The following is a 57,671-nucleotide window of genomic DNA, read 5'->3' as shown; positions in this document are numbered from 1 at the left end:
GACCAATTGGATCCAAGGTAGAGGCCCGCGCTTCGAAGGTCGTCGACGAAGAGGTCATCGCCGAAGAAGTCGACGCAGATGCCCTTGGCGTCCGTGAGCAGCAGCACGTAGTTCTGCCCGGCAACTTGCCTGAACAGGCTCTGCAGGCTCGACCGCGCGGCCCCGATCATCCATTCCGCCTGCTTGCGGTGATCCCGCAGCTCGCTCTCGGTGACGATGTAGGCAGGGTCGCGGCGCATGGGGTCCATGCCGTAAAGTTCGACGCATCTCCGCCACGAGGCCGAAACGAACCCGTCTCGCCCGGTCTGAGAGCCTCCCAAGACCTGCTCGATTTCCTCGACATGTTTATGGTCACGCATCGCTCCCCCTCTCCTCGGCGCCGAGAGTAGCACAGGGCGCGCTTCGGGAGGTCTCAGACTTTCGTAGGTTGGTGCGGCGGACGGCTTCCGGCGCCGGATGCGGGCGGCTCATGGCGGCCCAAGAACCGCTCAACGACGCCCAAAACCTCTTGCGGCTTGGTGCCAGCGTAGCCGGTTGCCCCCGCGGCCCGCTTGGTACACCCGGGTCTCGGAGTAGCTTGCGGACCTCGGCGCGCATCCATGCGCTGCACCCGTCGAGTGAACCGAGGAAATTTCCGCTGAAGGCTCGGCCCTGAACGACGCGACCGGCGCACCTCGTCCTGCAAGCGCAGAGAAAACGGCCGACCGCGAGCCGAGTTGAGCCGAGCGACACTGTCGTAGCGGCTGCCCCCGGACGAGCTTGACGAAGGGCCTCTCGGTCATCGCGTCCGCGAGCCCGGCGATTGCCGTCACGCCTGCGACCTGGCTGTCGGGAGTCGCGGTCGAGAAAGGCATTCGCCCCTCGATATGGACAAGTAGGAGGTTCGGAATACCTCAGAGCTTCCGGGCAGTTCGTCCTTGAGGGCCGTTTGTGAAAAGTCTTGCCTCGCTTGCTCTCGTCCTGTTCCTCGCAGGCTGCGAAGGGCGCCATAACTGGCTCGCCGCCGCCGGCGAGGAAGCCCGATCGGTCGAGACGCTTTTCTGGGTCTTGCTGGCCGGGGCCGCGGTGATCTGGTCGCTGGTGATCGGTGCCGCGACCTATGCCCACCGTGCCGAGGCCAAGCCCGAACGCGAGCAGGAAGCGCGGCGCTTCATCCTCTGGGGCGGTGTTGCGCTGCCGGTGCTGGTGGTCGGCGGCCTGCTGGTCTGGGGCCTGCTGATCCTGCGGGATATCACCGCCGATGACGGCGCGCTCACCGTGCGCGTCGACGGCGAGCGCTGGTGGTGGCGGGTGATCTACGACACGCCGGAGGGGCTGGTCACCACCGCCAACGAGATCCGCCTGCCGCTCGGAGAACGTGCGCTGTTCCGCCTCACCGCCGACGACGTGATCCATTCCTTCTGGGTTCCCGCGCTGGGAGGCAAGATGGACATGATCCCGGGTCGCGAGACCACCCTGGCGCTCACCCCGAAACGGCTCGGCAACTGGGGTGGGCTCTGCGCCGAGTTCTGCGGCGGGGCGCACGCGCTGATGCGCTTCGATGCCATCGTCATGGAGCCCGAGGATTTTGAGGCATGGCTGGCGCATGAGGCACAGCCGGCGCAGGTGGACGAGGGCGATCCGGGTTTCGCGGTCTTCGACGAGGAGGGCTGCGGCGCCTGCCACACCATTCGCGGCACGAACGCGCAGGGGCCGGTCGGCCCGGATCTCACCCACCTGGCGGCGCGCGACAAGCTGGGGGCGGGTATCTACGAGATGACCCCCGAGACCATGGCGCGCTGGATCACCGAGACCCACGAGATGAAACCCGACATCGACATGCCCGCCTATCCGGACTTGCAGGGCGCGCGGCTCGACGCGCTCGTGACCTTCCTGATGAGCCTCGAGTAAGGGATCGCGCCGCGCATGACCCAAGAGATCGACCTCTCCAAGCTGCCGCCCGCCGAGCCCTACGACAAGGCGCGCGACGAGGCGCAGCGCGCGCGTCTGATGAAGGTCTGGCAGACGCCGACCGGCTGGCGGCGCATCTCGGCGGTGAACAACTCGTCGGTGGGCAAGTGGTACCTGCTGACCTCCTTCGCCTTCTTCACCTTTGCCGGCTTCCTCGCGCTGCTGATCCGCGCGCAGCTGGCGGTGCCGAACAACGACCTGCTGTCGCAGGGCCTCTACAACCAGCTCTTCACCCTGCACGGCACGGCGATGATGTTCCTCTTCGCCGTGCCGATCTTCGAGGCGGTGGCGATCCTGATCCTGCCCGAGATCCTCGGCGCACGCGACCTGCCGTTCCCGCGGCTGTCGGCCTTCGGCTACTGGTGCTTCCTGATCGGCGGCATCTTCGTCTGCGGCTCGGTGTTCTTCGGCGTGGCGCCGGATGGTGGCTGGTTCATGTATGCGCCGCTCTCGTCCGATCCCGATTACAGCGGCCTCGGGGCCGACATCTGGCTGCTGGGCCTGTCGTTCATCGAGGTCTCGTCGATCGCCGCCGCGGTCGAGTTGATCGTCGGCGTGCTGAAGTCGCGTCCGCCGGGCATGCGGCTCAACTTGATCCCGCTCTACTGCTGGTACGTGCTGGTGGTGGCGGGGATGATCCTCTTCGCCTTCCCGCCGCTGATCGCCGGGGACCTGCTGCTGGAAATGGAGCGCGCCTTCGACTGGGCCTTCTTCGATCCCGACCGGGGCGGCGATCCGCTGCTCTGGCAGCACCTCTTCTGGATTTTCGGCCACCCCGAGGTCTACATTATCTTCCTGCCCTCGATCGCGCTCATCGCGACCATCCTGCCGACCTTCGCCGGGCGGCCCATGGTCGGGCATTCGTGGATCGTGCTGTCGGCGGTGGGCGTGGCCTTCCTGTCGTTCGGTTTGTGGGTGCACCACATGTTCACCACCGGCCTGCCGGAGATCTCGCTGAGCTTCTTCTCGGCCGCTTCCGAGGCGGTGTCGGTGCCCACGGGCATCCAGATCTTCTGCTTTATCGCGACCATGCTGGTCAGCAAGGTGCGCCGCTCGGTGCCGATGCTGTTTGCCGGGGGCGCGCTGGCGATTTTCGTCTTCGGCGGGCTGACCGGGGTGATGGTGGCGCTGGTGCCCTTCGACTGGCAGGCGCATGACAGCTACTTCGTGGTGGCGCACCTGCATTACACGCTGATCGGCGGCATGCTCTTCCCACTCTTCGCGGGCGTGCACTACTGGTACCCCTTCGTCACTCAGAAGAAGATGTCCGACAAGCTGGGGCGCTGGAGCTTCTGGCTGATGTTCGGCGGCTTCAACCTCACGTTCCTGCCGATGCATTGGACGGGTGTGATGGGCATGCCGCGGCGGGTCTGGACCTATGACGTCACCGATGGCTGGGCGGTGCTCAACATGGTCTCGACCGTTGGCGCCTTCATCTTCGCGGCGGGCTTCGTGGTGCTGGCGGTCAACGTGCTCTGGCCGCGCGGCAAGGCGCCGCTGGTGGAGCGCAACCTCTGGAACGCCGGCACGATGGAATGGAGCGCCGAGGTTCCCGACAAGCCCTGGGGCGTGCGTTCGATCCCCTATATCCACACCCGCTATCCGCTCTGGGAGCAGAAGGGGCTGCTCGGCGAGATGGACCGCGGCGAATGGTTCCTGCCCGACGCGGAGGAGGGCAAGCGCGAGTTGATCATCACCGACATCCTCGACGCGCGTCCGCTCTACGTGCAGCGCGTCGGTGGGCCGAGCTACCTGACCATCGGCGCGGCCTTCTGCCTCGGCGCGGTGTTCATCCTCGCGACCTTCCACCTCTGGACGCTGACGCTGCTCTTCGGCGCGGGCTTCGCCGGCTTCACGCTCTGGTGGCTGTGGACCGGGACCGCGGAGATCCCCGAAAAGTCCGAGAAAGAGGCGGGGCGAGGGCTGGTGCTACCGACCTATGCGCAGGGCAATAGCTCGCCCGGCTGGTGGGCGGTGTTCATCACCATGACCGGTGACATGACCGCCTTCATGGGGCTGGTGTTCAGCTATTTCTTCTACTGGACGGCGCTGCCGGATTTCCTGCCGGGCGCCGCCAAGTTGCCGGGCTTCGGCTGGCTGCTCCTCGGGCTGGCGCTCTTGCTGGCGGGCTGGGCGACCGGGCTTCTCGCTCGAGAACGGCTCGCGCGGGGTGGCCCGGCGCAGGCGATGGCGCTGCTGCTCGTGGGCGTTCCGCTCGGTGCAGCGGGGGTCGGGGCGTGGTGCTGGGCCGCCTGGCGCGCCGGGCTCGACGCCACCGAGACCTCCTTCGACGCGACCGTCTGGGTGCTGATCCTGTGGCTGGGACTGCACCTGCTGCTCGACGCGGTGATGCGGCTCTACGTGGCGGCGCGCATCTGGCGCGGACGCTGCACGCCGCGCTACCGCGCCGACTGCGTGAACCTGACGCTCTTCACCCATTTCCTCGCGCTGACGGCGGTGGTGATCTTCGCGCTGCTGGCACTCTTCCCGATGCTCATGGGGGTGGCGTGATGGCCCGGTCCCGAGACAGGAAGACCGTCCCACCCGGTGACGCGCCGCGCGTCATCGACCAGGGCTCGGTCTGGATCCTTGTCGCGGCCCCCTCGATCTGGGCGGCGCATTTCCTGCTCAGCTACTGGGTCGCGGCGATCTGGTGCGCCAAGCTCGGGCGCGGCACGTCGCTGGCCGAGCCGCGCTGGATCATCGCCGGGCTGGGCGGGCTCTGCATCGCCGCGATCATCGGGCTGGCGGTGCTTGCGATCCGCCGCTACGGCGGCGTCTTCGTGATCTTCGAGGAAATCACCGAAAGCTCGGAGCGGGCACGCGACCGCTTCGTCGGTCACTTGGCGCTGCTGCTCTGCGTGCTCTCGGCGGTCGCGATCCTCTTCACGGTGATCCCCGGCATGGTGCTGGGCGAATGCTGAGTGCGCGCCGTCTCCTCGCGCTGGCGCTGCTGGCGGCGCTCTGGCTGGGTCCATTGCCCGGGCTGGCGGCGGGCTCGATGGTGCTGCACATGGTGCTGCACCTGGGCGTGACGGCGGTGGTGCCCGCGCTCTGGGCCCCAACCCTGCGGCTGCCCTCGGGCGCCATGGCGCTAGTGCTGGGCGCGGTGGCCGAGATGCTGGTGGTCTGGGTCTGGCACCTGCCGGCGATGCACCTCTGGGCACGGCTGAGCCCCACCGGCCTTGTGCTCGAGCAGGGAAGTTTTCTTATCGTCGGGATGATGCTCTGGGCCACGGTGCGCGCCGCCGGCGGCTTCGGCGGTGCCGTGGTGCTGCTGGCGACGACGATGCACATGACCCTGCTCGGCGCGCTGATCGGCCTCGCGCCGCGCACGCTCTACGGAGACATCTGCGCCGGGCACCTCGGTCTTTCGGCGCTGCAGGAACAGCAGGTGGCAGGCGCGCTGATGGCCGGGGCCGGAGGCGCGATCTACCTCGTCGCGGCGCTGCGCCGGCTGGGTCAGGCGCTGGAACTCAAGGAGGCGCAGGCATGAGGCTGAAACGCTGGATCATCGGCGGCATGGGCGCCGTGGCCGTCACCGGGGCGGCCTTCTTCTGGTTTGCGCCCTACAATATCGCCGCCTCGGTGCCGCATCTGCCCGGCGTGGGCGAGGTGCTGCACCAGTACCTGCGCAACGCGGTGCGGGTGCGGGCGAACCGGGTGGAGGTGCCGGACCACGTGGACCTGGACGATCCGGGGCTCATCCGCCTCGGCGCAGGGCATTTCGCCACCGGCTGCCAGACCTGCCACGGTGCGCCGGGCCTTCCCCGAAACCCCGCCGTCGAGGGCATGCGTCCCGAGCCGCCGATGCTGACCTCGGACGACTTCGAGCCGGAGGAGTTCTGGTGGATCGCCCGCCACGGCTTCAAGTACACCGGCATGCCGAGTTGGCCCGGCGAGGGTCGCGACGATGAGCCCTGGGCCATGGCCGCCTTCCTGTCGCACTACGACGACTTCGACCGCGCGGCCTACGCGGAGGCCGCCTTTGGCCGTGCGGGTGGATACCAGAGCGCCGGGGTGCGTTTTGGCGGTCTGCCGGGCGCCATCCCGCAGGAGCTGGCCTGCGCGCGGTGCCACGGCGAGGATGGGCTGGGCCGGGACGGGACCGCGCCGAAGCTGGCCGGGCAGTCGCAGGGCTGGCTCGAAACTGTGCTCGAAGCCTATGCGACCGGACATCGCGAAAGCGGTTTCATGGAACCGCTCGCCGCGCCGCTGAGCACCGAGACCCGCTCCGCGATCGCCGAACGCTACGCCGGTATGGGGGGCACATGGCAAGGCCGGTCGCTGCCCTTCGGCGATGCCGAGCGGGGCCGCGCGCTGGCATGGCAGGGCGACGAGCACGAGGACATCGCGAGCTGCGCCTCCTGCCATGAGGGGACCGGCGGCGGGCTCATGCCGAAACGCGCCGACACGCCGCGCATCGCCGGGCAGGACGGCTACTGGCTGGTCAACTGGCTGCACCTCTACCGCGACGGGCCGATCCCCGAGACGCCGCGCGCGCATCTCATGCAGGCAGCGGTACGCAACCTGACAGATACAGACATCGCCGATCTCGCGGCCTATTACGCCCAAAAGCGGTAGGTCGCCCCGAAGTCGTGCGGAACGCAACAGCGGAGCCTTCCTGGATCGCAAGTCCGAGTGAAAAGACGACCTCGGTTTTCGGTGAAAAGGCGGTGCCCTGAAGCAATCGCTCTTCAACGGCGTTTCCTGGCCTTCAGCGGCGGTCGCTGAACAGCAATCGCGTCAATTGCGTCGTCGTCGCGACCTGCAGCCGGCGGTAGGCCCGCCGGCGCAGCGTTCGGACGGTGTTCTCGGAGATGCCCAGATCCAGTGCGGTGCCCTCGACCGAGACACCGCGGGCGGCGAGATCGCAGACCTCGGCCTCGCGCACTGTCAGCCCCGCGAAGGCGCCGACATTGTCTGCCCGCAGCGCCGCGAAGGACCGGTCCGCCGGCAACCCCGGCTGGTGCCCGGCGATGCGGTGCCGCAGGCCGATCAACTCGTGCGCCAGCGGCAGGACGCCGCGAAGCCGCGAGAGATCCGCGTCCGACAGCCATCCCGCCTGCACCCCGCGCAGGTAGAAGGACACAAGCCCGCCGCGCCCGATCCGCGAGGCGACCGAAACCCGCTCGACCACCTGGTCGCGGGCATAGATCGCCGCGCGCGGATCGTCCGCCGGGGGATGCCAGCGGTCGATGACCAGCGCGCCCTGCGGCGCGCGGCGGATGCGGTCCGAGAAGTCCTGCCGCAGGCTGTCGTGCGAGGCGATCGTGCGGGCGTTGCGGCGGAACCAGTAGTCGCTCATCTCGCCGGACCAGATCGACAGGACCGGCTCCGGACGCTTCAGGTCGGACACGTAGAAGGCGCCGAAATTCACGATGTCCGCAGCCTCGCGAATATAAGCCAGCAGCGCCGCGCCGAACCCCGGCTCCGGCACCAGCGCGGCGAGCGTCGCGCTGCGGTCGCGGGGCAGGGGAGAGAAAGCGGTGTCATCCATTCGGGTTACAGAATAGGCGCCGCGCTCCGGCTAGATCAAGAAAGTTCGAACCACACGCATGGGGAGGTGCCGTGACTCGACTGTTCTCCGACCGCAACCGCCCGGTCCATATGGGGCCGTTTCCGCTCGAAACCCTTGCGCGCGGGGAAACACCCGACCTTGCCGACGTGCCGCCGATGCAGCAGGTCCGCTTCGACCGTCCCGACGCGCCGGAAAGCATCGTCAACGCGATGCGCGAGTATCAGGCGATCCTCGACACGATCCGCGGCGGTCTGACAAACCCGGAGGTCTCGGAGATTCCCGGCGATCCGGTCGAGCGCGCCAACCACCTCAAGGCTTTCGGCTATTTCAACGACGCGGCCATGGTCGGGATCTGCCGGTTGGACGCGGCCGCGCTGCTGGAGACGCCCTTTCTCAATCCCGACATCGACCGTCTGGCCAGGGACATCCAGACGCGCCAGACCAAGACCCTGGCCTCTGGGATCGATGTCATCATGGCGGACCTGAAGGACAGCATCGCCGCACCGCCCGCACCAATCAGCGGGCACAGCCATGCCATCGTCTACCTCTACGAGAACCCGCGCGAGCCGGGCGAGGATGAGCCCGGCTGCGACTGGCTGAAGGATGCGCTGGCGCAGCGCGCCTGCCTGCGCGCCTCGGAGACCGCCAATGTCATCGCGAATTACATCCGCCTGCTGGGGCACGATGCAAAGGCGCATTCGGGGGCGGCCTCGGACGTCGATCTCAATCGGCTGACGGTGGCGGCGGGGCTGGCCATGGTGCGGGAGGGGCGGCTCGAGGCGCCGTTCCTCGGGACGCGCTTCGGCGTCGGCGTGGTCACCTGCCGTCTGGATCTGGCCTGCGACCAGCCGCTCGCGGCGCAGCCCGGCTCGGGCGGTCTGGCATGGCGGCTCGGCCGTGGCGTCCAGCGGTCCGCGCTGAACGGCAACCCCTACGACCGCCGCCGCTTTGTCGACGGGGCGCATCCTTTCGAGCGGCTGAAGCGGGTCGACGCGCCCACCACCTATATCGACGAGGCGCGGGTCGCCCGGGTGCCGAAGCGCGCCGACATGTTCGCCCGCGCGCAGTTCGGCGACATGGGCAAGGCGCTGCAGGAGGGGGCCAAGGGCGGCCATTACGCGCGCAAGGCGGCGCCCTCCTCCGCGCAGCGGCGGGCGCTCGGGGCCTTCGTTCTGAACCAGGACGGGACGCCGGATCCGGGCGGCGCACGGCCCGCGGACGCCGCGCGCAATGCCGCGAACATCAAGGCGGCGAGCTATTTCCTGGGCGCGGACGCGGTGGGGATCTCGCGCTGCCCCGAGTGGGCGTGGTACTCGCACGACGCCCTCGGCACTCCCATCGAGCCGCCGCACGACCAGGCGATCAGCATGATTATCGACCAGGGCTTCGAGACCATGGAGGGCGCCAGCGGCGACGACTGGATCAGCGTCGCGCAATCGATGCGCGCCTACCTGCGCTTCTCGCTGCTCGGGGGCGTCATCGCGCAGCAGATCCGCAACCTCGGCTACAAGGCCAAGGCGCATACGGTCCTGGATGGCGAGGTGCTGCAGCCGCCTCTGCTGCTGCTGTCGGGGCTGGGCGAGGTGAGCCGCATCGGCGAGGTGATCCTCAACCCCTATCTCGGGCCGCGGCTCAAGTCCGGAGTGGTGACCACCGACATGCCGCTGGCACATGACAGGCCCATCGACTTCGGCCTGCAGAGCTTTTGCGAGAGCTGCAACAAATGCGCGCGGGAATGCCCGTCGGGGGCGATCACCGCCGGGCCGAAGCTGATGTTCAATGGCTACGAGATCTGGAAGTCCGACAGCCAGAAATGCGCGACCTACCGTATCACCACCAAGGGCGGCGCAATGTGCGGGCGGTGCATGAAGACCTGCCCGTGGAACCTCGAGGGGCTCTTTGCCGAGCGGCCTTTCCGCTGGGCGGCGATGAATGTGCCGAAGGCCGCGCCGCTGCTGGCGCGGCTCGATGACGCGGTCGGCAACGGCAGGCTGAACGACGTCAAGAAATGGTGGTGGGACATCGAATTGGAAGAGGACGGCGCCTATCGGCCCAGCCGCCATCCGGTGAATCGCCGCGATCTGCAGCCCGGGCTGGACCTGCGCTACGAGGACCAGACGCTGGCGGTCTATCCCGCGCGCCTGGCGCCGCATCCCTGGCCCTATCCCTTCCCGATGGACCGCGAAAAGGGGATCGAGGCCTACCAGGCGATGCTCACCGCCCGCGAGTACAAGCTGCGATTGGAGCAGGGCAGGGATGATCACCTGCATGGCTACAGCGTGCCGGAAGATGCGCCGGTGATCCGGGTCGAGGTGGCCGAGGCCCATGCCATGACCGCCGATGTGACGAAATACGAGTTCCGCAGCCTCGACGGTTCGGACCTGCCGGAATGGACCGCCGGGGCGCATCTCGACATCCTGGTCGCGCCGGAATTCCTGCGCCAATACTCGATGAGCGGCGATCCCGCCGACCGCACGCGCTACCAGATCGCCGTGCTACGCGAGGAGGCGGGCCGGGGCGGCTCGAAGCTGATGCACCGCATCTTCACGCCGGGGCGGAAGATCTTCATCTCGCGGCCGATCAACCATTTCCCTCTCGAGGAGTCTGCGCCCATGTCACTGCTCATGGGCGGCGGCATCGGCATCACGCCGATGATCGCCTTCGCCCACCGCCTGCACGCCTTGGGTCGGGATTTTGCACTGCACTACTCCTGCTCGCGGCGCGCCGGGGCCGGATTTCTCGACGATCTGGCGGCGATGCCCTGGGCCGGGAAGGTGCATCTGCATGTCTCCGACGAGGGGACGCGCGCCGACCTGGATGCGATCATGGGCGGCTACGCCCCGGGATGGCACGTCTACACCTGCGGGCCCGACCGCTACATGCAGGGTGTCATGGCGGCGGCAGAGCGCGCCGGCTTCCCCGAGGAGGCGCGGCACCTGGAGTATTTCTCGGTGCCCGAGCAGCCCGACTACGAGAACCACCCCTTTGCCCTGCGGCTGAAGGACGGGCGCGTGCTGCAGGTGGCCGAGGACCGCAGCGCGGCGGAGGTCCTGCAGGCGGCGGGGATTCCGATCGACCTCAAATGCGACGACGGCATCTGCGGGGTGTGCAAGTGCGGGGTGCGGGCGGGGGAGGTCGAGCACCGCGACTTCGTTCTGTCGAAGGCGCAGCGGGAGGGCGCGATGATCACCTGCCAGAGTCGCGCCGCGACACCGGGCGGGGTGATCGAGCTGGACCTGTGAACGCGGGCCGGGCCGCGGGGTGCCCCAGCGGGCCGCGCCGTCCGGCAGGTCAGGTGCCGTCCAACCGCTTGAGCAACTCCCGCAATTTGCACGCGTCGCGTTTCCCGAGGCGCTGCTCGAGCGCGGCCTCGTAGTCCTGCGCCGCCCGCGACAGGTGCCGAAACGCCTCCTGTCCCGGCGGGCGCAGCGAGAGCCGTTCGCTGCGCCGGTCGTCCGGGCTGGTGACCCGCGAGAGGAATCGCTTTTCCTCCAGCGCGCGGACCGCGCGGGAGACCTTGGTCTTGTGGATCGAGGCGCTTTCCGAGATCTCCTTGGCGCTCATGTCGCCGTGGCGGCCCAGGTGGAACAGCACCCGCCACTCGGTCCGAAGCATCCCGTAGCGGTCGCGGTAATTTCTTGAAAACACGTCACTCTGCGCTTCAGCCGCCTGGTTGAGAAGGTAGGGCGTGAAACTGGAAAGCTCGAAAATGTCATCGCTTTCGCGGGTTTGTGCCAATTTCTTGATCACCTCAAGAATCCCTCTTGTTAGTTACAAAAGTAACTAACAACATGTCATCAATACGTCGAGGGAGGACTTCGGAGATGAATGACCTGAGCAAAATTTCCGGTCTGACGCGCGCCGCTGGCATCAGCGCCCTGCACGAGGGCTACATGCCGGGCTTCGGCAATGACTTCGAGACCGAGGCGCTGCCGGGCGCGCTGCCCGACGGGATGAACTCGCCCCAGCGTTGCGCCTACGGGCTCTACGGCGAGCAGCTCTCGGGCACCGCCTTCACCGCGCCGAGCCATCAGAACGAGCGCACCTGGTGCTACCGCATCCGTCCGGCGGTGAAGCACACCGGCCGCTTTGCGAAGATCGACGTGCCCTATTGGCAGAGCGCGCCCTACGTCGATCCGGACGTGATCAGCCTTGGCCAGTACCGCTGGGATCCGGTGCCGCATTCGCAGGAGAGCCTGACCTGGCTCACCGGCATGCGCACGATGACCACGGCGGGCGACGTCTTCACGCAGGTCGGCATGGCGAGCCACATCTACCTGGTCACCGCCTCGATGCAGGACGAGTATTTCTATTCCGCCGACAGTGAGCTGCTGGTGGTCCCGCAGGAGGGGCGGCTGCGATTTTGCACCGAGCTCGGGGTGATCGACCTCGAGCCCAAGGAAATCGCCATCCTGCCGCGCGGTCTCGTGTACCGGGTCGAGCTGATCGACGGGCCGGCGCGCGGCTTCGTCTGCGAGAACTACGGCCAGAAGTTCGACCTGCCGGGCCGCGGCCCGATCGGCGCCAACTGCATGGCCAACCGCCGCGACTTCAAGACGCCGGTTGCCGCCTTCGAGGATCGCGATGCCAAGAGCCGCGTGGTGATCAAGTGGCAGGGGCAGTTCCACGAGACCTGGATCGGCCACTCGCCGCTCGACGTTGTGGCCTGGCACGGCAATTACGCGCCGGTGAAATACGACCTGCGCACCTACTGCCCGGTGGGCGCGATCCTCTTCGATCATCCCGACCCGTCGATCTTCACCGTGCTGACCGCGCCCTCGGGCGTCGAGGGCACCGCCAATATCGACTTCGTGCTGTTCCGCGAGCGCTGGATGGTGGCCGAGAACACCTTCCGCCCGCCGTGGTACCACAAGAACGTCATGTCCGAGATGATGGGTAATATCTACGGCGAGTATGACGCCAAGCCGCAGGGTTTCGTGCCGGGCGGGATGAGCCTCCACAACATGATGCTGCCGCACGGGCCGGACAACGAGGCCTTCGAGAAGGCCAGCTTCGGCGAGCTGAAGCCGGGCAAGCTCGACAACACGATGAGCTTCATGTTCGAGACCCGTTTCCCGCAGCACCTGACCCGGTTTGCCGCGCAGGAAGCGCCGCTGCAGGACGATTACATCGACTGCTGGGACAGCCTGAAGAAGCGCTTCGACGGCACGCCCGAGGGCAACTGGGACTGAGTCGCCGCTTGAAAGGGGGAGGGGGCGCTGCCCCCTCTTGGCCTACGGCCAATTCACCCCCGGCGTATTTGGAAAGAGAAGAAGGGGCGGGATGCCCCCGGAAGGACTGCAATGAGCTTGATGCAGAGCTGGGTCGGCGGGGCGAACGAGCCCGGCTGCGATTTCCCTCTGAACAACCTGCCCTACGGGGTCTTCGACGATGGCCGCGGCGCCCGCATGGGCGTGGCGATCGGAACCTCGGTGCTCGACGTCGGCGCGGTGGACCACGGCCAGGATGCGGCGCTCTTCGCTGCGCCGTCGTGGAACGCGGTGATGGCGGCCGGCCCCGAGGTCTGGACGGCGCTGCGCGCGCGGCTGACCGAGCTGCTTGGCGACGAGGCGCATCGCGCCGCCGTCGAGCCGCACCTGGTGCCGCTGGAGAGCGTGTCGCTGCTGATGCCCTTCACGGTCAGCGAGTACACCGATTTCTACGCCGCCAAGAACCACGCGTTCAATGTCGGCACCATGTTCCGCGGGCCGGAGAACGCGCTGCCGCCGAACTGGCTGTCAATCCCCATCGGCTACAACGGCCGGGCCTCCTCGGTGGTGGTGTCGGGCACCGATGTCACCCGCCCCTGGGGCCAGCTGAAGGGCCCGCAGGACGATCTGCCGCGCTTCGCGCCCTGCGCGCGTTTCGATCTCGAGCTGGAGATGGGGGCCATCGTCGGCACGCCGTCGCAGGGCATGGTCTCGGTGGCGCAGGCGGACGAGATGATCTTCGGCTACGTGCTGCTCAACGACTGGTCGGCGCGCGACATCCAGGCCTGGGAGTACCAGCCGCTCGGCCCGTTCCAGTCCAAGGCCACCGCCACCACGATCAGCCCGTGGATCGTCACCGCCGCGGCGCTGGCGCCGTTCCGCACCTCGACGCCGGAGCGCGAGCGCGAGCTGCTGCCCTACCTGCGCGAGCCGGGACCGATGCTCTACGATATCGACCTCGAGGTGGCGCTGGTCCCGGAGGGAGGTGAGGAAGAGGTGATCGCCCGCACCAACTACCGCGAGATGTACTACTCGGCGGCGCAGCAGCTTTGCCACCACACCAGCAGCGGCTGCGCCATGCGCACCGGCGACCTGCTCGGCTCGGGCACCATCTCGGGGACCACCCCCGAAAGCCGCGGCTCGCTGCTGGAGCTGAGCTGGGGCGGCAAGGAGCCGTTGGAACTGCCCGGCGGCGCCACCCGCAGCTTCCTGGAGGATGGCGACACGCTCACACTGCGCGGCGCCGCCCAGGGCGATGGCTACCGCATCGGCTTCGGCGCCTGCGCGGGCAAGGTTCTGCCCGCCGTGCCGCAGCCCGACTGGACCAAGGATTGAAGGAGGCACTCATGGCCAAGGCATTCGCGTCGCAAGGCGACATGGAAGAAAAGAAAATCAGCTTCACGCAGGTGGGCGAGGGGCTCTATGCCTTCACCGCCGAGGGCGATCCCAACACCGGCGTCATCATCGGCGACGAGAGCGTGATGATCGTTGAGGCGCAGGCCACCCCGCGGCTCGCGCGCAAGGTGATAGAATGCGTGCGCTCGGTCACCGACAAGCCGATCAGCCACCTCGTGCTGACGCATTACCACGCCGTGCGCGTGCTCGGCGCATCGGCCTATGGCGCGCGGGAGATCATCATGTCCGACACCGCCGCGGCCATGGTGGAAGAGCGCGGACAGGAGGATTGGGACAGCGAGTTCGGCCGCTTCCCGCGGCTCTTCCAGGGGCATGAGGAAATCCCCGGCCTGACCCGCCCCACGACCACATTCAGCGACCGCATGACCGTCTACCTCGGCAAGCGCCGGGTCGACATCATGCACCTGGGCCGCGCGCATACCGCCGGCGACGCGGTGATCTGGGTGCCCGACCAGGAGGTGATGTTCACCGGCGACATCGTCGAGTTCCACTCGGCCTGCTACTGCGGTGACGGCCATTTCGCCGACTGGCCCGAGACGCTGGCCAATATCGCGTTCTACGAGCCCAAGGCCATCGCGCCGGGCCGGGGTGACGCGCTGGTGGGCGAGGCGCAGGTTGCCGAGGCGCTGGAGAGCACCGCTGATTTCGTGCGCTCGACCTACAAGCCGGTGGCCCGCGTCGTGGCCCGCGGCGGCTCGCTCAAGGAAGCCTGGGACGCGGTGCGCGCCGAGTGCGATCCGAAGTTCGCCGATTACGCCATCTACGAGCACTGCCTGCCGTTCAACGTCGGCCGCGCCTACGACGAGGCCCGCGGCATCGACACCCCGCGCGTCTGGACCGCCGAGCGCGACCAGCAGATGTGGGCCGACCTGCAGGGGTGAGCGGCTGAGGCCCGGGCAGAGCCCCGGACCAGCCCCCGGCGTGGCTTCCGCGCCGGACGGCACACCAGACAAGACCCGCGCGCGGCCCGGTGGAGGAGCCGGACCGCACGCATCAGGGAGGAGAGAGAATGCCCGCATACAGCTACGCCCCGCAGCCCTTCGTGCGCCCGCCCGAGCTTGACGGTGCCGCCACCGGAGCCCCGGTCGCCATCGTCGGCGCCGGCCCCATCGGTCTGGCCATGGCCATCGACCTGGCACTGCACGGCATCCGCTCGGTGGTGCTCGACGACAACAACGTCGTCTCGGTCGGCAGCCGGGCCATCTGCTGGGCCAAGCGCACGCTCGAGATCTTCGACCGGCTCGGAGTTGGAGAGCGCATGCTCGAGAAGGGCGTGACCTGGAAGGTCGGCCGGCTGTTCCACGGCGACGAGGAGGTCTACAGCTTCGACCTGCTGCCAGAGGATGGCCACAAATACCCGGCCTTCATCAACCTCCAGCAATATTACGTCGAGGAGTACCTGCTCGACCGCGCCCGCGAATTCCCCGAGCTCATCGACGTGCGCTTCCTGTCGAAGGTGATGGACCACAGCGCCGGCCCCGATGGCGTGACGCTGACCGTCGAGACCCCCGAGGGCAGTTACGACCTGGCGGCAGAGCGGCTGCTGGCCTGCGACGGTGCGCGGTCGCCGACCCGCGAGCGAATGGGGCTCGATTTCACCGGCCAGACCTTCGAGGAACAGTTCCTAATCGCCGATATCGAGATGGAGCAGAGCCCCTTCGAGCAGGGCACCGCAGAGCGCTGGTTCTGGTTCGACCCGACCTTCCATCCCGGCAAGTCGGCGCTGCTTCACGAGCAGCCCGACAATATCTACCGCATCGACCTGCAGCTCGACCTCGGCGCCGATGCCAAGCTCGAGGCCAGCGAAGAAAAGGTCACCCCGCGGATCAAGGCGATCGTCGGTGACCGGCCGTTCCGGCTCGACTGGCTGTCGGTCTACAAGTTCCGCTGCATCAAGCTCGACCGCTTCGTGCATGGTCGCGTCGTCTTCGTTGGCGACAGCGCCCACGTGGTCAGCCCCTTCGGCGCGCGTGGCGGCAATGGCGGCATCCAGGACGTGGACAACCTCGGCTGGAAGCTGGCGGCGGTGCTGACCGGCGCGGCCGATGAGGCGCTGATCGAGAGCTACCACGAGGAGCGCTCGCACGGCTCGGCGGAGAACATTCTCAATTCCTCACGCTCGACCAACTTCATGACGCCGAAGACCGAGATCGAGGCGCTGTTCCGCCACGAGACGCTGCGCATGGCCCATGACCAGCCCTTCGCGCGGCGGCTGATCAACTCCGGCCGCCTGTCGCTGCCCTGCTCGCTGGAGGGCTTCGCGCTGCAGACCCCGGGCGAGGGGCAGGTGCGGCCCGGCCAGCCGATGATCGACGCGCCGGTGGGCAATGGCTGGCTGCTGCCGCTGCTGCAGGGCGACTTCACGCTGGTCGGCTTCGGCGAGATCGATCTGCCCGACGCGGGCATCCGACGGGTCGGCATTGGCCAGTCAGGGCGCGGCTACGAGACACATGACGACCGCAATGGCTACGCGCTTCAGCGCTACGGCGCCGCGGTGGCCTACCTGGTGCGCCCGGATGGTCATGCGGCCGCTGTGTTCCACGGCAAAGTGCCCGAAGCGGCGCTGAAAGAGGCGCTGGCCCGCGCCATGGGCCGCAGCTGCGAAAGGGAGATGGCATGATGCGCGAAACCTACGAGATGGGGCTCGGTGCCCGCGGTGACGAGGCCTACGAGGCGCTGATGGCCGCACACGAAGGACTCAGCGAGGCGCAGAGCCACGCGCTAAATGTACGGATCTTGCTGCTGCTGGCCAACCGCTTCGGTGACGTGGACGAGCTGAAGAAGATCTTCGAGACGGCCCGTGCCTATGACTGAAGCGGTGCTTTACGACTACTGGCGCTCGACCGCGAGCTGGCGGGTGCGCATCGCGCTCAACCTCGCGGGGATCGACTGGGAAAGCCGCCCGGTCGATCTCGTCGCCGGGGACCAGCGCGGCACCGCGCACCTGCAGCGCAACCCGCAGGGGCTCGTGCCGGTGCTCGAGATCGACGGGCTGCGCCTGACCCAGAGCCTCGCCATCCTCGACTACCTCGAGGACACCGGGCGGCTCTCGCTGCGCCCGAAGGACCCGGCCGAGGCGGCGCGTATGCGCGCGGTCTCGCAGGCCGTCGCCTGCGACCTGCACCCGGTCTGCAACCTGCGCGTCGCGGCCCATGCCGCCGCGCTGACGGGGCGCGAGGACACCCGCGGCGACTGGATGCGGCACTTTATCCGTCCCGGGCTCGAGGCGGTCGAGGCGCTGCTCGACGAGACCGGCCCTTATTGCATGGGCGCCGAGCTTACCCAGGCCGATCTGTGCCTGATCCCGCAGCTCTACAATGCGGCGCGCTGGGGCGTGCCCACCGATGACCTGACGCGCATCACACGTGTCGCGCGGGCCTGTGCCGGGCTCGATGCCTTCCGCAAGGCCGACCCCGAGGCGATGCAACCCGCACCCATCTGAGAGTTCACCGGGTCGGGGCGGAGGAGCCCGCGGCCCCACAAGGGAGGATCCCCCATGACGTTCCACACGACGATCAAGAAGACGGGTCTTGCGACCCTCGCCCTGCTGGCGCTGACCGGCGTGGCGCAGGCCAAGGACGTGCAGCTGGCGCTGTCGAGCTGGTTGCCGCCACGCCACCCGATCGTGGTCAATGCGATCAAGCCCTGGGCCGAGAAGGTCGAGGAGGTGACCGAGGGGCGCGTCTCGGTGCGCGTGCTGGGCAAGCCGCTGGGCAGCCCGCCGGCGCATTTCGACATGGCCCGCGACGGGGTGGCCGACATCACCTACGGTCTGCACAGCTTCACCCAGGACGACCGCTTCGCCGGCTCGCAGCTCGGGCAGTTCTCCTTCCTCGGAGATGATGCCGTGGCCGCCTCCAAGGCGTTCTGGAGCGTCTACACCGAGGACCTGAACGCGCGCGAGGAACACGCCGGTACCCATCTGCTGGGCCTCTTCATGCACGGGCCGGGCCTGCTGCACAACAACCAGCGCAAGATCGAGACCCCCACCGATCTGGAGGGGCTGAAGATCCGCGTGCCCGGTGGCTACATCGCCGGGCTGACCGAGGATCTGGGCGCCACACCGCTCTTCATGTCCTCGCCCGAGGTCTACGAGAAGCTCTCGCGCGGGGTGATCGACGGGGTGGCCTTCACCTACGAGGCGCTCACCGCGTTCAAGCTCACGGGCGACATCAAGTATTCGATGACCGTGCCCGGCGGGCTCTACAACACAAGCTGGTTCCTGGTGATGGACGAGGACAAGTGGGACGAGATCTCGCCCGAGGACCAGCAGGCGATCGACGCGATCTCCGGCGAGGCCTTCGCCGAACTGGTCGGCCAGGCGTGGAACGACGCGGATGTGGCCGCGAAGGAGAAGATCGACGCGGCGGGGATCGAGCTTTACGCCGCCTCCGCGCCGGTGCTGGAGGCGGTGAAAACCGCCGCCGCGCAGCATGAAAAGGCCTGGGCGGAAAGCCTGCCCGAGGGCGAGGACGGCACCGCGGCGCTCGCGCGGTTCCGCGAGATGACCGGCGTCGACATGTCGGCGGCGCAATGATCGCCAAGCGGTTCGAAACGATCCTCCTGGGGCTGGCGGCAACCTTGCTGCTGGCCCTGATGGCGGTGACCGGGATCGACGTGGTCGGGCGCTACCTGCTCAACGCGCCGCTTTCGGGCGCCTTCGAGATGACCGAACTGATGCTGGGGGCGCTGGTCTTCGTGGCGCTGCCACTGGTCAGCCGCGCCGGGGCGCATGTCGAGGTCGACCTGCTGGTCGGCGCGCTCCCGCGCCCGGTGCAGAAGGCGCTCGGCCTCTTCGCTGCCACGGTCTCGGCGCTGGTGCTGTGCTGGTTCGCCTGGACGCTGTTCGGCCTGATGCTGGATCAGTGGCACGAGGGCGCGCGCTCGGTCTCCCTCGGCGTGCCGCTGGCCCCCTTTGCCGCGCTGGGGGGCATCGCCTGCCTTGCCTCGGCGCTTTTCGGACTGCTGCGAGAACTCTCCCATGACTGAATCGATCATCGCCATCGTCATCCTGCTGGCGCTGGTCTTCGCCCGCGTGCCCATCGCCTTTGCCATGGCGCTGGTCGGCGGCGTCGGCTTCGCATGGCTGCGCGGCTGGCAACCCGCCGGGTCGATGGTCGGTGCCGCGGTCTTCGAGACCGGGCTGAGCTACTCGCTCTCGGTGGTGCCGCTGTTCATCTTCATGGGCAACGTGCTGGCCGGATCGGGCATCGCGCAGGGGCTGTTTGCCGGGGCCGACCGGGTGTTCGGCCGGATGCGCGGCGGTCTGGCACTGGCCGCGGTGCTCTCCTGCGGCGGCTTCTCGGCGGTCTCGGGCTCGTCGCTCGCCACCGCCGCCACCATGAGCCGTGTCGCCATGCCCCCCATGCGCCGCTTAGGCTATGCCGACAGCCTCGCCGCGGGCTCGATCGCCGCGGGCGGCACGCTGGGCATCCTCATTCCGCCCTCGGTGATCATGATCATCTACGGGCTGCTGACCGAGAGCGACATTGGCAAGCTCTTCATCGCGGGTCTGCTGCCCGGAGCCATCGGCATCGTCTTCTACCTGATCGCGGTGATGGTCGCGGTGCGCCTCGATCCTTCGCTGGCGCCGGAAGCCGGCAGCTCGCAGCCGATGACCCGCCGCGACAAGCTGGGGGTCGCGGGGACGCTGGGGCTGTTCCTCTTCATCATGGTCGGCATCTACGGCGGCTTCTTCACCCCGATCGAGGCTGCCGGCATGGGCGCCATCGCCTCGCTCGGGCTGGCGCTTGCGATGCGGGCGCTCGACTGGAGAGGCTTCGTCTCGGCCTGCCGCGAGACGGTGCTGGCCTCGGCGATGATCTTCGCGATCATCATCGGCGCCGAGATCTTCTCGGCCTTCGTCAACTTCGCGGGGCTGCCCGACGCGCTGGTCGACATGATCTATGGTGCCGAGATCAGCCCCTGGACGGTGATCTGGATCATGGTGGGCATCTACCTGCTGATGGGCTGCGTCTTCGAGAGCCTGTCGATGATCCTGCTGACCGTCCCGGTGTTCTACCCGATCGTCGCGCAGCTCGATTTCGGCTCGGGCCCGCTGGCCGACCCCGAGGCGCTGCTGATCTGGTTCGCCGTGGTCGTGGTGGTGGTCACCGAGGTCAGCCTGATCACCCCGCCGGTGGGGATGAACGTCTTCGTGCTGCGCTCGGTCATGCCGGACATCGCGCTCTCGACAATCTTCAAGGGCATCATCCCGTTCTGGCTCGCCGACCTCGTGAGGCTGGCGCTGCTGGTGCTGGTGCCGTGGATTTCGCTATGTCTTCTGTGACGAAGGACACCGGGGGTTCCATGACCGACAGCATCAGCGATCCGACGACACTCGCTCCGACGACCCAGTCTCTCCCCATCGCGCTCATCCGCGCGCGGGAGACGCTGCTGCGCGAGCTGCGCCCGATGCTGGCCGAAGCCGGGGTGAGCGAGCCGCAATGGCGTATCCTGCGGGTGCTCATCGAGAGCGGCCCCTGCTCGGTGCAGGGGCTGGCGGAGGCGGCCTGCCTGCAGCCCGCCTCGGTCTCGCGCATCCTGCAGTCGATGGTCGAGCGGGCACTGGTCGAACGGGTGCAGGACAGCGAGAACCGTCGCCGTCAGGTGGTCTCGGTGACCGACGAGGGCCGGGCGCTGGTGGCGCGCTTCACCCCGGTCTCGCGCGACATCACCGACACCTTCGCCGCGCGCTTCGGCCCCGAGCGTTACCAGCAACTGATCGCGCTGCTCGACGCCTTCATCTCGGAGTGCGACGGGCCTTTGACCAGTTCGACGTGATCCGGTAAGAGGTGGACCCCATTTCCCGGACAGGTTTGCGGCGCTGCCAAGCTTGCCTGTTGATCATGCTGCCGCCTGTAGGTCAGGGCCCTGATGTGCCTCGACCGGTGGCCTGCCGCCGAGTGCGGAATGCGGGCGCTCGGTGTTGTAGAAGGTGATCCACTTGCCGGCGCCTGCCCGGGCCGCAGACCCGGTTTCGAAGGCGTGGAGGTGGAGGCACTCGTATTTCAGGTGTGTGTGTTGTGTGCGCTACTTGACGCGCGACTCCCATTACCTGCGACGGTAGGGGCGCCCGCCCATTTTCTCCATCATCTTTTCGCGGAAGACTTCGGCCGGGGTCCTCCATCCGAGGCATTTGCGGGGCGTGTTGTTGAGCTGGTCGCAGAGTTGCTTCAGTTCGAGCTCTGTCATGGCAGCGATGTCACGCTGCCTTGGAAGCCAGCGGCGGAGCCGCCGGTTTGTGTTCTCGACAGTGCCTTTCTGCTAGGGCGAGGAGGGGTCGCAGAACCACGTTTGGGTTCCGAGCTGAGCCTGCAGGTGCGGCCATGACACGAACTCCGTGCCGCGGTCGAAGGTGATTGACCTGCGGCCCGCCACGGGCAGATCCCGCACCGCCTTCACGATCTTGTCCCTCTCGGCAGATTGCTTGGCAATCGCCTGCCGGGCAGTGCATGACCGGTTTCGTGCGCTTGTTCACGTTCTTCAGCAGCACCGTGAAGCGGCTGACGCGTTCGACGAGAGAGGTGACGTTGGTCTGGCCAAGCGATTGTTTGAACAGCATCAAATCGCCTTCCCAGTGTCCGAATTCCCTGCGGTGTGCGACGTCGTCCGGGCGGAACAGGATACTGACATCACGGTCGAATTTTGGCGCGCGGCGCTTGCGGGCTCGGCGTGGAGGCGAGCCCTGCGGTGCTCGGGCAGGTACCACCAGAGCTCCTGCGCCATACCTTCCTTCGAGTAGATGTAACGGTAGATCGTCTCCTGGCAGACCCGGAGCGTCGCACCTTCGTGGATCAACCGGTTGCCGATCTGCTCGGGGGTCCAGCCGTTCTTGATGCGCTCAACGACCTGATTTCGAAGCTGCAGATGCCGGATCAGCTTGCGCTGGCGGGCGCGCCGATCGGTGGCCTGCCGATGCGCAGCGGCGCCGTAGTAGCCATCATAGCCCGGCAGGCACTCATCGCTGAACCAGTTCCGCTTGATCTCGCGGTAAATGGTGGCTTTCGAGCGCTGCAGCACGCGGGCCATCTCCCGAACAGGGACCTTTGCCAGCTTCCAGCGTTCGATCTGGACACGTTCCTTGACGCTCAGTTGCGCGTAAACCGCTCCCATGGCAGACTCTCTCCATTAGATAACCATCTGTTTTCTAATGGGAGTTGCACTTGAGGGTAGCGCGCACCCATCATTTCTTATTATACGTATAAGGGACATTATGTGACGCCTGAGGCGAGCCAAATGCGGATTTTGTCCTGAGGTCGTGGCCACCTGTCGGGGTGTTCACGCGTGCAGCAGTAATATTGCGGCATGCAAGAAATGGCCTGCAATGGCTTCAGACAAGAATAGCGCCGCTGAACCTGCGGCCACCGCCCAACGCACAACCCGGACGAGGTCCTCGCCCGGGTTGCGCGTCGTGATGAAAGGATCAGACCTCGACAGCCAGGAGCATGCCGCTTTCCAGCAGCAGCGGCGCCAGGCACAGCGGCGTGTTCGACAGCGGCAGGATGCACTCCTTTAGCGTCACGCCGAGGCTTTCGGCGATAAATGCGCGCCGCGCCTCGATACGCGCCCAGACCTGCGGATAGAGCGCCGCCAGTTCCGCCCGGAGGTCGGCATCGGCAAGCGTCACCGCATCCTCGCAGTTCAGCGCCTTGCCCTGCGGCACCGGTGCCGGGATGATGTCCACCTGGAAAGGCATGCCTGAGGCCAGCGGCACGGTGCTGCCCGGCGCGACGGGCGAGTGCATCCATTCGTCATGCCCCACGAGGTGTCCGGGGTTCAGCACGGAGTCGAGGCCGGACTCACCCAGCACTTCGCGCACGCGGGCATCGATCGTGCCGCCTTCGACGCCGATGTCGACCGCCTCATACCAGGCCAGCAGACCCGCGAAGTAGCCCTTGGCCAACTCGACGAATTCGGCATCGTCGCGCGAGATCATCGCCGCGCGCGACGACAGGCCACCCCAGTAGCTGACCGCGCAGGACAGCCCCTCGCCCTCGTTGTAGACCCGGCCGCGCGGGCTTTTGAGGCCGACGATCGGCTCTCCCGCAGGCGCGGTCGCGAACATCACGTGGGCCGAAAGTTCCTCGGCCGCATAACCCATGCGCGCGGCGCCTGCGAATTCGCTCTCGCCGGGGGTCAGCCCCTGCACCATGCGCCAGACCGCGGTGGATGCGCGCGCCGCGCCCCATTCGCCCTGCGCGATCTGGTGCACGTCCACGACGGCCCGAAGACCGTCGGCGGGGTTCATCATGATCGGCGTGACGTCCGACAGCTCATCCGAGATCCGCCGCAGCACGTCGGCCACATAGGCGGAGACCTGGAAGGTGAGCCCGTCGAACTCGTCCGCCTCGAGATACTTCCAGCCGACGATACCGATGGACTCGCCCGCTGCCAGGCCGATGTCGCGCAGCACCGGCTCGAGCGCCGCAGCGGTACCGCGCGGCTGCGCCATCAGCGAGAAACTCTGGCAAAGCCGCGCCTGCAGACCCTCGAGCCGGGCCAGCGGCAGGTAGTCCATGGTCTCGTTGCCGACAACGGCCACGCGCGTTCCGTCCCGGCCGAGGACGAACAGCGCCTCCTCGAACCGCGGCTCGACCCCGGTGAGGAAGGCCATGTTCGCGAGGTGCTCGCGGTCGGCATAAACCACGACCCAGTCGGTCCCGGCCCGCTCAAGCAGCGCATCGCAGCGCGCCGAATAAACGTCCGCCGGGATCTGCGGCATCGCGTCCGGCACGCCGAAGTCCGGAATATTGATGGATTTGAGCGTGATGGCCATCAGACGAGGCTCCTTTCGGGGGTCTGGGCAAGGAAACGGTCTTCGGGCGCCCATTCCGCATCCGGATCCTTGGGAAACGAGGGCGCCGGCAGGTGCTGGTAGTCGAGGCGCGCCACATTGATGTCCGAGGCGCCGGGCGTCAGCAGCATGATGTAGCGTGCGCAGGCATCCTCGAGCTGGGGGTGCAGGTAGCCGAGCTTGACCACGAAGAGCTTGTGATCCTCATAGGTCATGCGCATCTGCCGGAAGTGATGCGGCGTCGTGACGCCCACGGCATCGGCGTGGAGGGTCGCGATGATCCCGTCGATGTTGACCCGCGCCCAGGCGGCACCGGAACGCTGGTAGGGCTGGAAGCCCGTGGGATCGAGCTTGTCGTCGAAATCCTCGACAATCGCGGTGACCTTGCGGGTGAGCCCGTCCTCGGGAAGATGCTCGGCCCCCAGCTCCAGCTCGATCTTGGCGCCCTTCCCGGCGGCCATGCAGGCGGCGACAGCGCGCGGCGCAAGGATGCCCGCAACGACGGCACTGTCGATCCCGGGATGGTCGAGCATCGCCTGAAGCACGAGTGTCGAACGTCCCGGCGCACCGGCGGTGGTGTTGTCGCCGGAGTCTGTCAGGATGAGCGGCGCCTCGGTGGCCTCGGCGGCCAGGTCGAGACCCGCTGCAAGCGTGGCGTGCTCCATGTTCAGACGGAAGTTCTTGCGCTCGGCCCAGACCTTCCGCGCGAGATCGGTGGCAACTTCTCGCGCCTGCTCGGCGGATTTCGAGGATTGGGCAATGCAGCTCATGCCGACCCAGGGACGGTCGTTCCAGGCGAAGCCGACCATCAGGTTCGCCTCGACCATGCCGTCGATCGCGTCGTAGTCCTCGAGGCTGGCGTAGAGCGATTTCGCCGGCTCCTCGGGGGTGATTGCAAACTCGCCCGGAAAGAGCGCCGGCAGATGCATACGCGAGATATGCTGGCGCGGCGCGCCCTTGAGGATGTCGATCAGCTGATCGGTGGCGCGATATCCGGTGGACTGGTCATCGCGGTGCGGCGCGGTGCGCAGCACCGACAGCGCGCTGATGTGATCGAGCATGCCCTGCGTGACGTGCCCATGCAGGTCGAGGCTCAGCGCGATCGGAACCTCGCGCCCCACGATGCGCGCCACGTGCTCGATGAAATCGCTGTCGGGATGCGCGTCAAGGTCATGCACCTCCATCGCGCCGTGGTTGCACAGGACGATGCCGTCGATCGGACCGGCCTCGGCGAGGTTCTTCATGATCAGGTCGCGGTATTCTTCGTAGACACGGCGGGTCAGCCCGCCGCCGGGCAGCGCGGTGGCCCAGCCCAGCGGAACGATTTCGATGCTCTCGTCCTCGGCACAGCGTTCCTCGACGCCGCGCACCATCCAGAGCTCCTTGCCCAGCATGACCTCGGGGGATTGCCACTCCATGTGGTCGGTGGACACGGGCGATCGCAGCAGGGCCTCGAAGGACATGCCGGTAACGGCGATGCGCATGGTTCTTTCCTTTCGTTGAAACGGCTCCCCGGTGGGAACCGGCTATCTGTCCGCCGGCGCAGGCGCGGGGGCGGAAATGGGAGGCTGCCGGGCCGCGTCACGCCCCGGCGGAGTTTACTTGGAGCTGCCGCCGAGCAGGCCGCGCACGAAGGCCTTCTGGAACAGCAGGAACGCGACGAGCACCGGCACGACGGAGATCACCGCCGAGGCCATCAGCGGGCCGTACTGCACCTGGATCGCGCCGACGAAGCCGTTCAGCTTGGCTGTAACGGGCATGGTTGCGTCGGAATTGGAGAGGGTCATCGCGAACAGCAGGTCATTCCAGACCGACCGGCTCTGCACGATCGCCAACGCCGCGATCCCCGAGAAGGAGGCGGGCATCAGAATCTTGAAGAAGTACCCGGCGGTGCCGCAGCCATCGACCTGTGCCGCCTCGTACATCGAGCGCGGAACGGTGGCGAAGAAGTTGCGCATGAAGAAGGTGCAGATCGGCACGCCATAGGCCACGTGGACCAGCCAGAGCCCCGGGATGGTGTTGTAGATGCCGAGCGCCCGGGCGATGTAGAAGGTCGGGATCTGCACGATCTGGAAGGGCACGAACATCCCCGTCAGCAGCACGAAATAGATCACCCGCCCGGCCCGACCGCGCATCATCGACAGCGGATAGGCCGCCATCGACCCGATGAACACCGACAGAGCGACCGCCGGAATGGTGATCATCAGGCTGTTCAGCACCGACCGCCCGACCTGCGAAAGGCCGATGCGGTAGTTCTCCAGCGTCGGGTTGTCCGGCAGCGAGAACACCCGGTAGATCTCGTCGGGCGCCTTGAAGGAAGTGTTCAGCGCCAGCAGGAGCGGTACGGCGAAGAGCGCGCAAACGAGAATGGCCAGCGCATAGCGCAGGGTGCGCGCCGGGGAGAGAGAGGTCGCAACGCTCATTCGGACTGCTCCTCGACGTGGCTGGTGATGTAGATGATGTAGGGAAGGATCAGCGCTGCCGCGAGCAGCAGCTGCACGATGCCGATGGCCGAAGCCTCGCCCATCTGGAAGGTGGTGAAGGCCACGTCGTAGAGCTGCGTCGCCAGCACTTCGGAGGCGCGGGCAGGACCGCCATTCGTCATCGACCAGATGAGATCGAAAATCCGCATTGCCTCGATGCCGAAGAGGCCCAGCACAAGCACCGTCGAGGGCCAGAGCTGCGGCAGCACCACGCGCCAGAAGATGACCCAGGACGACGCGCCGTCGATGCGCGCTGCCTCGATCGTCTCGACCGGTACCGAGCGCAGCCCCGAGAAAAACACGAGAAACGCAAAACCCGTCGCGCTCCAGAGTGCGGCGAACATCAGTGCGCCGTTGACGATGCCCGCATCGCCGAGCCAGTTCTGCGCAAGCCCGCCGAGACCCACACCTTCGAGAGCCGAGGTCAGCAGCCCGTCGGCGGGCATGTAAATCCAGCGCCAGACCGCGGCGACGGCCACGGGGGTGATGATGTAGGGCAGGAAGATCAGCGTCTTCATGATCCCCTCCCCCTTCAGCTTGCCGTCGACCAGCACCGCGAGCGCAAGGCCCAGCACCGTCGGGCAGATGAGGTAGAACACCAGCCATTGCAGGTTGTTGACCAGCGAGTGCCAGAACCGGGAACTGCCCATGAGATCCTGGTAGTTGTCCATGCCGACCCAGTCCCAGTGGGGCGAGAGGCCGTCCCAGCTGTGCAGCGACAGCCATCCGGTATAGCCGACCGCGTAGACATAGGCGGTCAAGAAGAAGATGAGCGGCAGCGCAAGGAAGATCGCAAAGGTCACGGTCTTCTCGCGTTTCAGGCTGCCACGTGAATTGGTCGTCATGCCTGCCTCGATGGTCTCGGGGTGTAGGGGACGGGGCGGCATGCGCGGCACGCCGCCCCGGATGTCAGAGCGCGTGGCTCACCACTTGATGAATTCGCCGGCGTCCTCCAGCTCGACCCGCATCGCGTCGAGCTTCTCGAGCATCTCCATCAGCGCTTCTTCGGACGGGTCCTGAGCGTAGGCGATGGTGTCGTTCTTGATTTCCTCGTCCAGCTTGGTCGGGAACAGGAACTTCGGGTTCGGGATCACCTTGTCGGCGGCGGTGGCCTCTTGGATCTGCTGGTAGGCCAGCTCGCCATAGGCGCTGTAGCCTTCGTCAGTGGATTCAGGGTTGGCCGCGACCGAGCCTTTCTTGACGTTGAAGGCAAGCTGACCCTCGGCGCCGGAGGCGGTCTTCAGGAAGGCGTCGGCCACTGCCGAGGTGGCTTCATCCAGTCCCGACGGCTTGGCCAGAACGTCCATCTGCACGACGACCGCTCCGTCGAGGCCCGGGGCCGAGAAGAAGTCGTATTGCTCGCCCGCGGTCCAGCCCGCGTCGGCGAGGTAGGCCGACAGCCAGTCGCCCATCTGGTACATCGCCACCTTGCCCTGTGCGAATTGGGCGGCGGTGTCCGCCCAGCTGTAGCCGCTCCAGTTTTCCATGTAGTTGTCGACGTAGGTGTCGGTCCATTCCTGGAACGCGGTCACGACACGCTCGTCGGTGAAGGGGATCTCGCCCGAGGTGAAGGCGAAGAGGTCATCCTGACCGAGTTCTTCGATCAGGAAGGGGAAGGCCGTGTAGAAGGTCCAGCTGCCGCCACCCGCGTTGCCCAGCACCTCGTAGCCCGCTGCGTCGATCTTCTCGGCGGCGGCGCGGAACTCTTCGGCGGTCTTCGGCGGCTCGATGCCCAGTTCGTCGAAGATCGCGGTGTTGTAGAACACGTTCGAGATGATGTGCAGGTTCAGCGGCACGGCGTACATGTCACCATCGAAGCTGACCACGCGCTTGATGCCCGAGGACATCTCGGCGACGCCCGGCACATCGGCGATGACGCTGTCGATGTTGGCGATGCGCTCGGCGTCGAGGAAGGATTTCAGGTCCATGCCGAAGCCCGATTGGTAGACCGCCGGCGGCGTGCCGCCGAGGAAGGACACCTGCATGGCGCGGCGCATTTCGGAGGAGTTGCCCGAGATGGTCCGGGTGCCGATCGGAGTGTCCGCGTTTTCGCTGTTGTTCACGTCGACCAGCGCCTCCAGGGCGGCGGCTTCGGCTCCGGTGCCCCAGTAGCTCCAGATCTGTGCGTCCTGCGCGGCGGCCTGCAGCGGCATCAGGCCCGCAGAGAGGGCGCCCGCGGTAAGAAGCTTGTCGATTTTCATGTGAGTCTCCTGTTGGTGTGATGCGCAATTTCTGAGACCCCCTCTCATAATGTTTCAAGAGATTCGACGATGACCCCCTTAAAAAAGCCAAAACTCTCCAAGAATCGCATGTGATTGACCGGAATTTAGGCAGGAGGCGGGGCTTACGCGCCGTTTTTTGAAGCACATACCGCAAATTTCGGGAAAAATATTGAAGGGGTCTCCGCAAATAGGTTTTGTAGCCGAGAAGGAGACGACACCACCATGCACCCGTCCTACGTGCGACAGCACCACGCCACAGAGATCTTCCACGCGTTGCGGCAAACCCCGCAGATGAGCAAGCGCGAGATCAGCGAGGCCGTGGGCTGCGACAAGACCACAGTTTCGGCAATCCTCAAGCGCTTCGAAGAACTCGGCCTGGTCCGGCGCGAGATGGCAGAATCGCGCGGCCGGGGGCGACCGTCGGAGGTCTTTGCCCTTTCGCAGAAGAATGGCCTGCTGATCGGGACCCACCTGGAGTTCGACCAGGCGGTGATCGTCGCCGCGGGAATCGACGGACAGCGCCTGGCGCGGGTCGATATGCCCCTGCCCCGCCGCCCCGAGGATTTCGCCACCGATCTGCGCAACGCGATCTTCTCGCTCTGCGCCTCGCTCGACCGCGACATCTCCGAGATCCGCTGCGTCGGCATCACCCTCCCGGGACTCGTCCAGACCGATGGCGCGTTGGCACATTCCTCCAGCCTCGACTGGTACGACGTCGACGCGAAGGGCCTGCTGCGCGAGATGATCGGCGCCCCGATCCACATCGACAATGACACCAATGCCGCGATGCTGGCCGAACACCTCTTCGGGGAATGCGCCCATCTCGAGGATTTCGTCTACCTCGATTCCGTGGTCGGCCTCGGCGGCGGCATCTTCATGGATGGTCACCCCTATCGCGGGCGCAAAGGCTTTGCAGGCGAGATCGGCCACCTCAAGGTGGTTCCGGACGGGCGCACCTGCGGCTGCGGCGCTTCGGGCTGCCTGTCGGCCTACCTCAGCCAGCGCGCGCTGATCCAGAAGATCCGCAAGTTCGAGCCCGTCGACAGCATCGGCGACGTCCTGTCTCTGGCCGCTTCTGGAAACCGCAACGTCCTCCGTATTCTCAACAATTCCGGCCGCTACTTGGGTCTCGCGCTCTCGGACATCACCAACGTCCTGAACCCCGCCGCGGTGGTTCTCGCGGGCCATCTCGCCCGGCTCTGGCCCTATCTCGAAGCCCAGACCCGGCAGGTTTTCGAAGAAAACGCCATGTCGGCCTCCTTTGCCGACACCGAGATCCTGATCTCGGATCTCTCGCTTGCGGAGATCCCCGCTGGCGGCGTCGCGCTGGCCCTCGAGGGCTTTTCCTCGCTTGACGGGCAGGACGCACCGCCCTGGTGATCCGCCCCTTCCTCCTCCCACGAAAAAGAAGATCACTCACATGGCCTCAGTAACCCTCTCGGACCTCAACAAGCACTACGACGGGTTCCACGCCGTCCGCGGCATCGACCTGGAAATCCCCGACGACACGTTCTGTGTTCTCGTCGGCCCGTCGGGCTGCGGCAAGTCCACCACGCTGCGGATGATTGCCGGACTGGAGGAGATCACCGGCGGTGACCTGACGTTCGGCGGCACGCGCGTCAACGACCTCTCGCCGGCGAAGCGCAACATCGCTATGGTGTTCCAGAACTACGCGCTCTACCCACACATGACCGTGCGCGCCAACATCGCTTTCGGCCTGCAGCAGCAGGGGCTGCCGAAGAGTGAAATCGCCGAGCGCGTCGCCGATGTCGCGCGGTTGCTCGAGATCGAGCCGCTGCTGGACCGCAAGCCGCGCGCCCTGTCGGGCGGTCAACGCCAACGCGTCGCCATGGGCCGCGCGATGGTGCGCAACCCGTCCGTCTTCCTCTTCGACGAGCCGCTCTCCAACCTCGACGCCAAGCTCCGCGTGCAGATGCGCACCGAGATCAAGGCGCTGCACCAGAAGCGCCCGGTCACCACGATCTATGTGACCCACGACCAGACCGAGGCGATGACCCTCGCCGATATCGTTGTGGTGATGAACAAGGGGCGCATCGAGCAGATGGGTACGCCGCAGGAACTCTACCTGCGCCCCCGCACCACCTTCGTCGCGCAGTTCATCGGCTCGCCGGCCATGAACATGTTCGACGTGACTGTCGCGGATGGCTGCGCGACCCTCCCGGGCGGGGCGCAACTCCCCCTCCCCGCCGAGTTCGCTGGTGCTTCCGGCGGAGCCACCCTGGGGGTCCGCCCGGAGGACATGCTGGTTAATCCCGAAGGCACCGCCGCCTTCACCACGCGCATCGACCTGGTCGAGCCGCTGGGCCAGGAGATCATCGTCTTCTTCGACATCGACGGCCGTCAATGCAGCGCCCGCATGCCCCCCAAGGCGCAAGTACACGTCGGCGACGAAATCGGGATCGGACTGAAAACAGACGGACTGCACCTCTTCGACCCCAAGACCGGAGAGAGCCTCCGCGCCTGATCCCGCTGATCATTTTCAAATGCCTGCCCTCACCATTTGTCGTGAGGGCAGGTTGCGCACGAGGAGGGATCAACGACCACGTGTCGGAGCCCATCCGGTTGCCGCTGGTGACGATGTAGAAGATCGCGCTGCTCGGGCCGATTTTCTGCAGCGGCGGCTGTGCGTTGAGCAGGTTCACCTCCGCGAACCCGGCAATCCCGCAACCTGTCCCCTGCCCTGCCAAAGCGTGCTGTGCTTACGGGCGCGGCACTCGATGCCAGGCCACATCAGCCGCAACCGAGCCGAAGTCATCGGCACGTGCCGTCTCGCTGTTGCTCCGCACGATGCGGGACGCCCTGGCCAATATGGGTCATGACCCGCCTTTGGTCGTTCACCAGGCGACTAAGTGCTCTCCCGCACCTGCAGCGCATAGGGCGTCATCAATGGCGCAGCATTGTTTTCATGGCCCTGAAGCAGGACGGAGACCGCCGATTTGCCGATCTCTTCGGAAAAGGGCGCGATGGTGGTCAGCGAGGGCGAAAGCTGGCGACCGATGTCGTAGTCCCCCCAGCCCGCCACGGCGATGTCGCCGGGCACCGACAGGCCGCGCCGCTGGCATTCGAAGACCGCGCCGGCGGCCACCACATCACTCGGGCAGAGCAAGGCGTCGAGCCTTGCGTCGCGGGCGAGGAACTCATCGAGGATCCGCGCGCCCGATCCGAAACCGTCGGCGGCGCGAATGGTCAGCACCAGCGAGTCGGGCAGCCCCGCGGCAAACATCTCGCGCCGGAAGGCGGGCAGCCGCATGGCGTAGCGCTGGCCGCCACCGCCCGACACTTGCACAAAGCCGATGCGGCGCCGTCCCTGCGCGATCAGATGCCGGGTGAGATCACGGCTGGCGGCGCCCACGTCATAGCTGACGCCGCGCCCGATGGCGCCCTCGCCGCCCCAGCTTTCGACCACCGGCGTGCCAGAGCGGGCCAAGAGCTGACGCAGCTCCGGCGCATGTGGGGCCGCCACCAGCGCGATCCCCGCCACGCGCAGACCCAGCAGGGTCTGCACCGCCGAGAGTTCCTCTTCCTCGGTTTCGGCGATCATGGTGATCAGCTTCAGCCCGTGGTCTTCCGCCGCCCGCCGCAGGCCGCTGGTATACATGTAGAACGAGGAGTTGCGCATCGAGGGCAGCACAGCGCCGATCACCCGGCTGCTGCCCGCAGCCAGCAGACCGGCGGACATATTGGGCACATAGCCAAGTTCTGCCGCGACTTTCATCACCGCAACGCGGGTCTTCTCACGCACGCGGTCGGGGTAGCGAAAGCAGTTCGAGACGGTCATCGGCGACACTCCAGCGGCATCGGCAATGTCCTGCATCGTCAGCTTTTTATGGGCGAGCGGTGGCCTGTCCGACATGGTGCCTCTCTGGTTTGCTGAAAAACTGCTCTGCTTTCGCCGGATTGGCAAGCCGCAGGCGATTGTCACGAATTAGCCCTTTACAAAATTTTGTAGCGCTACAATCGTACCCTCAAATCCGACTGGAGTCCGCATGAACGACGCCCCCTCCGCCCTCACGCTCTCTGCGATCCGCAAGAAATTCGGCTCGTTGATGGCCGTGGACAATCTCGACCTCGCCGTGCAGCCCGGCGCGCTGGTCTCGCTGCTCGGCCCGTCGGGCTGCGGCAAGACGACCACGTTGCGCATGGTGGCGGGCTTCGAAAGCCCCGACAGCGGGCAGATCACCATCGGCGGCGAGGACGTCACCCGGCAGGCGCCGAACAAGCGCGGGCTTGGCATGGTGTTCCAGAGCTATTCGCTGTTTCCGCATCGCACCGTGGCCGAGAATGTCGCCTTCGGCCTGCGCATGGCGGGCGCGTCGAAACAGACACAGGCGGACGAGGTTCGGCGCATGCTGGACATGGTTCACCTGACAGGCCGCGAGGAGATGTATCCCTCCCAACTCTCCGGCGGCCAGCAGCAACGCGTGGCGTTGGCCCGTGCCCTCGTGGTCAACCCACGCGTGCTGCTTCTGGATGAACCGCTGGGCGCGCTCGACAAGGCGCTGCGCGAGTCGATGCAGTTCGAGATCCGCGAGATGCAGCAGCGGCTCGAGATCACCGCGCTTCTGGTGACGCACGATCAGGAAGAGGCGATGTCGATGTCCGACCAGATCGCCGTGATGCACGGCGGGCGCATCCTGCAGCTGGGCGCGCCGAACGATATCTACGACCGCCCCGAGACCGCCTTTGTCGCCACCTTCCTCGGCACGTCGAACCTGTTCGAGGGTCAGGTGCAGGGCGACCGGCTGCAGACGCGCGCAGGCGCCCTGCCGCTTCCGGCGCGACCGGCTGGCGACAGCGCCACGCTGTCGGTGCGGCCCGAGCGCGTTGTGCTCGGCGAGGCCGCAAGCGGACTGCCGCAGCAACTGCGCGGGCGCATCACCGCCGCCAGCTTTCGCGGGGCCTATGCCGCCTATCACGTCACGCTCGAAGGCTCGGGGGTCGAGGTCACGGCCTACCGGCAGGCCGACACGGCCCTTGGGCAGACCAGTCTCGCCGTCGGCACCGAAGTGCCCGTGGGCTGGCCGGTCGAACACGGCGTCCTCGTCACCGGCAACGCGCCGAAGGAGTAAGACATGAAAGACCTTGCAATCGGGGCAACCGGGACGACCGGGCGGCTGCGCATCGGCATCGACGTCGGCGGCACCTTCACCGATTTCGTCATGGCCGACGCCGAGACCGGGCGCGTCGCGCTCTACAAGGAGCCCTCGACCCCCGATGATCCCTCGCGCGCGCTGATCGAAGGGCTGGACAAGTTCCTCGCCCGTGAAGGCATGGCCGCCTCGGATGTGGGCGGGCTGATGCATGGCACCACCATCGGGCTCAACGCGATCATCATGCGCCGCGGCGCCAAGATCGGCCTGATCGTCACCAAGGGCTACCGCGACATTCTCGAGATCGCCCGCTGCCGGATGCCATCGTCCTTCGACCTGCACGCGCAAAAAGAGGTGCCGTTGGTGCCCCGCGCCCGCGTGGTGGAGATCGACGCCCGCTTCGATCGCGACGGCAAGCTGACCCGCGCGCCCTCGGAGGCCGAGCTTGACCGCGTGGCGCGCGAGGTTTCGGCGCTGGGGCTCGATGCCGCCGCGCTGATGCTGATCAACGGCTATGCCGATCCCGAGACCGAGGCGGGCATCGCCAAGGCGCTCTCGGACCGTATCGAGGCGCTGTCGATCTCTTCGGCGGCGGCGATCTGGCCCGAGATCCGCGAATACGAGCGCACGCTGGTGGCCTGCCTCAACGCCTATATCCAGCCGCTGATGGATGCCTATTTCGCCCGCCTGACCGAAGGGCTCGCGCGGATCGGCGTCACCGCACCCTTGCTGGTCACCGCCTCCAACGGCGGATCGCTGTCGGTTGGCTCGGCGGTGGCGCGCCCGGTGGAGACGATCCTGTCGGGCCCCGCCTCGGGCGTCATGGCCGCCGTGCGGCAGGCCGGCCAGTCGGGCATGGACAATATCATCACCTTCGACATGGGCGGCACCTCGTCGGATATGGCCGTGGCCACCGAGGGCACCGCGGGCATCGCCACGCGCACCGACATCGGCGGGCTGCCGCTGGTGCTGCCGGTGGTCGACGTCAACGCCATCGGCGCGGGCGGCGGCTCGATCATCTGGGCCGATGCCCAGGGCGTCCTGAAGGTCGGCCCGCAGAGCGCCGGGGCCCACCCCGGCCCTGTCTCCTATGGCCGCGGCGGCACCGAACCCGCGGTCACCGATTGCTTCATCGCCAGCGGCTTCATCGACCCGGCCAATTTCGGCGGTGGCTCCATGCCGCTCGACGGGGATGCCGCCCGGGCCGCGCTCGAGGCGGTGGCAGAGCGCATCGGCATGAGCGGCGAGGACCGCGCGGCGCGGCTGGCCGAGGGCGCGCTGGCCGTGGCCTCGGCGGGCATGGCCGGATCTCTCTTCCGCACCATGGCCGAGCGCGGGCTTGACCCGCGCGACTTCGTGCTGCTGCCCTTCGGCGGCGCCGGTCCGACCCATGCCAACCTGCTGGCCGAAGAGATCGGCATCGCCCGCATCCTCGTTCCGCAGGCCGCAGGCGCCTATTGCGCCATGGGCGCTGCCGGGGCCGATCTGCGCCGCGACTTCGTCCGCTCGCTGCGCGCCGGGCTGACCGAAGCGTCCGCCGCCGATGCCGAGGCCACCTTTGCCGCGCTGCAGGCCGAGGGCGAGGCCTGGCTCGATGACGAACTGCCCGAGATCGCCGAGCGCCGCGCCGAACGTTCCGCCGACATGCGCTACGCCGGTCAGGCGTATGAGCTGCGCGTGGACCTGCGTCCGGGCGACGATGCAGCGGCCTATGCCGAGGCCTTCCACCGCGAGCACGAGCGCATCTACGGCTTCCGCGACGCGGGCGCGCCGGTCGAGATCGGCACCATCCGTCTGGCGATGATCGGCGCGGGCCAGCCGCTCGCCCCCTCCACCGCCACCGGGACGGGCGCGCCAGTCCGCACCCGACGCCCGCTCTACTACAAAGGCGCATGGGTCGAGGCTTCGGTCTACGACCGCGCGGGCCTTGGCGAGGGCGCGAAGATCACCGGCCCCGCCGTGGTCGAGCAGCCCGAGACCACCACCGTCATCCTGCCCGGCTGGGCCGCCCGCGTCGACGAGCAGGGCAATCTGATCATCGAAAGGACCCCGGCATGAGCAGCCTCGATCCCGTTCTGCTGGAAATCCTCGGCAATAAGTTCGCCTCCGTCACCGAAGAGATGTGCCTGACGCTGCAGCGCACCGGGCGCACGCTCTACGTGAAAGAGACCGCCGATTTCGCCTGCGCGCTCGCGGGTCTCGATGGCCGCTTCTTCGCCTACCCGCGCTCGATCGGCGTGTCGGGCTTCGTCGGGCTGGAATGCCTGCCCGCTATCGAGGCAGTGATCGCCACGCAGGGCGCGCTCGAGCCGGGCGATGTGATCCTCACCAATGATCCCTACCGCTCCACCGGGCTTGCGACCCACCTGCCCGACCTGCATATGATCGAGCCCTATTTCCACGACGGCGAGATCGTCGCCTATGGCTGGTGCTTCGTGCATTGCTCGGACGTGGGCGGGCGCGTCGCCTCGTCGATCTCGCCGGTGAACACCGAGATCTTTCAGGAAGGGCTTCGCATCCCGCCGGTGAAGCTGATGCGCCGGGGCGAGATGTCGCCTGAGGTGAAGCTCTTCCTCGACGCCAACTCGCGCACCCCCGAGGCCAATATGGGCGACATCCGCGCCATGCTCGCCTCGCTGGCCACCGGCCGCCGCCGCGTTGCGCAGATGCTCGGCCAACACGGGGCGTTCGAGCTGACCGCCGCGCAGGAAGCGCTGATGAGCTACGCCGCTGGCAAGGCCGAGGCGGTGTTGCGGCAGATGCCCGAAGGGCGCTACAGCTTTGCCGACTACCTTGACGACGATGCGGCCAGCCGTCTGCCGGTGCGGGTGGCGGTCACCATCGAGATCAAGGACGGCAAGGTGCACCTGGATTTCACCGGCACCGACCCGCAGGTCGCGACGGCGATGAACATCCCTTCCTGCGGTCGCCCCCACGCCTGGCTGACGCTGCGCATGCTGGCGCTGGTGCAGACGCTGGACCGCTCGGCACCGCTCAACGCGGGCCTGCTGCGGCCGCTGTCGATCACCACGCCGCTCGGCTCGCTGGTCAACCCTGAAGAGCCCGCCGCCACCGGCGTGCGCCATGCCGCGGCGATCCGGGTCAACGATATCCTCAACGGCGCCTTCGGCATTGCGCTGCCCGACGTGCTGCCCGCCGCCGCCTCCGGCACGGTGATCCCCATCGTGATGAGCGAGCCCAAACCCACCGGCGGGCGCATGGTGCAGGTGATCGAGCCGCTCATCGGCGGCACCGGCGCGCGCCGCGGGCATGACGGCGTGGACGGGCGCGACAGCGGTATCTCCAACCTCGCCAACAACCCGGTCGAGACGGTCGAGGCCGAGCTCGGCGTCGAGGTGCTGCACTATGCGCTGCGCAGCGACAGCGGCGGCGCCGGACAATGGCGTGGCGGCTGCGGCATGGAACTCTCGTTTCGTGTGCTGACCGACGGCAGCCACGTGCTGGGCCGCGGCATGGAGCGGCTGCTGTTCCGGCCTTGGGGACAAGCGGGCGGCCAGCCCGGCCAGCCCGGCTCGCTGGTGATCAACGAGGGCCACCCGCGCGAGCGTCGGCTGGGCAAGATCGACGTTCTGGAGGTGCAGGCCGGCGACATCGTCACCTTCCGCACGCCCGGCGCTGGCGGCTGGGGCGATCCCATGCAGCGCGCGCCCGAGGCCGTGCTCGCCGACGTCGAAGCCGGTTTCGTCACCGCAGAGCGGGCGCGGCGCGACTATGGCGTTGCGCTGACCGGGGGGCGGATCGACACCGAAGCCACCGCCGCGCTGCGCAGCGCGGCAGGCACGAACGCGGGCACCGTCTTCGGACCCGAGCGCGACACATGGGATGGCGTCTTTGCCCCCGCGCTGATGGACCGGCTCAACGCCGCGCTGCTAGCCCTGCCGCTGTCGCGCCGCCAGAGCCGCCGCCGCGAGATCTTTGAAACCGTGCTGGCCGACCTGCCGACAAATTTCCCGCGCAGCCCGGTCAGCGACACTCAGCGCGAGGCCGCCGCGCGGCGCCTCGAGACCTGTTTGAACACCATCTGAACCAGAACCGGAAACCGGCCCCACCCCAACGGAGAGAACTCATGAGACTGAACAGACGTACCTTCCTCGGCACCGGCGCTGCGGCAACGGGCCTCGTGGGCCTCAGCGGCCTGCCCCTGCGCGCGCAGGGCAGCACGATCAACGTGACCGCCTATGGCGGCGTCTGGGAACAGGCCATCCGCGATTGTTTCGTCGCCCCCTTCGAGGCCAAGACCGGCGCCACCGCCACCGTCTCGCTCGGCGGTCCGGCGCAATGGCTGGCGCAGGTCGAGGCGAGCCCCGAAAACCCGCCGCTCGACGTGCTGATCATGTCGCCCGACCTCGCGGTGCTGGCCGCCGAGGGTGATCTGATGGACGAGTTCACCGTCGAGAAGCTGCCCAACCTCGCCAATATCCCGCAGGAGTTCACCGACGCCTGCCTCGGCAAGGGCACCTATTTCGACTACGGCGTCGGCGGCATCACCTACAACAAGCAGATCGTTTCCGAACCGCCGCGCAGCTTTGCCGATTTCGTCGAGCGCGTGGCGTCGGGCGAGTTCATCGCCTCGGTGCCCTCGATCAGCTACGGGCCGACCACGGTGTTCTTCCTCTGGGCGCTGAACAACGCGCTTGGCGGCGACGTCGACAACACCGATCCGTTCTTCGAGGCGATGGCCAAGATGAAGGACAACCTCGTGTTCTGGGCCGGCCCGAATGATTTCTTCAACCACCTTGCCTCGGGCGAGGCGGATCTGGGGATCTACTTCGACGGCCGCACCTGGAACCACGTCGACGAGGGCGTGGACTGGATCGACTTCATCAACCCCGAGGAAGGCGGCGCGATGACCGCCGTGGCGATCCAGAAACCCAAGAACGCCTCGGATCTGGCATGGGACTACCTCAACGAGGTGCTCGACGCCGGAAACCAAGCCAAGTTCGCCGAGATCCTCAACTACGGCGTCACCAACACGCAGGTCGAATACAGCGAAAAGCTGGCCTCGCGCGTGACCCCGCTGTCCGAAGCGAACCTGCCGCCCTACGCCGAGATCGCCCGCGTCCGCAACGACTGGGTGGACCGCTGGAACCGCGAAATCGGTATGTAAGCCCTCCGCTCCCGCCGGTGCGCCGGCGGGAGACTCCACTGCCCAAGACCGAAGAGGCGTCATGCCCAACCTTGTTCACCTCTCCGCCGGAGCCCGGCGCGCATTGCTGCTCGCCCCGGCGTTGATCTTCCTCGCGGTGTTCTTCGTGATGCCGCTGGCGGACAATTCGGCGCGCTCCTTCCTTGCGGAGGACGGCGGCTTCACCCTGTCGCGCTACGCCGATTTCCTGACCGACCGCTTCTACCTGGGCGTGATCGCGGAGACGGTGATCCTGTCGGCGGTGGTGACGCTGATCTCGGTGGTGATCGCCTATCCCGTCGCCTATGTGCTGGTGCGCAAGGCCGGACGGTTCTCGGGGCTGATCGTCTTTCTGCTGATCGCGCCGCTGCTGACCTCGATCATCATGCGGACCTTCGGCTGGCAGGTGCTCTTCGCCCGGCGCGGGCTGATCAACCAATGGCTGGTGACCGACCTAGGCCTTTTGGATGCGCCGCTGCGCTGGCTCAATACACCGGGGCTCGCCATCGCCGCGCTGGTGCATGTGCTGGTGCCCTTTGCGGTGCTGTCCATCGCCTCGGTGCTGCAGGGCGTCGACCGACGGCTTGAAGAGGGCGCGCAGATGCTCGGCGCCTCCAAGCTGCGCACCTTCTTCGAGGTGACGCTGCCGCTGACCACCGATGGCATCGGCACCGGCGCGATCCTCGTCTTCATGATCGCCAATGGCTCGTTCGTCACGCTGGTGCTGCTCGGCGGCGGCTTCCAGACCCTGCCGCTGCTGATCTACCAGCAGTTCAACACCACCCGCGATTTCGCGCTGGCCTCGACCATGAGCACCATTCTTCTGGTCATCGCGCTGGCCTGCCTGTGGCTGCAACTGCGCCTGCTGCGCAGACAGGGGGTATAAGATGCGCTTCTCGGACATCGCCCTTTGGGCGTTCACCATCGCCTTTTTCGTCTTCATGATCCTGCCGATCGCGGTGGTGGTGGTGATCTCCTTCACCTCCGCCGGTTATGCCGCCTTCCCGATCCCTGGCTGGTCGCTGAAATGGTTCGCGCGGATCTTCGAATACCGCCCGTTCATTGACAGCCTCTGGGTCAGCCTGCAACTGGGCGTGGTGGCCACCGTCGCCTCCTGCGTGCTGGGCGTGCCTGCGGCGCTCTACCTAAGCCGGGCGCGCTCGGGCTGGGCGACGGCGATCACCACCTTCCTGCTGTCGCCGCTCAGCATGCCGATGATCGTCATCGGCTTTGCCTCGCTGTTCTTCCTTTCGGCGCTCGGCTTCGGCGTGTCGTTCCTCAGTCTTGCCATCGTGCACACGGTGATCTGCCTGCCCTATGTGATCCGCACCGTCACCGCCGTCTACCGCGCCGTGCCGCCAGCCTATGAGGAGGCGGCCCAGATCCTTGGCGCCTCGCGGCTCACCACCTTCCGCGAGGTGACGCTGCCGCTCATCCGTCCGGGCATCGCTGCGGGCTCGCTGTTTTCGTTCCTGACGTCCTTCGACAACCTGCCGGTGAGCTATTTCTTCGGCTCGGCGCAGACCACCACGCTGCCGGTGGTGATGCTGGCCTATATGGAGCACCAGTTCGATCCCTCGATCGCCGCACTTTCGACGCTCCAGCTGCTGCTGGCCATCGTCGCGCTTGTGGTGGCCGACCGGCTCTATGGCATCGAGAAGATGACCGTCGCCACCTGATCCCGATCTTTCGCCCCTCCCCTGCCCGCCGCGCCGGAGCCCTGCCGCATGAGCCTTGCCGATCTCGAAGCCCGCCTCGCCGAGGACCTGAGCCTGCTCAACCTGCCCGCAGCGCCCTGGGTGCCCGCGCGCGAGGGTGTGCTCGATGTGCTGGTGGTCGGCGCGGGCATGTGCGGCCTGGCGGCGCTGGCCGAGCTGCGCTTTCTGGGCATCGACAACAGCCTTGCCATCGACAGCGCGCCCGAGGGCTATGAGGGCCCGTGGGAAACCTTCGCGCGGATGCGCACCCTGCGCTCGCCGAAAACCCTGACCGGCCCGGCGCTCGGCCTGCCTGCCCTGACCTTCCGCGCGTGGTTCACCGCGCAATGGGGCGCGGAGGGCTGGGAGGCGCTTGGTAAGATCCCCAAAGGGCAATGGATGGACTACCTGCGCTGGTACCGCCGGGTGCTGGCGCTGCCGATCCGCAATGAGACCCGGCTCACAGACCTGCGTGGCGACGGAGACCTGCTTGCCGTCACACTGGACACGCCCGAGGGTGAAGAGCGCCTGCTGGCGCGCCGCGTGGTGCTGGCCACCGGGCGCTCCGGGCTCGGCGGCGGCGCGGTGCCCGCAGCGCTAAGAGGGGTCGACCGCAAATTCTGGGCCCATAGCGCCGACGAGATCGACTTCGCGGCGCTGCGCGGCCGCGACGTGGTGGTCGTTGGCGCGGGCGCCTCGGCGGTGGACAATGCCGCCACCGCGCTCGAGGCCGGGGCGGCGCGGGTCGATCTGCTGATCCGTCGCGAGACCATTCCGGCGGTGAACAAGCTCACCGGCATCGGCAGCCCCGGCACGGAACTGGGCCTCGGCAGCCTGCCGGATGATTGGAAGCTGAAAATTCACGGCTATGCCGCGCAGCAACAGGTGCCGCCGCCCAGCCATTCGGTGCGCCGCGTGTCGGATCACCCCAACGCGCATTTCCACCTCGGCTGCGCGCTCACCGGCGCTGCGGTGCAGGACGGGCGGCTGCGCATCGAAACCTCGCGCGGGAGCTTCAGCACCGATTTCCTGATCGCGGGCACGGGCTTTCGCAACGATTTCGCCGAGCGCGCTGAACTGAGCGCCATCGCGCCGCATGTGCTCTCCTGGGGGGAACGCGACGATTTTCCCGATCATCTGCCCAGCGATGGACCGATGGGGCAGTCGCCCTATCTCGCCGAGGATTTCACCTTCCTCGAGCGCAGCCCCGGCGCCTGCCCCGCGCTGCAGCGCATCCATTGCTTCAACGATGCGGCGATGCTCAGCCACGGCAAGGTGTCGGGCGATATCCCGGCGGTCAGCGTGGGGGCCAAACGGCTCGGGCGCGCCATCGCCGCCGCCTTTTTCCGCGAGGACATCGAGGCGCAGTTCGACAAGCTGCAGGCCTACGACACACCGGAACTTTCAGGCGACGAATACGCGGCCGCGCCGCAGCTACCGAGCTGACGCCAAGCAGCGCGCCAGACGTGCTGGCGCATGTTCAGGTCGCGGCCGGTGGTCAGGTAGGTGCCGTTTCTAGAGAGCTCCAGACCCCTGCAAGATGCACCATTTGAAGCTGGGTTTTTTGGTTAGTCTTGCCCGGCTGGGCTGCGAGCGGACCCACATGAAGGCATGAAACTCTTAGAGGCGCTGAAGACGCTTTTCCTAAACAAGGACGCGTAAAGCACGCCGGTCGCGGAGATTTTCTGCAAGGCCTTTGGTGGTCAAGCAGGGTTTCTCAAATGTATGAAGAAGTTTGTCGGCCCGCGGCCGGTTTGGATGCGTCGTCTGCAGGCGGATCACGCTGCCGTCGAGAGGCGGGTCCGGGAGAACTACGAGACGCGCGTTCGACATTTTCTACCGGCGTCTTCATGTGCTGCTTGGCCAGGAGGGATGGGAAATCAAGGTCAAGATGGCACGCGTAAGATCGAAATATGCAATTGCGCGCCATTCATCGGAGTGGTGCTCTCTGAAGCGTTCAGGTCACGTCGCCGCAGCACCAATCCGCGTCAGGTTGTCATGGTCCCGCCAAGCGGGATAGCGTCTGGCCACCAGAGCCACGCGATTGCACCGGTTGCGCAGCTAGCAGAGCCATCACGAGAAACAGGCATCGTCTCCTTGGGCTTCATGCACTCCATGACCTGCCGGACCGAAGGCATCCAGAGCACCGCCCCGGTGCGCTGGCGTTCGTTCGAGAGCATGTGTACCGTCTATTGGGAAGCGCAGGGCAGGGCCGGCGCCACGGGCTACTACCGCTCGCCGGACCCGCGGGTCATGCTATTCTTCAACGACGTTTCGGACAGCATCCTCTTTGCCGGGCAGAATGGCGCGCCGCGCACGGAATGGCGCCCGATGCTGAGGGCGCTCTACGTGCCGTCTGGGCTACCGATGTGGACCAGCTTCCGCACGCCGCACCGGTTTTCCCACCTCGACCTGCATATCGACGCGCACTGGCTGCGTGAACGCATCGCGCCGATGCTCGGCGATGAGACTGCAAGAGCCGCACTGCGCCAGCCGGCGGAAGTGCAGGATGTCGGTGCACTGGCGGCGCTGGCCCAGACCCTCGCCGACGAGATCGACCGCCCCAGCCGCGCCCCGGCATTTGCCGAGAGCCTTGCCGTCGCGCTGGTGACGGGCCTTGTTGCCCCGAAACCCGACGCCGACGAAACCGCCGGCGCGCAGGGCGGGCTCTCCGCCTGGCAAATGCGGCGGCTGCGCGGCTTTCTCGCCAAGCGCGGCGGCCGGGCCAGCAACGCCGAGCTGGCGCGTGAGGTCGGCCTGTCGGAAGGCTGGTTCAGCCATGCCTTCAAGCGCACCACCGGCAAGACGCCGCTGCAATGGCAGCAGGAACAGCGCATCTCGGCGGTGAAGGAATGCCTGCTGCACGAGGACCTGACCATCGCCGAGATCGCGTTGCGCTTCGAATTCTCCGACCAAGGGCATCTGACGCGGGTGTTCCGGCGTCACGCGGGCATCACCCCCTCGGCTTGGCGCCGCGAAGCCCGGGCGCGGTAGGACCCGCCCGCAAAAGGCGGACGGGCCATTCGGTCACCAGCTGTGGTTCAGCGTCAGGCTGATCTCGCGACCTGCGTTGTAGTAGTCGGTCGAGTACCCGCCCTGGGCGATGTGCTTTTCATCCAGCAGGTTGGTCACATTGAGCCGCATCTGGGTGTTCTCGGCGATGTCGTAGCCGATTGCCGCGTCCCAGAGCCAGGCCGCGTCCGTCTTGCCGGTGTTGGCGTCCGAGCGCCAATACTCGCCGGTGTAGCGCACCCCGAGCCCGAGGTTCAGATCACCGAGGCTGCCCTGCCCCGGCATGACGTAGTTCGTCCAGATCGAGCCCGAGTGCTGCGGCGTCGAACCCAACTCGTTGCCGTTGTTACTGCCGTTGTCGGATTCGAGGATCTCGCTCTCGAGGTAGGTGTAGGCAGCAGTGAACGAGAATTGCTCGGTCAGCTCGGCCTTGGCTTCGAGGTCGATGCCCCGCACCCGCGACTCGCCGCGCACCTCGTCGAGCAGCGTGTCGGCATTGGTCACCGTCTCGTTGTACTTGGTCAAATCGTAGACCGACGCGGTGAGCAGGCCGCGGAAGCCGTCGGGGCGGTACTTGACGCCCACCTCGTACTGCTTGCCGCGCTCGGGCTCCTCGCCGAGGCTGGCGGGCACCACCGATTCCGCGTAGCTGCCGAAGAGCGAGAGGTTGGGGTTGATGCGATAGGTCAGCCCGAGGCGCAGCGTGTCCTCGACGTCATCGGCCTCGGTCGTTACATCGGTGAGATTGTCGGTGATCGAATTGTCGATCCAGTCGCGGCGCAGCCCGCCCTGCACGATCAGCCTGTCCCAGGCAAACTCCTGCTGCAGGTAGAACGAGGCGACCTGGGTGTCGGTCGTGGTGTCCTGGTAGGGCGCGGTGGCATCGAGATCGAGCCCGCCGGTGTACACCGGATCAGACCATCTGATGTCCGCGGCGCGGGTGTACCACAGCGTGTTCTCGCGGTGGTTGTCGCGGTATTCGACCCCGCCCATGGTGCGGCTCGAGAGCGTGCCGAAGGTGGTCTCGTAGAGCAGGTGCGCATCGACGACGAAGTTCTCGAAATCGGCGTCATTGGCGAAGTAGTAACGCGAGACGGTCTCATCCTCTTCCGAGGTCACGGCTCCCAGGAACACGTAGCCGAAGCCGCCGGTGCCCTTGGTATAGCGGGCGGTCGAGCCAAACTCGAGCCCGTTGCCGAAATCATGCTCGAGCTTGAAGGTCAGCGTGTGACGGTCGGTGTCGAGATAGTTGAAGTCGGGCTCGCCGAGGAACAGGTCGCGGTCGAAGTCATCGCCGGTCGCCGGGTAGCCCGAGCTGTTGGGATAGCCGTCGCGGTAGAGATAGTCATAGACGAGGCTCACCGTCGTGCGGTCGCTCGGACGCCAGGCAAGCCCGCCCATGATGAAAGTCTCGTCGTCGGTGGACTCGTCGGTTTCGGCCTCGGAATCCTGCATCTTGCCGGTCAGTCGCCAGGACAGGTCGCTGTTCCCGGCGAAGGTGTCGCCCAGGTCGAAGCCCAGTTCCTTGTGGTTGAAGCTGCCCACGGTGCCGTAAATTTGGCGCAGGCGCTCGCCGGTGGGCGACTTGGTGATGAAGTTGACCGCGCCGCCCGGATCGCCGACCCCGAAGGACGTGGAGTTGGCGCCCTTCAGGACCTCTACCCGGTCGAAGGCGAAAGGCTCTTCGCGCACGCCGCCGAAGGCATCGCCGATCAGCATCCCGTCGCGATAGGTGGTGGCGTCATAGCCGCGGATCTTGAAGTAGTCGTAGCGATCGTCGCGGCCGTAGTAGTCGGTCGAGATACCGGCGCTGTACTGCAGAATCTGCTCGGTAGTCTGCGCGCCGCGCTGCGCGATCTCCTTCGAGGTGATGACCGAGATGCTGGCCGAGCTGTCCATGATGTCACTGGGGAGCCCGCTGCCGCTGGTCACCTGGTCGGCGACGATGGTCTCGTCGTCGTCGGAGCCGTCGCGGGCGGTGTCGATGAAGATCGTGCCAAGCGAGACCGAGGCCCCCTCTAGCGCGTGGACCGGGGCCGAGAGCAGCGCCAGGACGGCGCAGCCGGACAGAAGGATGGTATGGCGCGTAGGCGCCGCGAGAAATGCGTTCACGAGCGTGCGTGCTCCCTGAAGGGGTCTGGAGCCGGGAAGACCCGGCGTGTCGGCTGTCCGAAGGGTACGGATGGCGGCGAGGAGGGAAGCCGGTGCCTGGCATCACCCGCATGAGGGGACGGACATGCAGGCGGCGGCGCCCTCCGTTGCAGCGCCGACTAGCAAGCGGCAGCGCGCGCGTCTTGAACATTTCTACGGTTTTTGTCTATTCCTGATGAAAAAGCTCGGACTGAGCTGACCCCGGCGAGTGGTTCGGGGCTCTGTTGCACAAATCGGCTAATGGCCGTGTTTCCCCTTTCCCCGGACAGACTTATCCCACGGGTTCTGTGACAGGGATGCCGAGCGCGGTGTAGCCGTTCAGAACGGCGATACGGACCTGAAGCTCCGCGACCTGTCGGTCGAAGTCCCGTGCCATGAGGCGCTGCCCCAGCAGTTTCACACAGTGCATCTTCGTTTCGACGCGGCTTCGGCGGTGGTATCCGTCCATCGTCGCCAGAGGGAACGACCGAGGTATTTCGATGCCCTCAGTGCTTCGTTTCGCGGCGAGCCTTTGTCCGCCATTGGTCCGAGGAGTTGCCAGCGGATGCGCCACCGGTCCGAGCGCCGCTGGCGACGGCGAGCGCGCCGGCGGTGACTGTCTTCCACAGTTTGGCGTTCTTGCGGGGCGGAATGACCGCATGGGCGCCGCGGTCAGCGATGGCATCGTGGCAATTGCGGGTATCGTAGGCACCGCCGGCGGTGACGCTGCCGATCTGCTCGTGCGCCGGGATGTGTTTGAGCAGGTCGGGTAATACCGGCGCATCGCCGATGTGGCTTCCCGTGATCTCCACGGCCCGAACCTCCAGCGTTTCCTCATCAACCCCCAGATGGATCTTCCGCCAGACGCGCCGTTTCGGGCCGCCATGCTTGCGGGCGTGCCACTCGCCTTCGCCCTCGACCTTGATGCCAGTACTGTCCACTGTCCGGCAGGGCATTGCGGAGCAATGTCCCGAGAGGGGAGCAGCAGGTGCAGCGGCCCCTTCGACCCGCGGTAGGGGATGTTGACAGCGAGGGTCTTCTGTCGGCGGGACAGTGTGCTGAAGTCAGGCACCGTCCAATCGAGGCCGACCAGCCGCAGTAGGCTCTCGACGAACCCGGTCCTCTGCCTGAGCGCCATGCCAAAAAGCACTTTCATCGTCAGCAGGTTTGAATGGCAGTATCGCTGTAAGTCTGCTGGCGGCCACGCCTGCCCGTCGGCAAGGCATCCCAGTTCATCTCGGGGTCAAACCAGATCGTCAGCGAGCCACGGCGCTTCAGCGCTTCGTTGTAGGCGGGCCAGTTCCTGGTCTTGTAGGTCGGTGGTATCGGTCGGCTCATGCATCCCAGTTATCCCTCTGGATTCATGTGATGAATCCTTCAATGGATTTGTGCAACAGAGCCCTCGGAGACCGGAACCGCAGGCCGCGGCAGGCCATGGACCCGGCCCAGCCGTCCCTCTCGCCTGTCCCGCGATGACAGACCGACTCGGATTTCGCCCGGAACAGGGGGGCTTATGGTCCGCTTGACAACTCCGCCTGTCCCGTCCGAGGGTCGCGCTCCGGAATGGGGGAGCGCCGGATCACGGCGTCGCGGTGAGGATGACATCACGCTGGAGAAACTTCGCGCAGCGCAACCAGCCGCTGATCGCCATCATGCTCATGCTGCTGGTGTCGGGCTTCGCCGCGATCGATTCCGCCCTCGTGCGGCACTTGTCGGGCGCGGTGCACCCCTTCGTCATGGGCTTCACACGCGCCCTCTTCGGGCTGCTCGCGGTGCTGCCCTGGATCCTCTCGCGGCGCGGGATGCTGCGCACCGAATACAGGTTTCTTCACCTGCTGCGGGCGGCGCTGAAGCTGGCCTCGGTACTCGCCTTCTTCTTCGCCTTCGCCGCCGCCCCGCTTGCGGATGTGACCGCCATCGCCTTCGCCTCGCCGATCTTTGTCACGCTGGGGGCCTGGGTGTTCCTGCGGGAGCGCCCGCGGCCGGTGCGGATCCTGGCCGTGACTCTGGGCTTCGCCGGCGTGCTGATCGTGCTCCGGCCAGACGCGGGCGACATCCCCATCGGCCTTGCCTACGCGCTGATCGGGGCGGTGCTCGTCGCGGTGATCCAGCTCATCCTGAAGGGCATGGTGGCGCGTGACCGGACCGAGACGCTGGTGGCCTGGAACCTCATTCTCACGGTGCCGCTGGCGGCGATCCCGGCGGCGCTCGTCTGGCAGACGCCGACGGCTGCGGAATGGCTGCTGCTGGCGCTGCAGGGGGCGCTCGGCGCCTTCGCGATGACGCTGGCGACGCGGGCCTTCGCGCTGGCCGACGCCTCGCTGATCGTGCCCTTCGATTTCCTCCGGCTGCCCTTCGTGGCGGCGCTGGGATACGTTTTCTTCGGACAGGTCGTCACCGCAACCACATGGGCGGGCGGAATCGCGATCTTCGTCGCGACGCTGGTCATGGTGAACAGCGCGCGGCGCATGGGCGGCGCGCGCTAGCGCCGCCTAGGCCGACCGCGGCTGCAGCGCCCCCAGGATCGTCGCGCGCACCTTCTCGTTCAGCGGCGTGCCCCGGTTCGGCGCGATGTTGAGGTAGAGCGTCGAGTTGAATTCCTTCGGCGCCGCGACGGGCCGGAAGAGCACATTCTCCATCTGCATCGCCGAGGCCGACCGCGGCACCAGCCCGACGCCGAGCCCGGCGTTCACCAGCGACACGATGGTCTGGGTCTGGCTGACTTCCTGCACCGTGTCGGGGGTGACGCCCACCGTGGCGAAGAGCGCCCGGTGGATGTCCTTCAGGAAGCCGCCCCGCTCAGAGGAATAGCCGACGAAATCCACCCCGTGCAGGTCTTCGACGCGGAGGTTCGCCACCGCGCAGAGCGCGTGATCGCGGGGCAGCACCAGCACGAAGGGCTCGCGGACGAGCAGGATGTTCTCCACCTCCTGCGCATGCGTCGCCGAGCGAGTCAGACCGAGGTCGAGCTTGCCCGACTGCAACCCTTCGGCGATCTCGTAGCTCATCATCTCGATGGGCTCGAACTTGACCCCCGGCATGCTGCGCTTCAGGGCCGAGGCGATCTGCGGCACGAAGTGCAGGCTGGCGGAGGGCACGAAGCCCATCACCACGTTGCCGACCTCGCCGCGCTCGGCCTGGCGGGCGGTCAGCACGGCGTATTCGGCGCGCTGCATCAGGTCCGTCGCGCTCTTGAGAAAGCTCTCGCCCGCCGGGGTCAGCCGGACCGAGCGGTTGGAGCGGTCGAAGAGCGTCAGCCCGATTCGATCCTCGAGCAGCTTGATCTGCCGGGACAGCGGCGGCTGCGTCATGTTCAGCCGAGCCGCGGCACGGCGAAAGTTCAGCTCCTCCGCGACCGCGATGAAGAACCTCAGCTGGAAAAAATCGTACGAGACCTGTGCCATAGACCGCCCTCCCGAGAATGCCGCGGCGACGCTTGATACAGGAAGTGTATCATTTCAATCCAACTATGGAATATACAATTGCCCTCTCAGGCGTATGGTTTTCTGACCTACAGGCCGTCCGAGCGGCGGCTGCGGGACAGTTCCAGCCGGTGCCGGGCACTGGCCAGACATGGTAATTTGGGAGGAGAACCATGACCTATCGGACCGGCCGCCTCGTCGCGGCCCTGCTCGCATCCACCATTGCCGGGCAGGCATTTGCGCAGGACGTCACCGTCGTCCTGTCGGAGGAGCTCAACACCGTCGAACCCTGCATGGCAACGCAGTCGAACGTCGGCCGCGTGCTGCTTCAGAACATTTCCGAGACCCTGACCGAGCTGGTGCCCGGCGAAGGGCTGCAGCCGCGGCTGGCGACGGATTGGGAGGACATGGGCAACGGCACCTGGCGCTTCCACCTGCGCGAGGGGGTGAGCTTCTCCGACGGCACCGCCTTCGACGCAGAGGACGTCAAGTTCTCGCTCGAGCGCAACCTTTCGGACAAGTTCGTCTGCGAGACTGGTGCGAAATACTACGGCGGGATGACGCTGACCACCAACGTGGTCGACGAGAACACCATCGAGATCACCAGCGACCCGGCGCAGCCGATCCTGCCGCTCCTGATGTCCACGCTGGCGGTGCTGCCGTCCGAGACCGACCCCGACGCCTTCACCGACGCGCCGGTCGGGACCGGCCCCTACACATTCGACGAATACGCCCGCGGCCAGCACATCAAGCTCTCCGCCCGCGACGACTACTGGGGCGAGGCGCCCGAGGTCACCTCGGCGACCTATGTGTTCCGCTCCGAAAGCGCCGTCCGCGCGGCCATGGTCGCGGCGGGCGAGGCCGACATCGCGCCGAACATCGCGCTGCAGGACGCCACCGACAAGGGCACCGACTACGCCTACCCGAACTCGGAAACCGTCTACATGCGGCTGGACCTCTCGGCCGCCCCGCTGAACGACGTGCGGGTGCGCCAGGCACTGAACTACGCGGTCGACAAGGAAGCCTTCGTCGGCACGATCCTCGCCGATGGCACGCTGCTGTCGACCGGCATGACCCCGCCCTCGACCATCGGCTACAACCACGATCTCGACCCCTACCCCTTCGACCCCGACAAGGCCAAGGGCCTGCTCGAAGCCGCGCAGAGCGACGGTGTCGACGTGGGCGCCGAGATCACCGTGATCGGCCGGCTCGAGAATTTCGCCAACGTGGTCGAGACGATGGAGGCGCTGACCTCCATGTGGCAGGACGTCGGCTTCAACGTCAAACTGCAGATGGTCGAGGTGGCGGAGTGGAACAAGTACTACTCCAAGCCCTTCCCCGAGGACATCGGCCCGACCATGGTCCAGGCCATGCACGACAACGCCAACGGCGATCCGGTCTTCTCGATGTTCAACAAGTACGCCTCGGATGGCGTGCAGTCGGGCACCGCGGATCCGCAGCTCGACGAGATGATCACCAAGGCCACCGGGGCCTCGGGAGACGCGCGCGAGGCGCTGTGGGAGGAGGTCTTCGCCTACGTCCACGACGACCTCGTGGCGGATGTGTTCCTCTGGCACATGGTGGGCATGAGCCGGGTGAACGAGCGGCTCGACTTCACCCCGTCGATCCGCACGAACTCTGAACTGCAGCTTTCGCAGATCAGCTTCAAGTAAGGCATCCGTCCGGGGGCGGTGCGCCGCCCCCGGCACGGCTCTGTCGCCACCGGACAATCGAGGCAGACATGCAATCTTTCCTTGGCAAACGCGCCGTCGCCAGTGCGATCTCGCTGGTCGGCCTGATCATCCTGGTATTCTTCCTGTCGCGCCTGACCGGCGACCCCACCGACCTCTACCTCCCCGTCGACGCATCGCTGGAGAGCCGTGAGCGATTCCGCGAGATCAACGGGCTCAACGATCCGCTGCTGATCCAGTTCGTCCACTACATGGGCGATCTGCTGCGCTTCGACTTCGGCGACTCCATCCGCCGCTCGGAACCGGCACTCGAGGCCGTGCTGCGCGGCTTTGGCTGGACGCTGCAACTGGCCGTGATCACCATGTCTCTGGTCACCGTCAGCGCCATCGTCCTGGGCTCGCTGGCCGCCTTCCACGTCGGCGGCATCTTCGACCGGATCGCCACCTTCTTCTCGCTCATCGGCGCCAGCGCGCCGGACTTCTGGGTCGCCATCGTCGCCATCGTGATCTTCTCGGTGGGTCTGGGCTGGTTGCCGACCTCCGGCACCGGCACGCCGTGGCACTGGGTGCTGCCGGTGGCGGTGCTGTTCATCCGGCCCTTCGGCTTGATCCTGCAGGTGGTGCGCGGCGCGATGATCACCGCCCTGCACGCCCCTTACGTGAAGACCGCCCGCGCCAAGGGCGTGCGCAACCGGCCGATCATCTTCGTGCACGCGCTGCGCAACGCATTGCTGCCGGTCATCACGGTGATCGGCGATCAGACCACGGCGATCCTCAACGGCGCGGTGGTGGTCGAGACCATCTTCGGCTTTCCGGGCATCGGCAAGCTGATGATCGACTCGATCCTGCAGCGCGACTTCAACGTGATCCTCGCCGCGATCATGGTCACCGCCTTCGCCATCTTCCTTCTGAACCTGCTGATCGACATCCTCTACGCGGTGCTCGATCCCCGGATCCGGTACTGACCCATGGCCCTTGCAGAAACCGACACTCCGAAAATGACCAAGTCCACCCACCCTGCGCTGACCATGGGGCGGATGCTCTGGCGGGACAAGTTCGCCTTCTTCTCCGCCCTCTTCCTGATCCTCATGGTGCTCTGCGCGCTCTGCGGCCCGACGTTCCTCGAGGACATCGCCACCAAGCAGAACCTGCGCGGCCGCAACGCCCCGCCGTTCGATTTCTCGAAGGCCTGGGTCTACTGGCTGGGCGGCGACGCCCTTGGCCGCCCGCTGCTGGCGCGGATCATCGTCGCCGCGCAGAACACGCTCTTCGTCGCCACCGGCGCGGTGATCTGCTCGCTGACCATCGGCACCACGCTGGGGATGATCGCCGGTTACTCGCGCAAGGTGACCTCGCAGATCATCATGCGTCTGGCCGACGTGATCATGGCCTTCCCCTCGCTGCTGCTGGCGGTGATCGTGCTCTACATGCTGCCGCCCTCGGTCGGGAACCTGATCGTCGTGCTGACCATCACCCGCATCCCGGTCTACCTGCGCACCGCGCGCGCCGAGGTGCTGGAGGTCCGCGGCCGGATGTTCGTGCAGGCGGCTACCGTCATGGGCGCCTCGACGCCGCGGATCGTCTTCCGCCACATCCTGCCGGTGATCCTGCCGACGCTGGTTACCATCGCCACGCTCGACTTCGCGCTGGTGGTGCTGGTGGAAAGCTCGCTCAGCTTCCTCGGCATCGGCATCCAGCCGCCCGAGATCACCTGGGGCCTGATGGTCAGCCAGGGCCGCCCTTACCTGACCTCCGCCTGGTGGCTCAGCTTCTGGCCCGGCCTGGTGATCATCCTCACCACCCTGTCCCTCAACCTGCTCTCGAACTGGATGCGCACCGCGCTTGACCCGGTGCAGCGCTGGCGGCTCGAAATCGCAAGGAAGAAGCAATGACCGATCACCTTCTCGAAGTCCGCAACCTCTCCGTCGACTTCCACACGGCAGGCGGCACGGTCCATGCGGTGCGCAACGTCAGCTGGCACCTCGACAAGGGTGAGACGCTTGCCATCCTCGGCGAGTCCGGCTCGGGCAAGTCGGTCTCGGCCTCGGCCATCATGGACCTGATCGACATCCCCCCCGGCGAGATCGTCTCGGGCGAGATCCTGTTCAACGGCGAGAACCTCTTCGCCATGACCCAGGACCAGCGCCGCGAGATCAACGGCCGCCGGATCGCGATGATCTTCCAGGATCCGCTGAGCCACCTGAACCCGGTCTATACCGTGGGCTTCCAGATCGCCGAGGCGATGACCACCCACGGCATCTCCAAGGACGAGGCGCGCCGCACCACGCTCGATCTGATGAAGCGCGTCGGCATCCCGAACGCCGAGGAGAAGATCGACGCCTACCCGCATCAGTTCTCGGGCGGGCAGCGCCAACGTCTGATGATCGCCATGGCACTTGCGGTGAAGCCCGACATCCTGATCGCCGACGAGCCGACCACGGCGCTCGACGTGACGGTGCAGGCGCAGATCCTCGCGCTGCTTGAGGATCTGCAGCGCGAAACCGGCATGGGCCTGCTGCTGATCACCCACGACCTTGGGGTCGTGGCCGAGGTGGCCGACCGCGTGGTGGTGATGAATGCCGGCGAGATCGTCGAGAGCGGCAGCGCCGCACAGGTCTACCGCCAGCCGGTGCACCCCTACACCAAGACGCTGATCGCCGCGGTGCCCGGCACCGGCGCAATGGCCGAGCCGCTTGCCACCGGGATCAAGCCGATCCTCGAGGTGAACCATGTCTCGAAGCATTACGGTGCCTTCGTCGCGCTCGAGGATGCCAGCCTGACGGTCCTGCCGGGCGAGACCGTCGCCATCGTCGGCGAAAGCGGCTCGGGCAAGTCGACGCTGGCCAAGACGCTGCTCCGGCTGGAGGAGGCCACCGGCGGCGAGGCGCTCTACAAGGGCCGCGACCTGCTCACCATGCCCCGGCGCGAGCTCTTCGACATCCGCCGCGAGGTGCAGATGATCTTCCAGGATCCGACCCAGTCGCTCAATCCGCGCATGTCGGTCTTCCAGATCATCGCCGAAGCCTTTGCCATCCACCCCGGCATTCTGCCCAAGCCGCAATGGCGCGGCCGGGTGCGCGAGCTGCTGGAACACGTGGGGCTGAACGCGACACATATGGACCGCTACCCGCACCAGTTCTCGGGCGGACAAAGACAGCGGATCGCCATCGCCCGCGCGCTGGCGCTGGAGCCGAAACTGATCATCTGCGACGAGGCGGTCTCGGCGCTCGACGTGTCGATCCAGGCGCAGGTGATCCACCTGCTGGAACAGCTGCAACGAGACTTCGGCCTGTCCTACCTCTTCATTGCCCACGACCTGCCGCTGGTGCGCGACTTCGCCCATCGCGTCGTGGTGATGCAGGGCGGACGGATCGTCGAACAAGGACCCGTGGCGCAGATCTTCGACGCCCCGCAACAGGATTATACCCGCAACCTCATGGCCGCGAGCCTGCATCCCGATCCGGAGATCCAGGCCGAACGTCGCGCCGCGAGGCAGCAAGCGCAGGAGGAATATGCATGACGAAGCGCGACCTACTGGTGATGTATCCGGCCCGGCCGAAGGCCATGGCCCAGCTCGCCGAGAGCTACACCCTGCACCGCTATGACGAAGCCGCCGACAAGGCGCGCTTCCTCGCCGAATACGGTCCCCGCTGCGAGGCGATCGTGACCAATGGCCATGTCGCGCTGCCGCGCGGCTTCCTGCAGCATCTTCCGCGGCTGAAGATCGTCTGCTGTTCCTCCGCCGGCTTCGAGCCCATCGACGTCGAGGCGCTGAAGGAGCACGGCGTCTGGCTGACCAACAGCTCGGCGGCGCTCTACGATGACGTGGCCGACATGGCGCTGCTGCTGACGCTGGCGACCCGGCGGCAGCTGGTGGCGGCGCATGACTACGTGCGCTCCGGCGACTGGGGGCGCAAGGGAATGTACCCGCTGCTCTCCTCGATGAACGGCAAGCGCGCCGGCATCGCGGGCATCGGCACCATCGGCCAGGCCATCGCCCGCCGCTTCGAGCCGCTGGGACTCGAGATCGGCTACACCGCCCGCAGCCCCCGCGACCTGCCGTGGAGCTATTTCGGCGATGTTCAGGCGCTGGCCAACTGGGCCGACATCCTCGTGGCCATCGTGCCCGGCGGCGCATCGACCGAAGGCATGTTCGACAAGACCGTTTTCGAGGCGCTCGGCCCCACCGGCAGTTTCATCAACGTGGCGCGCGGCAGCGTGGTCGACGAGCCCGCGCTGATCGAGGCGCTCGCCACCGGCAGGCTCGGCAGCGCCGGGCTCGACGTCTACCTCAACGAGCCCAACCCCGATCCGGCGCTGACGCAATTGCCGAACGTCACGCTCTACCCGCACCACGCCAGCGGCACCGTCGAGACGCGCGACGCCATGGCCCAGACCGTGGTCGACAACCTTGCCGCCTATTTCGCCGGAAAGCCGCTGCTGACCCCCGTCTTCGACCTGCCAGAAACCGCGGTGAGCCTATGAAACCGACCCTCAGCTACCTCCGCTGGCCGCTGGTGTTTACCGGCGCCGGCCTGGCCCTGTCGTTCTGGCTGGGGCAGGCCAGCACCGGCACCCTCTCGGGCGCGCTGACCTTCCTGACCGTCGGCGCGGTGCTGGCAGTGCTGGAGATCTCGCTCAGCTTCGACAACGCCATCGTCAACGCTAACAAGCTCAAGGACATGACCCCGGTCTGGCGGCAGCGCTTCCTCACCTGGGGCATCCTGATCGCCGTCTTCGGCATGCGCATCGTCTTCCCGCTGGCCGTGGTGTCGGTCGCGGCGCGCATCGACCCGTGGTCCGCCCTGAAGCTCGCCGCCGCCGAACCCGAGCAATACGCCCATGTCATGCACGAGGCGCACATCTCGATCGCGGCCTTCGGCGGCACCTTCCTGATGCTGGTCGCGCTGAGCTACTTCATCGACCAGGACAAGGAGATCGACTGGGTGCGCTCTCTGGAGACCCGGCTGCGCGCCTGCGGCACCATCCGCGGCCTCGAGATCGCCGCCGTCCTGCTGCTGGCGCTGGTCTTCTCCGCGGCGCTGCCGCAGGGCAAGAGCGCGGAGTTCCTCTTCGCCGCCGTCTGCGGCATGGTCACCTTCGTCGGCGTCGACCTGCTCGGACAGGTGCTCGACCGGGCGGAGGACACGCGCAACCTTGCCGCCGGGGGGGGCTTCGGCGCCTTCATGTATCTCGAAGTGCTGGATGCGTCGTTCAGCTTCGACGGGGTGATCGGGGCCTTCGCGCTGACCCAGAACCTGTTCCTGATCGCCATCGGCCTCGGCATCGGGGCGTTCTACGTCAGAGCGATGACCATCATGCTGGTCGAGAAGGGCACCCTCGCCGAGTTCCGCTACCTCGAGCACGGCGCCTTCTACTCGATCCTCGTGCTGTCGGTGATCATGTACACGCAGTCGCTGCTGCATGTGCCCGAGCTGCTGACCGGCCTGATCGGCGCGGTGCTCATCGGCCTCGCGCTCTGGTCCTCGATCCGACACAACCGGCTCGAGGCGCAGGGCTGACGGCCCTGCCCTGCCGCCGCGCCACCTCCGATGACACCGGCCTCCCCGACCGCCCCTGCGCGAGGAGGCCCGGATCGCACAGTCCCACGGAAGGACCCCCATGCCCCTGATCCCTCATGACCACCTCTGGGCCTTCGCCGCAGATCTTCTTGCTGCCGCGGGGATGCAGACGGACAAGGCCGAAACCACCGCCACCGTGCTTCTCGAGGGCGACATGATCGGCCATGAGACCCATGGTGTCGCGCTGATCCCCATGTACCTCTCGGCCCTCGCGAAGGGCGAGATGACCGGCGGCGGCGATCCCGAGGTCGTCTCCGACCGCGGCGCGAGCTTCGTCTGGGATGGAAGGCTCCTGCCCGGCGCCTGGCTGGTGACCCGCGCGCTGGAGCAGGCCTGCGACCGGCTCGCCACCCATGGCGTGGTCACCGCGGCAATCCGCGCCTCGCATCACACCTGCGCGCTCGCGGCCTTCATGCGCCCGGTCACCGAGCGCGGCTACATCGCCCGGCTCAGTTGCTCGAACCCGGCGGCCAACCGCATGGCGCCCTACGGCGGCACCCGGCCGCTGCTGACGCCCAACCCCATCGCCTACGGCTTCCCGACCCGCGGCACGCCGATCGTCGTGGATGTCTCCTGCTCGATCACCACCACGACCATGACGCAGACCCTGGCCCGCAGCGGCGCGCGCTTCCCCGAGGCCTGGGCGCAGACCGCGGACGGCACGCCGACGGACGACCCGCGCGAGGTCACCGAGCGCGGCGGCGCGTTGCTGCCGCTCGGCGGCGCGCTGAAGGGTCACAAGGGCTACGGCCTCGCCCTCGCCGAAGAACTGCTGACGCAGGGCCTGTCCGGAAAGGGGCGCGCCAACACCGCCGCCCCGGGTCCGCTGGCGCAGAGCGTCTTCCTGCAGGTGATGGACCCCGGTGCCTTTGCCGGGCTCGACCCGTTCCTCGACCAGTCCGAGCACCTTGCCGAGGCCTGCCGGAGCAACCCGCCCGCCGCCGGCGCCCGGGGGCCGGTGCGGGTGCCCGGCGACGCCGCCGCGGCGAAGCGCGCCCGGGCCCTGGCCGAGGGCGTCCCGGTCACCGCGCCGGTTTTGGCCGCGCTGACCGAGGCCGCCGAGGCCCTGAACGTCGGTCTGCTCGAGAGTGCCCGCTGAGCGCCGGCACGATCATTGTCATGGTGGGGTTCGTCCGGCCGCGGACTGCGGGTCCGCCGTGACTCGGCTGACCGGCCCACTCTTTGCGCCGCAAAAGCAAAAAGCGCCCGTTGGGGCGCTTGCATGTGGTGTTTTGTAGATTTGGTTGCGGGAGCAGGATTTGAACCTGCGACCTTCAGGTTA

The 57,671-nt window shown here is 66.9% G+C and carries 45 protein-coding genes and 3 pseudogenes (1 of these 48 running past the window's edge); 34 read left to right on the top strand and 14 right to left on the bottom strand.

All coding sequences use genetic code 11. The features are described from left to right. On the bottom strand, positions 1-359 hold the beginning of the coding sequence (locus tag LC039_RS21810) for a sigma-54-dependent Fis family transcriptional regulator (protein ID WP_226628246.1). The gene continues 1,372 nt to the left of window position 1, outside the view; only the first 359 of its 1,731 coding nucleotides appear in the window; it begins with the start codon at positions 357-359; its stop codon lies beyond the left edge, outside the window. 571 nt (positions 360-930) lie between these two features. Between LC039_RS21810 and coxB the strand changes: the two genes are divergently transcribed. From coxB to LC039_RS21785, 5 genes are read left to right on the top strand one after another with little or no spacing between them, the layout of a single operon-like run. Beyond that, positions 931-1,890 (top strand): cytochrome c oxidase subunit II, encoded by a 960-nt coding sequence (gene coxB / locus LC039_RS21805; protein WP_226628245.1) that lies wholly within the window; start codon positions 931-933, stop codon positions 1,888-1,890. 15 nt (positions 1,891-1,905) lie between these two features. Further along, a complete protein-coding gene (gene ctaD, locus LC039_RS21800) occupies positions 1,906-4,461 on the top strand; it encodes a cytochrome c oxidase subunit I (protein ID WP_226628243.1) in 2,556 nt (851 codons plus the stop codon). Then, complete coding sequence (locus LC039_RS21795; RefSeq protein ID WP_226628241.1) at positions 4,461-4,874, top strand: hypothetical protein; 414 nt, start codon at positions 4,461-4,463, stop codon at positions 4,872-4,874. Before ctaD ends, LC039_RS21795 begins: the two co-directional genes overlap by 1 nt. Beyond that, positions 4,868-5,446 carry a cytochrome c oxidase assembly protein gene (locus tag LC039_RS21790; protein ID WP_226628239.1) on the top strand — a complete coding sequence of 193 codons (579 nt, stop codon included), beginning with the start codon at positions 4,868-4,870 and terminating at the stop codon, positions 5,444-5,446. The genes LC039_RS21795 and LC039_RS21790 overlap by 7 nt, the downstream gene beginning before the upstream one ends. Next, positions 5,443-6,534, top strand: a complete 1,092-nt coding sequence (locus tag LC039_RS21785) for a c-type cytochrome (protein WP_226628238.1) — start codon at positions 5,443-5,445, stop codon at positions 6,532-6,534. Before LC039_RS21790 ends, LC039_RS21785 begins: the two co-directional genes overlap by 4 nt. 133 nt (positions 6,535-6,667) lie before the next feature. Here LC039_RS21785 and LC039_RS21780 read toward each other — a convergent pair whose 3' ends face one another. Beyond that, a complete protein-coding gene (locus LC039_RS21780) occupies positions 6,668-7,450 on the bottom strand; it encodes a helix-turn-helix transcriptional regulator (protein WP_226628236.1) in 783 nt (260 codons plus the stop codon). Between the two features lie 110 nt (positions 7,451-7,560). On the opposite strand from LC039_RS21780, the gene LC039_RS21775 reads away from it, so the two are divergent. Continuing rightward, the gene (locus tag LC039_RS21775) at positions 7,561-10,713 is read left to right on the top strand and encodes a 2Fe-2S iron-sulfur cluster-binding protein (protein ID WP_226628366.1); all 3,153 of its coding nucleotides are present in this window, start codon (positions 7,561-7,563) and stop codon (positions 10,711-10,713) included. A gap of 49 nt (positions 10,714-10,762) precedes the next feature. On the opposite strand, the gene LC039_RS21770 is transcribed toward LC039_RS21775, so the two are convergent. Beyond that, positions 10,763-11,209: a MarR family winged helix-turn-helix transcriptional regulator gene (locus tag LC039_RS21770; RefSeq protein WP_226628235.1), complete on the bottom strand. Its 447-nt coding sequence runs from the start codon at positions 11,207-11,209 to the stop codon at positions 10,763-10,765. Between the two features lie 86 nt (positions 11,210-11,295). Between LC039_RS21770 and hmgA the strand changes: the two genes are divergently transcribed. The 10 genes from hmgA (at position 11,296) to LC039_RS21720 (ending at position 20,880) form a co-directional block, all read left to right on the top strand. Next, a complete protein-coding gene (hmgA, locus tag LC039_RS21765; RefSeq protein WP_226628233.1) occupies positions 11,296-12,663 on the top strand; it encodes a homogentisate 1,2-dioxygenase in 1,368 nt (455 codons plus the stop codon). A 111-nt stretch (positions 12,664-12,774) separates the two neighbouring features. Continuing rightward, positions 12,775-14,016 (top strand): fumarylacetoacetase, encoded by a 1,242-nt coding sequence (fahA, locus tag LC039_RS21760; RefSeq protein ID WP_226628231.1) that lies wholly within the window; start codon positions 12,775-12,777, stop codon positions 14,014-14,016. 11 nt (positions 14,017-14,027) lie between these two features. Further along, positions 14,028-14,978, top strand: coding sequence for an MBL fold metallo-hydrolase (locus tag LC039_RS21755; protein ID WP_226628230.1), 951 nt, complete (start codon positions 14,028-14,030; stop codon positions 14,976-14,978). A 128-nt stretch (positions 14,979-15,106) separates the two neighbouring features. Further along, positions 15,107-16,717 carry an FAD-dependent oxidoreductase gene (locus LC039_RS21750; protein ID WP_226628229.1) on the top strand — a complete coding sequence of 537 codons (1,611 nt, stop codon included), beginning with the start codon at positions 15,107-15,109 and terminating at the stop codon, positions 16,715-16,717. Further along, positions 16,717-16,911: a DUF2783 domain-containing protein gene (locus LC039_RS21745; protein WP_226628228.1), complete on the top strand. Its 195-nt coding sequence runs from the start codon at positions 16,717-16,719 to the stop codon at positions 16,909-16,911. The genes LC039_RS21750 and LC039_RS21745 overlap by 1 nt, the downstream gene beginning before the upstream one ends. Next, positions 16,904-17,539, top strand: coding sequence for a maleylacetoacetate isomerase (gene maiA, locus LC039_RS21740; protein WP_226628365.1), 636 nt, complete (start codon positions 16,904-16,906; stop codon positions 17,537-17,539). The genes LC039_RS21745 and maiA overlap by 8 nt, the downstream gene beginning before the upstream one ends. 54 nt (positions 17,540-17,593) lie before the next feature. Next, positions 17,594-18,634, top strand: coding sequence for a TRAP transporter substrate-binding protein (locus tag LC039_RS21735; RefSeq protein WP_226628227.1), 1,041 nt, complete (start codon positions 17,594-17,596; stop codon positions 18,632-18,634). Next, positions 18,631-19,086 carry a TRAP transporter small permease gene (locus LC039_RS21730; RefSeq protein WP_226628226.1) on the top strand — a complete coding sequence of 152 codons (456 nt, stop codon included), beginning with the start codon at positions 18,631-18,633 and terminating at the stop codon, positions 19,084-19,086. Before LC039_RS21735 ends, LC039_RS21730 begins: the two co-directional genes overlap by 4 nt. Then, positions 19,079-20,386, top strand: coding sequence for a TRAP transporter large permease (locus tag LC039_RS21725; protein WP_226628225.1), 1,308 nt, complete (start codon positions 19,079-19,081; stop codon positions 20,384-20,386). The genes LC039_RS21730 and LC039_RS21725 overlap by 8 nt, the downstream gene beginning before the upstream one ends. Positions 20,387-20,406: 20 nt before the next feature. After that, complete coding sequence (locus LC039_RS21720; RefSeq protein WP_226628224.1) at positions 20,407-20,880, top strand: MarR family transcriptional regulator; 474 nt, start codon at positions 20,407-20,409, stop codon at positions 20,878-20,880. A 63-nt stretch (positions 20,881-20,943) separates the two neighbouring features. Here LC039_RS21720 and LC039_RS21715 read toward each other — a convergent pair. From LC039_RS21715 to LC039_RS21685, 7 genes and pseudogenes are all read right to left on the bottom strand, one after another. Next, positions 20,944-21,111, bottom strand: a pseudogene (locus tag LC039_RS21715) (integrase core domain-containing protein); the annotation flags it as partial. Between the two features lie 39 nt (positions 21,112-21,150). Beyond that, a pseudogene (locus LC039_RS21710) lies at positions 21,151-22,212 on the bottom strand (IS30 family transposase). A 310-nt stretch (positions 22,213-22,522) separates the two neighbouring features. Continuing rightward, entirely contained in the window at positions 22,523-23,875 is a 1,353-nt protein-coding gene (locus tag LC039_RS21705; protein WP_226628223.1) for a hypothetical protein, read from the bottom strand. Then, entirely contained in the window at positions 23,875-25,377 is a 1,503-nt protein-coding gene (locus LC039_RS21700; protein WP_226628222.1) for a M81 family metallopeptidase, read from the bottom strand. The genes LC039_RS21705 and LC039_RS21700 overlap by 1 nt, the downstream gene beginning before the upstream one ends. A 114-nt stretch (positions 25,378-25,491) precedes the next feature. Next, positions 25,492-26,316 (bottom strand): carbohydrate ABC transporter permease, encoded by an 825-nt coding sequence (locus LC039_RS21695; protein WP_226628221.1) that lies wholly within the window; start codon positions 26,314-26,316, stop codon positions 25,492-25,494. Then, positions 26,313-27,263, bottom strand: a complete 951-nt coding sequence (locus LC039_RS21690; protein ID WP_226628220.1) for a carbohydrate ABC transporter permease — start codon at positions 27,261-27,263, stop codon at positions 26,313-26,315. Before LC039_RS21690 ends, LC039_RS21695 begins: the two co-directional genes overlap by 4 nt. A 36-nt stretch (positions 27,264-27,299) precedes the next feature. Beyond that, complete coding sequence (locus LC039_RS21685) at positions 27,300-28,577, bottom strand: ABC transporter substrate-binding protein (protein WP_226628219.1); 1,278 nt, start codon at positions 28,575-28,577, stop codon at positions 27,300-27,302. A gap of 243 nt (positions 28,578-28,820) precedes the next feature. Here LC039_RS21685 and LC039_RS21680 point away from each other — a divergent pair, with 243 nt between their 5' ends. Both LC039_RS21680 and LC039_RS21675 read left to right on the top strand, forming a co-directional pair. Beyond that, positions 28,821-29,978, top strand: a complete 1,158-nt coding sequence (locus tag LC039_RS21680) for an ROK family transcriptional regulator (RefSeq protein ID WP_226628218.1) — start codon at positions 28,821-28,823, stop codon at positions 29,976-29,978. A 40-nt stretch (positions 29,979-30,018) separates the two neighbouring features. Beyond that, complete coding sequence (locus LC039_RS21675) at positions 30,019-31,083, top strand: ABC transporter ATP-binding protein (protein WP_226628217.1); 1,065 nt, start codon at positions 30,019-30,021, stop codon at positions 31,081-31,083. Between the two features lie 381 nt (positions 31,084-31,464). Here the strand turns inward: LC039_RS21675 and LC039_RS21670 are convergent, their stop codons facing one another. Beyond that, the gene (locus LC039_RS21670) at positions 31,465-32,472 is read right to left on the bottom strand and encodes a LacI family DNA-binding transcriptional regulator (protein WP_226628215.1); all 1,008 of its coding nucleotides are present in this window, start codon (positions 32,470-32,472) and stop codon (positions 31,465-31,467) included. Positions 32,473-32,605: 133 nt separating this feature from the next. On the opposite strand from LC039_RS21670, the gene LC039_RS21665 reads away from it, so the two are divergent. The 8 genes from LC039_RS21665 to LC039_RS21630 all read left to right on the top strand — a co-directional run bounded on the left by LC039_RS21665 (position 32,606) and on the right by LC039_RS21630 (position 43,546). Then, complete coding sequence (locus LC039_RS21665) at positions 32,606-33,688, top strand: ABC transporter ATP-binding protein (protein ID WP_226628214.1); 1,083 nt, start codon at positions 32,606-32,608, stop codon at positions 33,686-33,688. A gap of 3 nt (positions 33,689-33,691) precedes the next feature. Next, a complete protein-coding gene (locus LC039_RS21660) occupies positions 33,692-35,767 on the top strand; it encodes a hydantoinase/oxoprolinase family protein (protein WP_226628213.1) in 2,076 nt (691 codons plus the stop codon). Next, positions 35,764-37,755 (top strand): hydantoinase B/oxoprolinase family protein, encoded by a 1,992-nt coding sequence (locus LC039_RS21655; RefSeq protein WP_226628212.1) that lies wholly within the window; start codon positions 35,764-35,766, stop codon positions 37,753-37,755. The genes LC039_RS21660 and LC039_RS21655 overlap by 4 nt, the downstream gene beginning before the upstream one ends. Positions 37,756-37,796: 41 nt before the next feature. Next, on the top strand, positions 37,797-38,837 hold the full coding sequence (locus LC039_RS21650) for an ABC transporter substrate-binding protein (protein ID WP_226628211.1): 1,041 nt from the start codon (positions 37,797-37,799) through the stop codon (positions 38,835-38,837). A 61-nt stretch (positions 38,838-38,898) separates the two neighbouring features. Next, a complete protein-coding gene (locus tag LC039_RS21645) occupies positions 38,899-39,741 on the top strand; it encodes an ABC transporter permease (protein ID WP_226628210.1) in 843 nt (280 codons plus the stop codon). Between the two features lies 1 nt (position 39,742). Continuing rightward, on the top strand, positions 39,743-40,534 hold the full coding sequence (locus LC039_RS21640) for an ABC transporter permease (protein ID WP_226628209.1): 792 nt from the start codon (positions 39,743-39,745) through the stop codon (positions 40,532-40,534). Between the two features lie 48 nt (positions 40,535-40,582). Beyond that, positions 40,583-41,998: a flavin-containing monooxygenase gene (locus LC039_RS21635; protein ID WP_226628208.1), complete on the top strand. Its 1,416-nt coding sequence runs from the start codon at positions 40,583-40,585 to the stop codon at positions 41,996-41,998. Between the two features lie 660 nt (positions 41,999-42,658). Then, the gene (locus tag LC039_RS21630) at positions 42,659-43,546 is read left to right on the top strand and encodes a helix-turn-helix domain-containing protein (protein ID WP_226628206.1); all 888 of its coding nucleotides are present in this window, start codon (positions 42,659-42,661) and stop codon (positions 43,544-43,546) included. Positions 43,547-43,579: 33 nt separating this feature from the next. Here LC039_RS21630 and LC039_RS21625 read toward each other — a convergent pair whose 3' ends face one another. Both LC039_RS21625 and LC039_RS21620 read right to left on the bottom strand, forming a co-directional pair. Then, the gene (locus LC039_RS21625; protein WP_226628204.1) at positions 43,580-45,676 is read right to left on the bottom strand and encodes a TonB-dependent siderophore receptor; all 2,097 of its coding nucleotides are present in this window, start codon (positions 45,674-45,676) and stop codon (positions 43,580-43,582) included. A 310-nt stretch (positions 45,677-45,986) separates the two neighbouring features. After that, positions 45,987-47,032 (bottom strand): annotated as a pseudogene (locus LC039_RS21620) (IS5 family transposase). Between the two features lie 260 nt (positions 47,033-47,292). Between LC039_RS21620 and LC039_RS21615 the strand changes: the two are divergent. Further along, on the top strand, positions 47,293-48,180 hold the full coding sequence (locus tag LC039_RS21615; protein ID WP_226628203.1) for a DMT family transporter: 888 nt from the start codon (positions 47,293-47,295) through the stop codon (positions 48,178-48,180). Positions 48,181-48,186: 6 nt separating this feature from the next. Here the strand turns inward: LC039_RS21615 and LC039_RS21610 are convergent, their stop codons facing one another. Next, entirely contained in the window at positions 48,187-49,098 is a 912-nt protein-coding gene (locus LC039_RS21610) for a LysR substrate-binding domain-containing protein (RefSeq protein ID WP_226628201.1), read from the bottom strand. A gap of 191 nt (positions 49,099-49,289) precedes the next feature. Between LC039_RS21610 and LC039_RS21605 the strand changes: the two genes are divergently transcribed. The 7 genes from LC039_RS21605 to LC039_RS21575 all read left to right on the top strand — a co-directional run bounded on the left by LC039_RS21605 (position 49,290) and on the right by LC039_RS21575 (position 57,488). Continuing rightward, positions 49,290-50,789 carry an ABC transporter substrate-binding protein gene (locus tag LC039_RS21605; RefSeq protein WP_226628199.1) on the top strand — a complete coding sequence of 500 codons (1,500 nt, stop codon included), beginning with the start codon at positions 49,290-49,292 and terminating at the stop codon, positions 50,787-50,789. A gap of 68 nt (positions 50,790-50,857) precedes the next feature. Beyond that, a complete protein-coding gene (locus tag LC039_RS21600) occupies positions 50,858-51,772 on the top strand; it encodes an ABC transporter permease (RefSeq protein ID WP_226628198.1) in 915 nt (304 codons plus the stop codon). 33 nt (positions 51,773-51,805) lie between these two features. After that, positions 51,806-52,699: an ABC transporter permease gene (locus LC039_RS21595; RefSeq protein WP_226628196.1), complete on the top strand. Its 894-nt coding sequence runs from the start codon at positions 51,806-51,808 to the stop codon at positions 52,697-52,699. Continuing rightward, positions 52,696-54,327 carry an ABC transporter ATP-binding protein gene (locus LC039_RS21590; RefSeq protein WP_226628195.1) on the top strand — a complete coding sequence of 544 codons (1,632 nt, stop codon included), beginning with the start codon at positions 52,696-52,698 and terminating at the stop codon, positions 54,325-54,327. Before LC039_RS21595 ends, LC039_RS21590 begins: the two co-directional genes overlap by 4 nt. Then, the gene (locus LC039_RS21585; RefSeq protein ID WP_226628193.1) at positions 54,324-55,292 is read left to right on the top strand and encodes a 2-hydroxyacid dehydrogenase; all 969 of its coding nucleotides are present in this window, start codon (positions 54,324-54,326) and stop codon (positions 55,290-55,292) included. Before LC039_RS21590 ends, LC039_RS21585 begins: the two co-directional genes overlap by 4 nt. Continuing rightward, positions 55,289-56,329, top strand: coding sequence for a DUF475 domain-containing protein (locus tag LC039_RS21580; RefSeq protein WP_226628192.1), 1,041 nt, complete (start codon positions 55,289-55,291; stop codon positions 56,327-56,329). Before LC039_RS21585 ends, LC039_RS21580 begins: the two co-directional genes overlap by 4 nt. Before the next feature lie 100 nt (positions 56,330-56,429). Further along, positions 56,430-57,488 (top strand): Ldh family oxidoreductase, encoded by a 1,059-nt coding sequence (locus LC039_RS21575; protein ID WP_226628190.1) that lies wholly within the window; start codon positions 56,430-56,432, stop codon positions 57,486-57,488. Positions 57,489-57,671 lie beyond the last annotated feature (183 nt).

It is taken from the genome of Alloyangia pacifica, from assembly GCF_020524285.1.
In the GTDB taxonomy this organism is placed as follows: Bacteria; Pseudomonadota; Alphaproteobacteria; order Rhodobacterales; family Rhodobacteraceae; genus Salipiger; species Salipiger pacificus_B.
Note: the sequence above shows the minus strand (reverse complement) of the source record. Positions and strands in the feature narration are given on the sequence as shown.

Excerpts from the sequence above, each read along its gene's own strand:
- LC039_RS21795 (WP_226628241.1), top strand. The coding sequence starts at position 4,461 with ATGGCCCGGTCCCGAGACAGGAAGACCGTCCCACCCGGTGACGCGCCG.
- ctaD (WP_226628243.1), top strand. The coding sequence starts at position 1,906 with ATGACCCAAGAGATCGACCTCTCCAAGCTGCCGCCCGCCGAGCCCTAC.
- LC039_RS21630 (WP_226628206.1), top strand. The coding sequence starts at position 42,659 with ATGCACTCCATGACCTGCCGGACCGAAGGCATCCAGAGCACCGCCCCG.
- LC039_RS21720 (WP_226628224.1), top strand. The coding sequence starts at position 20,407 with ATGACCGACAGCATCAGCGATCCGACGACACTCGCTCCGACGACCCAG.
- LC039_RS21660 (WP_226628213.1), top strand. The coding sequence starts at position 33,692 with ATGAAAGACCTTGCAATCGGGGCAACCGGGACGACCGGGCGGCTGCGC.
- LC039_RS21785 (WP_226628238.1), top strand. The coding sequence starts at position 5,443 with ATGAGGCTGAAACGCTGGATCATCGGCGGCATGGGCGCCGTGGCCGTC.
- LC039_RS21730 (WP_226628226.1), top strand. The coding sequence starts at position 18,631 with ATGATCGCCAAGCGGTTCGAAACGATCCTCCTGGGGCTGGCGGCAACC.
- LC039_RS21675 (WP_226628217.1), top strand. The coding sequence starts at position 30,019 with ATGGCCTCAGTAACCCTCTCGGACCTCAACAAGCACTACGACGGGTTC.
- LC039_RS21605 (WP_226628199.1), top strand. The coding sequence starts at position 49,290 with ATGACCTATCGGACCGGCCGCCTCGTCGCGGCCCTGCTCGCATCCACC.
- LC039_RS21750 (WP_226628229.1), top strand. The coding sequence starts at position 15,107 with ATGCCCGCATACAGCTACGCCCCGCAGCCCTTCGTGCGCCCGCCCGAG.
- LC039_RS21735 (WP_226628227.1), top strand. The coding sequence starts at position 17,594 with ATGACGTTCCACACGACGATCAAGAAGACGGGTCTTGCGACCCTCGCC.
- LC039_RS21690 (WP_226628220.1), bottom strand. The coding sequence starts at position 27,263 with ATGCCGCCCCGTCCCCTACACCCCGAGACCATCGAGGCAGGCATGACG.
- maiA (WP_226628365.1), top strand. The coding sequence starts at position 16,904 with ATGACTGAAGCGGTGCTTTACGACTACTGGCGCTCGACCGCGAGCTGG.
- LC039_RS21705 (WP_226628223.1), bottom strand. The coding sequence starts at position 23,875 with ATGGCCATCACGCTCAAATCCATCAATATTCCGGACTTCGGCGTGCCG.
- LC039_RS21600 (WP_226628198.1), top strand. The coding sequence starts at position 50,858 with ATGCAATCTTTCCTTGGCAAACGCGCCGTCGCCAGTGCGATCTCGCTG.
- LC039_RS21650 (WP_226628211.1), top strand. The coding sequence starts at position 37,797 with ATGAGACTGAACAGACGTACCTTCCTCGGCACCGGCGCTGCGGCAACG.
- LC039_RS21665 (WP_226628214.1), top strand. The coding sequence starts at position 32,606 with ATGAACGACGCCCCCTCCGCCCTCACGCTCTCTGCGATCCGCAAGAAA.
- LC039_RS21610 (WP_226628201.1), bottom strand. The coding sequence starts at position 49,098 with ATGGCACAGGTCTCGTACGATTTTTTCCAGCTGAGGTTCTTCATCGCG.
- LC039_RS21575 (WP_226628190.1), top strand. The coding sequence starts at position 56,430 with ATGCCCCTGATCCCTCATGACCACCTCTGGGCCTTCGCCGCAGATCTT.
- LC039_RS21695 (WP_226628221.1), bottom strand. The coding sequence starts at position 26,316 with ATGAGCGTTGCGACCTCTCTCTCCCCGGCGCGCACCCTGCGCTATGCG.
- hmgA (WP_226628233.1), top strand. The coding sequence starts at position 11,296 with ATGAATGACCTGAGCAAAATTTCCGGTCTGACGCGCGCCGCTGGCATC.
- LC039_RS21655 (WP_226628212.1), top strand. The coding sequence starts at position 35,764 with ATGAGCAGCCTCGATCCCGTTCTGCTGGAAATCCTCGGCAATAAGTTC.
- LC039_RS21670 (WP_226628215.1), bottom strand. The coding sequence starts at position 32,472 with ATGTCGGACAGGCCACCGCTCGCCCATAAAAAGCTGACGATGCAGGAC.
- LC039_RS21685 (WP_226628219.1), bottom strand. The coding sequence starts at position 28,577 with ATGAAAATCGACAAGCTTCTTACCGCGGGCGCCCTCTCTGCGGGCCTG.
- LC039_RS21680 (WP_226628218.1), top strand. The coding sequence starts at position 28,821 with ATGCACCCGTCCTACGTGCGACAGCACCACGCCACAGAGATCTTCCAC.
- LC039_RS21790 (WP_226628239.1), top strand. The coding sequence starts at position 4,868 with ATGCTGAGTGCGCGCCGTCTCCTCGCGCTGGCGCTGCTGGCGGCGCTC.
- LC039_RS21615 (WP_226628203.1), top strand. The coding sequence starts at position 47,293 with ATGACATCACGCTGGAGAAACTTCGCGCAGCGCAACCAGCCGCTGATC.
- LC039_RS21725 (WP_226628225.1), top strand. The coding sequence starts at position 19,079 with ATGACTGAATCGATCATCGCCATCGTCATCCTGCTGGCGCTGGTCTTC.
- LC039_RS21640 (WP_226628209.1), top strand. The coding sequence starts at position 39,743 with ATGCGCTTCTCGGACATCGCCCTTTGGGCGTTCACCATCGCCTTTTTC.
- LC039_RS21745 (WP_226628228.1), top strand. The coding sequence starts at position 16,717 with ATGCGCGAAACCTACGAGATGGGGCTCGGTGCCCGCGGTGACGAGGCC.
- LC039_RS21635 (WP_226628208.1), top strand. The coding sequence starts at position 40,583 with ATGAGCCTTGCCGATCTCGAAGCCCGCCTCGCCGAGGACCTGAGCCTG.
- LC039_RS21595 (WP_226628196.1), top strand. The coding sequence starts at position 51,806 with ATGACCAAGTCCACCCACCCTGCGCTGACCATGGGGCGGATGCTCTGG.
- fahA (WP_226628231.1), top strand. The coding sequence starts at position 12,775 with ATGAGCTTGATGCAGAGCTGGGTCGGCGGGGCGAACGAGCCCGGCTGC.
- LC039_RS21755 (WP_226628230.1), top strand. The coding sequence starts at position 14,028 with ATGGCCAAGGCATTCGCGTCGCAAGGCGACATGGAAGAAAAGAAAATC.
- LC039_RS21580 (WP_226628192.1), top strand. The coding sequence starts at position 55,289 with ATGAAACCGACCCTCAGCTACCTCCGCTGGCCGCTGGTGTTTACCGGC.
- LC039_RS21585 (WP_226628193.1), top strand. The coding sequence starts at position 54,324 with ATGACGAAGCGCGACCTACTGGTGATGTATCCGGCCCGGCCGAAGGCC.
- LC039_RS21775 (WP_226628366.1), top strand. The coding sequence starts at position 7,561 with ATGGGGCCGTTTCCGCTCGAAACCCTTGCGCGCGGGGAAACACCCGAC.
- LC039_RS21780 (WP_226628236.1), bottom strand. The coding sequence starts at position 7,450 with ATGGATGACACCGCTTTCTCTCCCCTGCCCCGCGACCGCAGCGCGACG.
- LC039_RS21590 (WP_226628195.1), top strand. The coding sequence starts at position 52,696 with ATGACCGATCACCTTCTCGAAGTCCGCAACCTCTCCGTCGACTTCCAC.
- LC039_RS21700 (WP_226628222.1), bottom strand. The coding sequence starts at position 25,377 with ATGCGCATCGCCGTTACCGGCATGTCCTTCGAGGCCCTGCTGCGATCG.
- LC039_RS21645 (WP_226628210.1), top strand. The coding sequence starts at position 38,899 with ATGCCCAACCTTGTTCACCTCTCCGCCGGAGCCCGGCGCGCATTGCTG.